This window comes from Pseudoalteromonas amylolytica (genome assembly GCF_001854605.1).
Lineage (GTDB): Bacteria > Pseudomonadota > Gammaproteobacteria > Enterobacterales > Alteromonadaceae > Pseudoalteromonas > Pseudoalteromonas amylolytica.
The window spans coordinates 1-47,955 of record NZ_MKJU01000029.1 but is presented as its reverse complement, the minus strand read 5'-3'; the positions used below and the strand labels follow the sequence as shown (position 1 = coordinate 47,955).

The 47,955-nt window shown below is 43.7% G+C and carries 56 protein-coding genes; 38 read left to right on the top strand and 18 right to left on the bottom strand.

Annotation, left to right across the window (positions count from 1 at the left end; translation table 11 throughout):
* Positions 1-545 precede the first annotated feature (545 nt).
* The 6 genes from BET10_RS15705 to BET10_RS15685 form a co-directional block, all read right to left on the bottom strand.
* Positions 546-1,703, bottom strand: coding sequence for a dipeptidase (locus BET10_RS15705; protein WP_070986545.1), 1,158 nt, complete (start codon positions 1,701-1,703; stop codon positions 546-548).
* 76 nt (positions 1,704-1,779) lie between these two features.
* Positions 1,780-2,028 carry a YheU family protein gene (locus BET10_RS15700; protein WP_070986544.1) on the bottom strand — a complete coding sequence of 83 codons (249 nt, stop codon included), beginning with the start codon at positions 2,026-2,028 and terminating at the stop codon, positions 1,780-1,782.
* The gene (locus tag BET10_RS15695; RefSeq protein WP_070986543.1) at positions 2,025-3,005 is read right to left on the bottom strand and encodes a hydrolase; all 981 of its coding nucleotides are present in this window, start codon (positions 3,003-3,005) and stop codon (positions 2,025-2,027) included. Before BET10_RS15695 ends, BET10_RS15700 begins: the two co-directional genes overlap by 4 nt.
* 220 nt (positions 3,006-3,225) lie before the next feature.
* Positions 3,226-3,366, bottom strand: a complete 141-nt coding sequence (locus BET10_RS21215) for a DUF3149 domain-containing protein (RefSeq protein ID WP_083330578.1) — start codon at positions 3,364-3,366, stop codon at positions 3,226-3,228.
* Between the two features lie 119 nt (positions 3,367-3,485).
* A complete protein-coding gene (locus BET10_RS15690) occupies positions 3,486-3,950 on the bottom strand; it encodes a TIGR02444 family protein (protein ID WP_070986542.1) in 465 nt (154 codons plus the stop codon).
* Entirely contained in the window at positions 3,947-5,866 is a 1,920-nt protein-coding gene (locus BET10_RS15685; RefSeq protein WP_070986541.1) for an ATP-binding cassette domain-containing protein, read from the bottom strand. Before BET10_RS15685 ends, BET10_RS15690 begins: the two co-directional genes overlap by 4 nt.
* Before the next feature lie 175 nt (positions 5,867-6,041).
* Here BET10_RS15685 and BET10_RS15680 point away from each other — a divergent pair, with 175 nt between their 5' ends.
* Complete coding sequence (locus BET10_RS15680) at positions 6,042-6,242, top strand: YheV family putative zinc ribbon protein (RefSeq protein WP_070986540.1); 201 nt, start codon at positions 6,042-6,044, stop codon at positions 6,240-6,242.
* A gap of 13 nt (positions 6,243-6,255) precedes the next feature.
* Here BET10_RS15680 and BET10_RS15675 read toward each other — a convergent pair whose 3' ends face one another.
* Both BET10_RS15675 and BET10_RS15670 read right to left on the bottom strand, forming a co-directional pair.
* A complete protein-coding gene (locus BET10_RS15675) occupies positions 6,256-6,468 on the bottom strand; it encodes a SlyX family protein (RefSeq protein ID WP_070986539.1) in 213 nt (70 codons plus the stop codon).
* The gene (locus BET10_RS15670; protein ID WP_070986538.1) at positions 6,465-7,454 is read right to left on the bottom strand and encodes a WD40 repeat domain-containing protein; all 990 of its coding nucleotides are present in this window, start codon (positions 7,452-7,454) and stop codon (positions 6,465-6,467) included. Before BET10_RS15670 ends, BET10_RS15675 begins: the two co-directional genes overlap by 4 nt.
* A gap of 256 nt (positions 7,455-7,710) precedes the next feature.
* On the opposite strand from BET10_RS15670, the gene fkpA reads away from it, so the two are divergent.
* Positions 7,711-8,463, top strand: coding sequence for an FKBP-type peptidyl-prolyl cis-trans isomerase (fkpA, locus tag BET10_RS15665; protein ID WP_070986537.1), 753 nt, complete (start codon positions 7,711-7,713; stop codon positions 8,461-8,463).
* Positions 8,464-8,542: 79 nt separating this feature from the next.
* Here fkpA and BET10_RS15660 read toward each other — a convergent pair whose 3' ends face one another.
* Positions 8,543-9,013, bottom strand: a complete 471-nt coding sequence (locus BET10_RS15660; protein ID WP_070986536.1) for an Rsd/AlgQ family anti-sigma factor — start codon at positions 9,011-9,013, stop codon at positions 8,543-8,545.
* Between the two features lie 445 nt (positions 9,014-9,458).
* On the opposite strand from BET10_RS15660, the gene hemE reads away from it, so the two are divergent.
* Entirely contained in the window at positions 9,459-10,523 is a 1,065-nt protein-coding gene (hemE, locus tag BET10_RS15655; RefSeq protein WP_070986535.1) for a uroporphyrinogen decarboxylase, read from the top strand.
* Positions 10,524-10,596: 73 nt separating this feature from the next.
* On the opposite strand, the gene speE is transcribed toward hemE, so the two are convergent.
* From speE to BET10_RS15640, 3 genes are all read right to left on the bottom strand, one after another.
* A complete protein-coding gene (speE, locus tag BET10_RS15650) occupies positions 10,597-11,457 on the bottom strand; it encodes a polyamine aminopropyltransferase (RefSeq protein ID WP_070986534.1) in 861 nt (286 codons plus the stop codon).
* A gap of 198 nt (positions 11,458-11,655) precedes the next feature.
* The gene (locus BET10_RS15645) at positions 11,656-12,084 is read right to left on the bottom strand and encodes a hypothetical protein (protein WP_070986533.1); all 429 of its coding nucleotides are present in this window, start codon (positions 12,082-12,084) and stop codon (positions 11,656-11,658) included.
* 151 nt (positions 12,085-12,235) lie between these two features.
* Positions 12,236-12,970: a hypothetical protein gene (locus BET10_RS15640; RefSeq protein WP_070986532.1), complete on the bottom strand. Its 735-nt coding sequence runs from the start codon at positions 12,968-12,970 to the stop codon at positions 12,236-12,238.
* Positions 12,971-13,159: 189 nt separating this feature from the next.
* On the opposite strand from BET10_RS15640, the gene speA reads away from it, so the two are divergent.
* The 4 genes from speA (at position 13,160) to BET10_RS15620 (ending at position 18,182) form a co-directional block, all read left to right on the top strand.
* The gene (speA, locus tag BET10_RS15635) at positions 13,160-15,040 is read left to right on the top strand and encodes a biosynthetic arginine decarboxylase (RefSeq protein WP_070986531.1); all 1,881 of its coding nucleotides are present in this window, start codon (positions 13,160-13,162) and stop codon (positions 15,038-15,040) included.
* 122 nt (positions 15,041-15,162) lie between these two features.
* A complete protein-coding gene (locus BET10_RS15630) occupies positions 15,163-16,032 on the top strand; it encodes an acyltransferase (RefSeq protein WP_070986530.1) in 870 nt (289 codons plus the stop codon).
* A gap of 24 nt (positions 16,033-16,056) precedes the next feature.
* Complete coding sequence (locus BET10_RS15625) at positions 16,057-16,977, top strand: acetyltransferase (protein ID WP_070986529.1); 921 nt, start codon at positions 16,057-16,059, stop codon at positions 16,975-16,977.
* Positions 16,974-18,182 carry a mechanosensitive ion channel family protein gene (locus BET10_RS15620; RefSeq protein ID WP_070986528.1) on the top strand — a complete coding sequence of 403 codons (1,209 nt, stop codon included), beginning with the start codon at positions 16,974-16,976 and terminating at the stop codon, positions 18,180-18,182. Before BET10_RS15625 ends, BET10_RS15620 begins: the two co-directional genes overlap by 4 nt.
* Here BET10_RS15620 and chrA read toward each other — a convergent pair.
* The gene (chrA, locus tag BET10_RS15615; RefSeq protein WP_070986527.1) at positions 18,144-19,271 is read right to left on the bottom strand and encodes a chromate efflux transporter; all 1,128 of its coding nucleotides are present in this window, start codon (positions 19,269-19,271) and stop codon (positions 18,144-18,146) included. The two genes, BET10_RS15620 and chrA, sit on opposite strands and share 39 nt — an antisense overlap.
* 182 nt (positions 19,272-19,453) lie before the next feature.
* Between chrA and BET10_RS15610 the strand changes: the two genes are divergently transcribed.
* On the top strand, positions 19,454-20,194 hold the full coding sequence (locus BET10_RS15610; RefSeq protein ID WP_070986575.1) for a substrate-binding periplasmic protein: 741 nt from the start codon (positions 19,454-19,456) through the stop codon (positions 20,192-20,194).
* Between the two features lie 68 nt (positions 20,195-20,262).
* Positions 20,263-20,895, top strand: coding sequence for a YiaD family glycine zipper/OmpA-like lipoprotein (locus BET10_RS15605; RefSeq protein ID WP_070986526.1), 633 nt, complete (start codon positions 20,263-20,265; stop codon positions 20,893-20,895).
* 74 nt (positions 20,896-20,969) lie between these two features.
* Here the strand turns inward: BET10_RS15605 and BET10_RS15600 are convergent, their stop codons facing one another.
* Complete coding sequence (locus BET10_RS15600) at positions 20,970-21,314, bottom strand: rhodanese-like domain-containing protein (RefSeq protein ID WP_070986525.1); 345 nt, start codon at positions 21,312-21,314, stop codon at positions 20,970-20,972.
* A 3-nt stretch (positions 21,315-21,317) separates the two neighbouring features.
* Entirely contained in the window at positions 21,318-21,506 is a 189-nt protein-coding gene (locus BET10_RS15595; protein WP_070986524.1) for a YgaP family membrane protein, read from the bottom strand.
* Positions 21,507-21,601: 95 nt separating this feature from the next.
* On the opposite strand from BET10_RS15595, the gene BET10_RS15590 reads away from it, so the two are divergent.
* The 3 genes from BET10_RS15590 to BET10_RS15580 are packed head-to-tail and all read left to right on the top strand — an operon-like array spanning position 21,602 to position 26,242.
* Positions 21,602-21,898, top strand: a complete 297-nt coding sequence (locus BET10_RS15590) for an ArsR/SmtB family transcription factor (RefSeq protein ID WP_070986523.1) — start codon at positions 21,602-21,604, stop codon at positions 21,896-21,898.
* Positions 21,899-21,909: 11 nt separating this feature from the next.
* Positions 21,910-25,200, top strand: a complete 3,291-nt coding sequence (locus tag BET10_RS15585) for an efflux RND transporter permease subunit (RefSeq protein ID WP_070986522.1) — start codon at positions 21,910-21,912, stop codon at positions 25,198-25,200.
* Positions 25,184-26,242: an efflux RND transporter periplasmic adaptor subunit gene (locus BET10_RS15580; protein WP_096348959.1), complete on the top strand. Its 1,059-nt coding sequence runs from the start codon at positions 25,184-25,186 to the stop codon at positions 26,240-26,242. Before BET10_RS15585 ends, BET10_RS15580 begins: the two co-directional genes overlap by 17 nt.
* Before the next feature lie 27 nt (positions 26,243-26,269).
* Here BET10_RS15580 and BET10_RS15575 read toward each other — a convergent pair whose 3' ends face one another.
* The gene (locus tag BET10_RS15575; RefSeq protein WP_070986521.1) at positions 26,270-26,947 is read right to left on the bottom strand and encodes a nitroreductase family protein; all 678 of its coding nucleotides are present in this window, start codon (positions 26,945-26,947) and stop codon (positions 26,270-26,272) included.
* 781 nt (positions 26,948-27,728) lie between these two features.
* Here BET10_RS15575 and BET10_RS15570 point away from each other — a divergent pair.
* The 6 genes from BET10_RS15570 (at position 27,729) to BET10_RS15545 (ending at position 32,766) form a co-directional block, all read left to right on the top strand.
* The gene (locus tag BET10_RS15570) at positions 27,729-28,457 is read left to right on the top strand and encodes a hypothetical protein (protein WP_070986520.1); all 729 of its coding nucleotides are present in this window, start codon (positions 27,729-27,731) and stop codon (positions 28,455-28,457) included.
* A gap of 1 nt (position 28,458) precedes the next feature.
* The gene (locus BET10_RS15565; RefSeq protein WP_070986519.1) at positions 28,459-29,157 is read left to right on the top strand and encodes a hypothetical protein; all 699 of its coding nucleotides are present in this window, start codon (positions 28,459-28,461) and stop codon (positions 29,155-29,157) included.
* Positions 29,147-29,848: a hypothetical protein gene (locus BET10_RS15560; RefSeq protein ID WP_070986518.1), complete on the top strand. Its 702-nt coding sequence runs from the start codon at positions 29,147-29,149 to the stop codon at positions 29,846-29,848. Before BET10_RS15565 ends, BET10_RS15560 begins: the two co-directional genes overlap by 11 nt.
* A 135-nt stretch (positions 29,849-29,983) precedes the next feature.
* A complete protein-coding gene (locus BET10_RS15555) occupies positions 29,984-30,646 on the top strand; it encodes a fumarylacetoacetate hydrolase family protein (protein WP_070986517.1) in 663 nt (220 codons plus the stop codon).
* 36 nt (positions 30,647-30,682) lie between these two features.
* Positions 30,683-31,870 (top strand): formate-dependent phosphoribosylglycinamide formyltransferase, encoded by a 1,188-nt coding sequence (purT, locus tag BET10_RS15550; RefSeq protein WP_070986516.1) that lies wholly within the window; start codon positions 30,683-30,685, stop codon positions 31,868-31,870.
* Positions 31,867-32,766: an aldo/keto reductase gene (locus BET10_RS15545; protein ID WP_070986515.1), complete on the top strand. Its 900-nt coding sequence runs from the start codon at positions 31,867-31,869 to the stop codon at positions 32,764-32,766. Before purT ends, BET10_RS15545 begins: the two co-directional genes overlap by 4 nt.
* Before the next feature lie 56 nt (positions 32,767-32,822).
* Here the strand turns inward: BET10_RS15545 and BET10_RS15540 are convergent, their stop codons facing one another.
* Together BET10_RS15540 and BET10_RS15535 are read right to left on the bottom strand one after the other, a co-directional pair.
* Positions 32,823-33,491, bottom strand: coding sequence for a TorF family putative porin (locus BET10_RS15540; protein WP_070986514.1), 669 nt, complete (start codon positions 33,489-33,491; stop codon positions 32,823-32,825).
* 230 nt (positions 33,492-33,721) lie between these two features.
* Positions 33,722-34,888, bottom strand: a complete 1,167-nt coding sequence (locus tag BET10_RS15535; RefSeq protein ID WP_070986513.1) for a hypothetical protein — start codon at positions 34,886-34,888, stop codon at positions 33,722-33,724.
* Between the two features lie 262 nt (positions 34,889-35,150).
* On the opposite strand from BET10_RS15535, the gene BET10_RS15530 reads away from it, so the two are divergent.
* The 20 genes from BET10_RS15530 (at position 35,151) to rplQ (ending at position 46,906) form a co-directional block, all read left to right on the top strand.
* Complete coding sequence (locus tag BET10_RS15530; protein WP_070986512.1) at positions 35,151-37,091, top strand: AsmA family protein; 1,941 nt, start codon at positions 35,151-35,153, stop codon at positions 37,089-37,091.
* 212 nt (positions 37,092-37,303) lie between these two features.
* On the top strand, positions 37,304-37,789 hold the full coding sequence (locus BET10_RS21880) for a polysaccharide deacetylase family protein (RefSeq protein ID WP_240503709.1): 486 nt from the start codon (positions 37,304-37,306) through the stop codon (positions 37,787-37,789).
* Between the two features lie 14 nt (positions 37,790-37,803).
* Positions 37,804-38,139, top strand: a complete 336-nt coding sequence (locus tag BET10_RS21875; protein WP_240503708.1) for a polysaccharide deacetylase family protein — start codon at positions 37,804-37,806, stop codon at positions 38,137-38,139.
* Positions 38,140-38,429: 290 nt separating this feature from the next.
* A complete protein-coding gene (rplN, locus tag BET10_RS15520) occupies positions 38,430-38,798 on the top strand; it encodes a 50S ribosomal protein L14 (protein ID WP_010378257.1) in 369 nt (122 codons plus the stop codon).
* Between the two features lie 10 nt (positions 38,799-38,808).
* Positions 38,809-39,123: a 50S ribosomal protein L24 gene (gene rplX / locus BET10_RS15515; RefSeq protein ID WP_070986511.1), complete on the top strand. Its 315-nt coding sequence runs from the start codon at positions 38,809-38,811 to the stop codon at positions 39,121-39,123.
* A gap of 15 nt (positions 39,124-39,138) precedes the next feature.
* Positions 39,139-39,678 (top strand): 50S ribosomal protein L5, encoded by a 540-nt coding sequence (gene rplE / locus BET10_RS15510; RefSeq protein WP_070986510.1) that lies wholly within the window; start codon positions 39,139-39,141, stop codon positions 39,676-39,678.
* Between the two features lie 10 nt (positions 39,679-39,688).
* Complete coding sequence (rpsN, locus tag BET10_RS15505) at positions 39,689-39,994, top strand: 30S ribosomal protein S14 (RefSeq protein ID WP_058031299.1); 306 nt, start codon at positions 39,689-39,691, stop codon at positions 39,992-39,994.
* Between the two features lie 20 nt (positions 39,995-40,014).
* Positions 40,015-40,407 carry a 30S ribosomal protein S8 gene (rpsH, locus tag BET10_RS15500; RefSeq protein ID WP_070986509.1) on the top strand — a complete coding sequence of 131 codons (393 nt, stop codon included), beginning with the start codon at positions 40,015-40,017 and terminating at the stop codon, positions 40,405-40,407.
* 13 nt (positions 40,408-40,420) lie between these two features.
* On the top strand, positions 40,421-40,951 hold the full coding sequence (rplF, locus tag BET10_RS15495) for a 50S ribosomal protein L6 (protein WP_070986508.1): 531 nt from the start codon (positions 40,421-40,423) through the stop codon (positions 40,949-40,951).
* Positions 40,952-40,960: 9 nt separating this feature from the next.
* Positions 40,961-41,311: a 50S ribosomal protein L18 gene (gene rplR, locus BET10_RS15490; RefSeq protein WP_070986507.1), complete on the top strand. Its 351-nt coding sequence runs from the start codon at positions 40,961-40,963 to the stop codon at positions 41,309-41,311.
* A gap of 9 nt (positions 41,312-41,320) precedes the next feature.
* Entirely contained in the window at positions 41,321-41,827 is a 507-nt protein-coding gene (gene rpsE / locus BET10_RS15485) for a 30S ribosomal protein S5 (RefSeq protein ID WP_070986506.1), read from the top strand.
* A 6-nt stretch (positions 41,828-41,833) separates the two neighbouring features.
* Entirely contained in the window at positions 41,834-42,016 is a 183-nt protein-coding gene (gene rpmD / locus BET10_RS15480) for a 50S ribosomal protein L30 (protein ID WP_016710201.1), read from the top strand.
* A gap of 5 nt (positions 42,017-42,021) precedes the next feature.
* A complete protein-coding gene (gene rplO / locus BET10_RS15475; protein WP_070986505.1) occupies positions 42,022-42,456 on the top strand; it encodes a 50S ribosomal protein L15 in 435 nt (144 codons plus the stop codon).
* Between the two features lie 11 nt (positions 42,457-42,467).
* Positions 42,468-43,796 carry a preprotein translocase subunit SecY gene (gene secY, locus BET10_RS15470; protein WP_070986504.1) on the top strand — a complete coding sequence of 443 codons (1,329 nt, stop codon included), beginning with the start codon at positions 42,468-42,470 and terminating at the stop codon, positions 43,794-43,796.
* 23 nt (positions 43,797-43,819) lie between these two features.
* Positions 43,820-43,933 (top strand): 50S ribosomal protein L36, encoded by a 114-nt coding sequence (gene rpmJ / locus BET10_RS15465; RefSeq protein ID WP_002959476.1) that lies wholly within the window; start codon positions 43,820-43,822, stop codon positions 43,931-43,933.
* Between the two features lie 128 nt (positions 43,934-44,061).
* Positions 44,062-44,418, top strand: a complete 357-nt coding sequence (gene rpsM / locus BET10_RS15460; RefSeq protein ID WP_058031679.1) for a 30S ribosomal protein S13 — start codon at positions 44,062-44,064, stop codon at positions 44,416-44,418.
* Between the two features lie 13 nt (positions 44,419-44,431).
* Positions 44,432-44,818 carry a 30S ribosomal protein S11 gene (rpsK, locus tag BET10_RS15455; protein ID WP_010363724.1) on the top strand — a complete coding sequence of 129 codons (387 nt, stop codon included), beginning with the start codon at positions 44,432-44,434 and terminating at the stop codon, positions 44,816-44,818.
* Between the two features lie 21 nt (positions 44,819-44,839).
* The gene (gene rpsD / locus BET10_RS15450; protein WP_070986503.1) at positions 44,840-45,460 is read left to right on the top strand and encodes a 30S ribosomal protein S4; all 621 of its coding nucleotides are present in this window, start codon (positions 44,840-44,842) and stop codon (positions 45,458-45,460) included.
* A gap of 24 nt (positions 45,461-45,484) precedes the next feature.
* Positions 45,485-46,471 (top strand): DNA-directed RNA polymerase subunit alpha, encoded by a 987-nt coding sequence (locus tag BET10_RS15445; protein WP_070986502.1) that lies wholly within the window; start codon positions 45,485-45,487, stop codon positions 46,469-46,471.
* A 36-nt stretch (positions 46,472-46,507) separates the two neighbouring features.
* The gene (gene rplQ / locus BET10_RS15440; protein ID WP_070986501.1) at positions 46,508-46,906 is read left to right on the top strand and encodes a 50S ribosomal protein L17; all 399 of its coding nucleotides are present in this window, start codon (positions 46,508-46,510) and stop codon (positions 46,904-46,906) included.
* Positions 46,907-47,955: the final 1,049 nt, after the last annotated feature.

Genomic DNA, 47,955 nt, shown 5'->3' with positions numbered 1-47,955 from the left:
AGTCAGTCGTCGGTTCACTCTTCATAAGTTACAGCTCCCACAACCACTTCTTGTGTTTAGTCAGTCGTCGGTTCACTCTTCATAAGTTACAGCTCCCACAACCACTTCTTGTATTTAGTCAGTCGTCGGTTCACTTTTCATAAGTTACAGCTCTCGCAACCACTTCCTGTATTCAGACAGTCGTCGGTTCACTCTTCATAAGTTACAGCTCCCACAACCACTTCCTGTATTCAGACAGTCGTCGGTTCACTCTTCATAAGTTACAGCTCCCACAACCACTTCTTGTATTTAGTCAGTCGTCGGTTCACTCTTCATAAGTTACAGCTCCCGCAACCACTTCTTGTATTTAGTTAGTCGTCGGTTCACTCTTCATAAGTTACAGCTCCCACAACCACTTCTTGTATTTAGTCAGTCGTCGGTTCACTCTTTATCGCTTTGGAAATTGTTTCTTGGTTGAACAGCAAGTTTTGACAGGAGTGGTTTTGTTGTGATGGTGAGGTATAAATGGACAGAAGCAAAGCGCAACAGCGCTTTGCTTGGTAGGACTAGAATTGCGCCGCGTATTCCTCGGCTTGTTTCCAAACTCGCAATGTGTTGCCGGATAAGATCTTCTTAATATCTACTTCACTGTAGCCTCTATCTAGCAAGCCTTGAATTAGATTTGGGTAGCTTGATACGTCTTTTAATCCCACAGGTAGAGAGTCACCTACACCATCATAGTCAGAGCCAATACCTACATGGTCAATGCCAATGAGTTTAACCACGTGATCTATGTGATCTAGGACCTGCTCAAGAGTTGCAAATGGGAATGGATTGTCTTTGATGAAGTCTTCTCGCTGCGCTGCATTGTCACGCTTTTTATACCAGTTTTGGGCGCTGGAGGTGACGAAGCTTGAACCAAAGTTAATCTGAATGACACCGCCGTTCTTTTTCAGCGCTTTGAGCATGTCATCGTCCATATTACGCTCAAAGCCCGGCGTGTACTTTCTCAGTGATGAGTGCGATGCGATGACTGGCACTTTAGACAGCTCCATAACTTGATAAAATGCAGCATCAGAAATATGTGACACATCGACTAACATGCCAATTTTGTTCATTTCTACAACCAGCTCTTTACCAAAAGGGCTTAACCCCTTCCACTTGCGACGAATATCGTATGAAGAATCAGAAATATGATTACTTTGAGAGTGGGCTAAAGTAATGTAACGCACACCTCTATCAAAAAAGTGTTTTAAGTTTTTGAGATCTCCTTCAATGGGAGAGCCATTTTCCATACCCATCGCAATGGACATTTTGCCTTGCTTGAAGTGGGTAAAAATGTCTTTACTGGAGTAAGCGACGGCGAACTTGTCTGGTGCTCTAAATGCAAGGGCTTCCATTCCATCAATAAGCTGGTTAGCCAGTTGGTAGCTTTTACCTTGGCCTTCAAACTCAAGGTGAGCAGGGATGTAAATAGACATAAAAGGTGCGTTCAAGCCACCTTTAACGGCTCTTGGATAATCGAAGTCACCACCTTCGGTAGCCTTACTCACATCATCCCACTTGTCTTCTAGTCGATAAGGTACGTCAATGTGGGTATCAATTAGGATGCTTTTTTGCGCTATCCTATGTGCGCGTTCTGATGCTTGATAATCTTGCGCTTGTGCGGTCAAAGCCGACAAAGCCGACAAAGCAAGAGCGCAAAGAGTAAAACGTAATGTCATGAGCCTGCCTTAAGTTATTCTGGATTTACCTAGACTATAACTGAAATTGCCAGCAGGCTAAACGCTCTGCGACCAGTTACTGATATTCAGAGTAATCTTCGTCTTGCATCGCCTGAAATTGCGCCTTTGAGACAATATTGACAGACTCATGTAACTCCGAATACACGATCAAGGCTTCACCAGATTTCAATTGCGCTTTAACATGTTCTACTTTTGCTTCTGTTGAAAATTCCTGTTCACCATAGTCGGTGCCTTCGCGCAGCACATAGTGCTCAATCAGGTTATTAAGTGTGGTTGTATCAAGTTGTTGATAAGGAATGATCATACATGGCTCTTTGCTGACAATGAATTGAAGTAATGGGGAACGGCTTTTTCCAGCCAAAACTCAGGTTTGAAAGGGTTGTTACCCGAGATAAAACCAACGTGGCCGCCCTTGCGAGACACTGCTAAAGTCACACTATCACTGACTTGCTCGGATTGTGGTACAGTCTGTGATGATAGCATTGGGTCATCTTGTGCGTGGATCAACAGCGTGGGTGTCACGATATGCTTCAGGTAGTTCTGTGCGCTAGCTTGTGTGTAGTAATCTTCCGCGCCGTCAAAACCATGCAGCGGTGCGGTGATTAAATTATCAAATTGCCACAGGTCATTGATAGCGTGCAATTGCTGTTCATTGACGGCGAGTACATCCGCAATGGTATCTAGTTTGCGTGAGAATGAACGTTTCATTCTATCGAGCAGGTATTTTTGATATAGCCCATAGCAACTTTTTCTGATCACCTGACATGAGGAAGATAGATGATGTGGCGCGGAAATTACTGCGGCACCTTGCAAGCCACTATGCTGACGCTGCTCGCCCAAATACTTAGCCAGAACATTTCCACCTAAAGAAAAGCCAACCGCGTATAGCGGTCTGTCAACAAAGCGCTGTTTTAAGGTGTGGATAAGAAATCCAAGATCTGATGTTTCACCACTGTGATAGGCTCTGGGTAATTTATTGGCTGCGCGAGAACAATTGCGAAAGTGCATTAGTACGGCATCAAAGCCACTGCGTGTTAAAGCCTTGAGCATACCTTTGGCGTAAAAGCTGTTAATGTTGCCCTCTAGACCATGTAAAATAATGGCCAGCGGCGCATCTGGACGTTTTTTCTGTGCCCATGCGAGCTCTAAAAAGTCACCATCAGGGGTAGTTAGCTCTTCAAACTGTACCGGTACTTTTTGCAACGGGCGAAAAAAGCGCGGCAGAATTGTTTGCGCGTGTCGATTGCGCATCCACCATGCGCTGTTGAATGAATAGTCCATAAAGCGTCTTACAATCAAAGGGAAGTGAAGTTTAGCAAACCTCTGCTTAGGATAACAGGTACAGGCGATATGGGGCTGCATTGAGCTAAGCCATACAAAATAAAAAGCACCCGACTAACTAGGTTAGTAAGGTGCTTTGTGCGTCGTGCTTAATTTGTTTACTGCTGGGGGAACTTATAGTTCTGCTGTATCTACTCACAGCTTGAGAATGACTTCCCTACTAATGAGGTATTTCAGCCTCTTGTACTTTTTTAACAAAGTAATAAACGTAGAAGACACATAGCCCAATCACTGTGCCTAAGATCCCAAAAGAGAGAAATAGTACTGGGTCACTAAAAAAATCTCTGAAGAATACGTTCATGGCTGCGGCCTCCTAACTTGTCGATGTAGTAATCTTAGCCCTCCTTTAGGACGGCTGATATGATCGAGATCAAGTTTCTAAACGCACGAGTTTTATGGCCAGTAAGACCTTGATCGAGATCATGATTTTTCGTCAGTTAGGCTTTGTAGCAACAAAGTAGCATCGTATTTATTGAGGTACAGTGACAGGTTTTGACTAAGGGTGAGCGGTTGCAATGAAAGTTGCTGAGTGAGCCTAAGCAGCTCTGCTTGTTGCAAGCGCTCAAGCTGTAGCTCGCTTTGTAATAGCTGTTTACGAAGTGTTTGATAGTGAGCGTGTTGTGAGTAGCTTTGTTTAAGGTTTGCTCTTATCGCCCTATGTGGTGCCAACAATAGAGTGTCTAACTGCTGACAAAGCACTGTTAAGTGAGCGATATCAGGCTCACTTATCTGTAACTGTAATTTTTCTAGGTAAAGTAATAGCAGGCACAGATTGATATTTTTCTGGCGCTCATTTTGCAGCATCAGCAAGGTGTTTTGCGCATTCCCTTGCTGATACAGCTGGCATGAAAACTCCCAAAAAGCCTGCTCACTTAACTGCTTCATAACTCAAGGCTTTGCTCAAATGAGGTTTGCTTTTCTTCGAGTTCTTCCAAAGCGAGCAGAAGTGACTCTTCGACGTCGTTGAGTAGTGGCGTAATCTTTGCCTGCTGTGCAAGTAGCTCAGTCAGCTGGGCTTTGTTTTCCTCTTGATATAAGTCGTTGTTTGCCAACTGTTGCTCTATTGTTGATAGTTGATCTGAATATTTATCGAGAGATTTTTCAAGCTTTTCGATTTCTTTTTTCAGTGGCTGCACCGACTTGCGAAATTCTGCTTCAAGGCGTTTTTGCTCTTTGCGGTTGCTACTGGAGTGGGCCTTGGTTTCGGTCTCTGGTTTTTTACTCGCTTCCTTGTTGGCGTTTAATAGCCATTGATAGTAGGCATCAAGGTCATAGCCAAATTGTGTTACCTCACCATTGTCTACCAAATAGTATTCATCGGCGGTATTTTTCAACATATGGCGATCGTGCGATACGGTAACCATGGCCCCTTCAAAACCCTGAAGCGCCATGACTAAAGCATGACGCATTTCTAGATCCAAATGGTTGGTTGGTTCATCAAGTAATAAGAGGTTAGGCTTTTGATACACCAGCATGGCAAGTACAAGCCTGGCTTTCTCGCCACCAGAAAACGGTGCTACAGGTTCAAGCGCTCTGTCGCCGTTAAACGCAAACCCTCCTAAAAAGTCGCGCAGAGATTGCTCACTGGCTTTGGGGTCTAAACGCTGAATATGCGTGACTGCACTGGCACTGAGATCTAAAGACTCCAACTGATGCTGTGCAAAGTAACCAATTCTTAAACCCTGATGAGTAAAGACGTCACCTGCTTGCGGACTAAGCTCTCCGGCAAGCAACTTTATCAAGGTTGATTTACCCGCACCGTTGCGGCCGAGTAAAGCAATACGACTGCCGGGTACTAAATTTAATTTGATTTTGTTGAGCACGGTCACATCGCCGTAGCCTGCCTGAGCACCGTCCAATGTCATCAGCGGATTGGGCAATGCTGTGGGCTCGGCAAACTCAAAGTCAAATGGTGAGTCGGCATGAGCGGGTGCTAGCTTTTCCATACGCTCCAGCGCTTTAACACGGCTTTGCGCCTGTTTAGCCTTACTGGCTTTGGCCTTGAAGCGCGTAATAAACTTTTCTAAGTGAGCAATCTGCTCCTGTTGCTTTTCAAATAGAGCCTGATGCTGCGCCATTCGCTCTGCTTTTTGGCGCTCGAACTGAGAATAATGGCCCTTGTAGACATTAATTTTCTGTTGCTCTATGTGCCAGATTTGATCCACTACCGCATCTAAAAACTCTCTGTCGTGAGAGATCAGCACCAAGGTGCCTGTGTAGGCGCGCAAAAATCGCTCTAGCCAATAAACCGCATCCAAGTCCAAGTGGTTTGTCGGCTCATCGAGTAGCAATAAGTCTGCGTCACGGATAAGTGCCTGCGCTAAGTTTAAGCGCATTCGCCAGCCCCCAGAAAAAGCGCTCACAGGGTGACTTATCTGCTCATTGCTAAAGCCCAAACCATGTAGCAGTTCACCTGCTTTAGCTTCAATGCTGTAGCCTTTCATGAGCTCTAGCTGTTGGTGAACTTGTGCTTGCTTAGCACCATCTTGTGCTTGTTCGGCTTGTTGCAGTGCCACTCTACATTGGTAATATTCAGGGTGGCCTTGTAGTACATAATCCAAAGCACTGATATCTAGCGCGGGCGTTTCCTGTTTTACTGAGGCTATCGACCAGTCTTTTGGGATGAGAAACTCACCCGCATCCAGTGTTAATTCGCCCTTTAATAGTGCAAACAGGGAAGATTTTCCGCAGCCATTGGCTCCCACTAGGCCCACTTTATGCTCAGGAAATAAAGTGGCGCTGGCATTTTTCAATAGGCTTTTGGTGCCACGCAATAATTCAATATCAGACAGCTGGATCATAATGCTTTGTTGTTAAACCCGAATGTAGGTAATCATAACATGAAGGTTGGTATATAAGTCAGCACTGTTGTACTTATTGGGCTGTTCAGTGCTTACAATCGTATCTATAGATGTTGCTTTAGGTTAAAATGAACACAATTCGAGATTGGCTTAATAGTGTAGTAGGGGCAAAGCCGTGAGACAGAAAAAACGTTTTATTGCTGGGGCATCGTGCCCTGAGTGTAAAGAGCTTGATGTGATGATGCTATTTAAAGAGCACGATGTGGAAAAAGTAGAATGTGTTAAGTGTGGCCATGTGATGACTCAACCTAAGGAAGCCGTTCAAGCATCAACTCGCCACTTTGAGCAAGTAATAGGAGTGTTTAAGCCAGAGTAACTCTGGCTTAACGTTAGTAATGCGGCGGGGGAGGCTCTTGGTGCTGAGGCATCAGGCCTTCTTCTTGGCTTTCTTTGATCTTTTCACCTAATAACTCTATTTGCCGTTGCATTCTTGCAAGCCTTTGTTGATGAGTCTTGAGTTCATCATTGAGGGTTTCAATGGTATCGTCTTGAAAGGCCACCTTGGCTTCAAGCTCCATAACGCGATTTTCTAACTCTGTCATCGGGACTCCACTTGATTAAAACGCTCTAATAGCCCGCTTGAACTTTCCGCCATTAGGGCTGTGTCTTGCTCAACAAATGTGACATCGAACACAACTGCTGATTTTGGGCGGCTGCCTTCGCGTGGCTGCACTTTCCATAGGCCAAGCTTTTCACCGTCTGCAACGCGCCATAGAGTAAGCTCTCTATTTGGCGCGCCCGTGGCGAGTAAAGTGCCAGCTTGATTAAAGCGTACTGCGCTAAATATTTTCTGCCGCGCAATATACTGCAATTGTGAAACAAGATCACCCGAAGCCAGTTGCCAAATGCTGGCTTTTTTTAGGCTATCAGCGGTAAAAGCATATTGACCCGTTGCATCAAGCGCGACTTTCGTTACTCGGCTTGGGTGGTTAAAGCGGTGGATCACTTGTCCTGTTCTGGTATCCCAAAAGTATGCGCTGTAGTCATTTGCCCCCGTCAGTGCAAAGTGTCCGTTGGGGGATAAGGCGATAGAGTTAATTTTTTCTTGATGACCGAGGAACTCTATACGTCTTCCGCTTTCTAAGTCCAGATGCACGACCACATTGTCACTGCGTCCATAAAGCACATAGCGGCCCTGATTGCTAATGGCAATGTCTCTGATGGTACCTGTTTGGATTTGGTAATAGCCTAGGTTTTTACCAGTTGTGATGCTCCAAACTGCGAAGGTTTCGTTTTCTGCGGTAACAGCCACGCTGTTGTCATAGGCGATAGCAAGAGAATGAACTAAATTGCCATCGGGCTTGGATTGTTGCCACTGATATTTTAAGCCATGGACTTGATTGTCCCAAAGACTGACACCATGTTCTACGGATGACACTAAACTGTAACGACCATCATGTGAAATGGCGGCAGCAAATGCGCCTCGTGCTGCATGCTCAACGGTCAAATCGGCTTTTTTATCGGCTGGAGTACAGCTGCTTAGCAGTATACAGACAAAAAGCAGCCATAAACGATGGAGTTTGAGCATAAAATGGGCATTTCCCCTTAACGCTGTGAATTTCACTGGGTTAGACTATAAAAATCGACACAGTTTATTGATAGTATCAGTTTGATAGTAGCGTATCGTTGCCGCAAAGTCGCTACAAGTCACAGAAAACATTAAATATCTGCCAAAGTGCTATACAATTTGGCATATTTAGTGATGAATGATAATGTGGCTACACAGCTTTAACCATTAATATAATATTAACAGACGGTCGACAGACCTGTCGGAGAGAGAGAGAATGAAACAGACGATTAAACTGTCTTTGGTGGCAGCATCAGTGTTAGCACTGGCTGCATGTAACCAAAAAGCAGAAGAAAAACCTGCAGAACTAAAACTAGAAACTGAAGCTCAGCAACAAGCCTATGGTATTGGTGCTTCAGTAGGTAATTTCTTACAAAAAGATTTAGAAGATAAAAGCAGCTTTGGTATCGAGCTTGACCAAGCGCTATTAATGCGTGGCTTTGAAGATGCGCTTGCAGGTAAAGCACAGCTTGATGAAGCGAAAATTCGCGAAGTATTAACAGCATTAGACACGTCAGTACGTGAGAAGCAAGCTGAAAAAGTAAAACTAGAAGCTGAGCAAAACAAAGTTGAAGGTGAGAAATACCTTGCTGAAAACGCGAAGAAAGACGGTGTAGTTGTCACTGAATCAGGCCTTCAATACGAAGTACTTACTGAAGGTGAAGGCAAAAAGCCAGTTGACACTGATCACGTTAAAGTACACTACAAAGGCACATTGTTAGATGGCACTGAGTTTGATAGTTCTTATGCACGTAATCAACCAGCAAGCTTTGGCCTGCGTCAAGTTATCAAAGGTTGGACTGAAGGTTTACAGTTAATGCCTGTTGGCTCTAAGTTCAAGTTCACCATTCCACCTGAGCTTGGCTACGGTGAGCGTAACTTAGGCAAGATCCCTGCTAATTCAACATTGATTTTTGAAGTTGAGCTACTTGAGATCCAAGAAGACGAGAAAAAAGCTGAAGCTGAATAATACGCAACAGTTAAAAGTACGAAAAAAGGGCCCAATGGCCCTTTTTTAGTGTCTGAATACGTCCGCAGCGTATCAGTCACTAATCAGTGTGATTTGCGTATAAGTTATCGATTAACTCGTCTTCTAATTCAAAACGTAATTCTAGCACTTCGCCTAAATTCGACAGGTCACGGTCAAAGTCTCTTAATACCTGCTCTTGTGAATTCTCAGCGTATTTATCGTTGAAGTCTAAAGCTACATCAGTAGTATCAGCAATACGTGGGTACAGTGCTTGAGCAAGTTTAGCACTATCAGGGCCTTTCTCTTCGCAAGCCTCTACTAGGTTGTCGTAAATTTCAAAATGACCTGCAGACAAATAATCCATGAGTATCTGACAAAATGACTGGATTTGTAGTTGATCGGGTAGCGCATGATCTTTTTTGTCATAAGGAGAAAAACCCGCAATTTTACAGTATTGCAGTAATAATTCTTGTCGCTCTGCTAACCATGCATCAATAACACTATGGCTGCCTCCCCACTTTTCTTGGGCTTGTTCTAACCTCGAAAGCATAGTGATCTCCTATTGCGGATTGTTTTACTCTATAAAAAGGAAATCTGCTGCAAAGGTCAACCTATTTTTATTTTTATTATTTAAAAACATAGTAACTTGATGATTTTTAATGAGTTCCGTTTTTGGGGTTATAAAAAAGAAAAAACCACCTTGAAGGTGGTTTGAATGCAGTTTAGCTAGTTGATAACTATTATTGTTATTATAAAGGTGTTTTGTTGTTATTTTTGTAACGCGGCATTTTTATAGCAAGTTTTTACCCTCGTTGTAAATACCTTCACACCATGATTTTTGCCTAATTTCAGTACAATTTTTCTAACGTTTTGAGTTATGGGCAGTTTAATCTAGATCATAGTTACACGATTTTGCGCTTTGGTTTAGATAGAGTGAGGGCCAAGATAGTGATACAATCTGCGCAATTTTTAAAGCATTGGAATCGAGATACGCTATGAGCGAATTGAAAAACGATCGTTATTTACGTGCGTTGATGAAACAGTCGGTTGATGTCACGCCAGTTTGGATGATGCGTCAAGCTGGGCGCTACTTACCTGAATATCGTGCAACCCGTGCACAAGCTGGTGACTTTATGAGTTTATGCAAAAATGCTGAGCTTGCTTGCGAGGTTACTTTGCAGCCGTTGCGTCGTTATCCGCTAGATGCGGCAATCTTGTTCAGTGATATTTTGACCATTCCTGATGCGATGGGACTGGGTTTATATTTCGAAACTGGAGAAGGCCCTAAGTTTGAACGGCCAATTAGCTCACTACAAGATGTAAAAAACATCCCAAATATCGACCCTACAGACGAGTTGGGATATGTGATGAATGCGGTAAGTACCATTCGTCGAGAGCTAAAAGGTGAAGTACCACTAATCGGTTTCTCGGGGTCACCTTGGACGCTTGCAACTTACATGGTTGAAGGTGGTAGCAGCAAAACTTTCGGTAAAATTAAGAAAATGGCATTTGCTGAGCCACAAACTCTACACCTGTTGCTAGATAAACTGGCTGATTCAGTGATTGACTATTTAAATGCGCAGGTGAAAGCGGGTGCACAATCACTCATGGTATTTGATTCATGGGGTGGGGTACTTAGCCCACGTGATTACAAAGAGTTCTCTTTACAGTACATGCATAAAATCGTAGACGGACTGATCCGCGATCACGATGGGCGTAAAGTGCCTGTAACGCTATTTACTAAAAATGGCGGTCAGTGGATTGAAGCTATCGCCGCGACCGGGTGTGATGCGATTGGTCTGGATTGGACGATTGATATTGCTGATGCAAAACGTCGTGTTGGAGATAAGGTGGCATTACAGGGCAACATGGATCCCGCGATGTTACATGGTACACCTGAGCGTATTCGTGAAGAAGTGCAATCAATTCTTGCTGGGTTTGGTGAAGGGTCTGGCCACGTATTTAACCTTGGTCATGGTATTACACCTGATGTAGATCCTGAAAATGCAGGTGTGTTTATTAATGCTGTGCACGAATTCAGCGGCAAATACCACAAGTAATTTGGTAAACGAAAAAAGACAAAAAACCCAGACTTAGTCTGGGTTTTTTATTGTCTGCCTAATAGGTAAAGTATTACTTGTTAAACGCGCGCTTCATAAAGTTAGGAGTTGCTAGCGCCCCTTTATGAATGCCGGTGTTGTAATACTCAGTATCAAACTGTGCTTTGTCAGCGTCACTTTCTCTGAAGCCATTGAATGACTCGCCCTTACGTGCCATGGTTGCTGACCATAAGCCGCTTGGGTAGATAGGCTGAGGAAAAGGCAGTGTTTGTAAGTCAACAAAGCCAACTTCAAGCATTGCATCTCGCATTTCTAGAAGTAGTGGCATGTGAGTAAGTGGTGACTCACTTTGTTGTACCATAATTCCGCCAGGGCGCAATGCTTCTAAACAGCTCTTATAAAACGCGTGGTTGAATAAGCCTTCACCAGGCCCTACTGGATCAGTACCATCAACGATAACGACGTCAATTGATTCAGGTGTAGCTTCACGCATGTATTTGATGCCATCGTCAAACATTACAGTGGCACGAGGATCGTTGTTTGACTCACATAGTTCAGGGAAATACTTTAACGACATCTGTGTGACGACTTCGTCGATGTCGATTTGCGTTACGCTCTCAACACCCGGGTGTTTCAATACTTCACGCAGTGTACCGCAGTCACCGCCGCCGATGATCACGACATTTTTTGGTGCAGGGTGAGAAAAAAGTGCCGGATGGCTCATCATCTCATGATAGAAAAAGTTTTCTCTGGTGCTGACCATAGTGCAACCATCGATGATCATGAGGTTACCAAAATTGGTTGTTTCATACATCTCAACATTCTGAAAAGGAGATTGGATCTCATCCAGCTTTTTGTTGATGCGCAATGAAAAAGCGCTGCCATCACGGTCGCTGACCTCTGTAAACCAACGGTTTGCTTCTAAATTCGACATATCTATTTTCACACTTACTATAAATTGTTGGCAATTTTGCCAGTGCTTTGAGTTTTGCTCAATTTATTTTAGCGCATTAAGGGAAATTATGGCGGCATGTTTTGTAGAAAAATTGACTAATATGCTGAAAGCTCGCGATTTAGTCTAGGTACAGTAGCGATGAACGAGGCTCGGAACCATTACCGAGCACTACGGACGTTATTCGGGTTTTTGTGTGTCCATATACAAATCAGCATGGCTTTTTACAAAGGGCATGAGCTCTTCGACACGTAGGCCCAAGTAAGTGGCAAGTTTGGTCTGATTTTCGTTATACTGACTGATCAACTCTGCTTGTAGTTGCGGTGTGAACTCGGCACCACTAGTGAAAGCTCGAATTGCCTCTAGTTGATTGAAAGGCTTAATACCTTTTAGTTCACCATTTGGTTGGTGTGCTGGGTTGTCAACGCTGTTTAGCCAAGCTTCATATTTTTCTATTGCTTGTTGGAATGTGCTTAGATGTATATTTGCTTGTTTGGCCGCCAAAGCAATGCGTTCGCTGCTGTACATAGTGGAGTGTATCGCATCGGCCACCGCGAAATTGCTGTACAGGGCTGAAGCAACAAAAGTGATTAAAACTAATTTTTTCAATTGATAGTTTCCTTCTACAAAGTAGTAATAAAGGCAAAGCGATGGCAATACCCTCATGAAGTTAACGAAAGACTATTGTTAGGTTGATTCACGTAAAACATGCCAAAAGCAAGTGTTTGGCATGTTTTACTAAATTAGCTGAATTTGTGTATTATGGCTCTACATCGCAGGCAATATCGCTATCACAGTTTTCTGCCCTTTCTTTCCATATTGTGCCACCTCTGTTTTTTCTCCAAACTTCAGTGCCAAGGTATTGACCATCTTTGGAGTAGAATTTAACGACAAAATCTCTAATCCAGCCATTAACTTTAATTCTATCGGCTTCTTTAGCTAGTTCAACATAATCTCGAGGCGACAAGCCAAAGCCTGAGCAGACATCTCGGCATGTGAACTCAACGATATATTTTTCCGATACTGCATACGTGTCGGCTACGGGAAGCATTTTTCCGATAGTTTTCCCTGATGCCATTGCGCGAGTGTAAACCTTCACGAAGCTATCTAAATACTTTACTTCAATTTGTAAAAAGTTTGCCAGTTTGGCATCGTTGATATTTTTTTGTCGTACCCAATCTGAGATAAGCTCAGGCGTAGTTTCTTCGCCTTGTAACATTCTGAGATAAGCTGGCAATTCATTCATGGGTAAAATGCCTTCAACCCCTTCTATATCACCATAATGCTCTGGAGAAAAAGAAAGCATAAATTGCGTGTATCGTTGCACTGCATTGATATAAGTATACTCGTCAAGGCCTACTCTCTGAGCATCACTTTCGTATTGATTTACAAGTTCTATTGATGAAATTTTATGACCACTATTGTATGTTTGCGCAAAAACGTTGCTGTAAAACATAGTCGCAAAAATGCACGTGGCAATAGTCAAGTTTCTCACTGCTTTTCCTCAAAGTTGAGTTAATTTTATAAGCTGCGTTGTTCTTATTTTGGGTATGTTAATTTTTTTTTGCGTTTGGGTCAAAAGGTTTTTTTTGTGTTTTTATTGTTAATGTTGGTGGGGTGTTATCGCCATCTGGGTCAGTGCGTATTAAACTACACGTTTTAACCATGAATAAACGAGAAAGCCATGACTTGGGGTTTAGACACAGCACGTGCTTTATACAATGTCGCGCATTGGAGCGAAGGATATTTTGATATTAATAATAACGGTGAGCTAGTCGCTTACCCAGACGGCGACCACAACAAAACCCCAATTTCACTCAACCAGTTGACCGAAGATTTCAAAGCACAAGGCTTAACTTTACCCGTGTTGGTGCGTTTTACCGATATCTTAAAGCATCGTGTCGATACGATGACCGATGCATTTGCACAGGCTTGTCAGCAGCGAGACTACCAAGGTCAATATAATTGTGTTTACCCAATAAAGGTGAATCAACAGCGTTCTGTGGTGACAAAATTATTGGCACATCCAAGCGGTCAAGTAGGCTTAGAGGCGGGCTCTAAACCAGAATTAATGGCGATTCTTGGTGTTGCTACTAAGCCTATCACTATTGTGTGTAATGGCTATAAAGACAGTGAGTTTTTAAGGCTTGCCTGTATTGGTCAAGCCATGGGCCACAAAGTGAATATCGTGGTTGAAAAGCTATCAGAGCTGACCACGCTTATCAAAGAAATTGATGATTTAAAGATTGAACCTGCGATAGGTATCCGCATTCGTTTAAATTCTGTGGGCAAGGGAAAGTGGCAAAACACAGGTGGAGAAAAAGGTAAGTTTGGTTTAACCGCTGGGCAAGTGCTTGAAGCGGTTGAGATGCTCAAACAAGCCGACAAACTACATTTGATGAATTTGGTTCATTTTCACATAGGCTCTCAAATTGCCAATATTCGTGATATTCACCGAGCATTGAAAGAATGTGCACGTCATTTTGCTGAGCTGTCGCAGTTGGGTGTACCGCTTAAAACTGTAGATGTGGGTGGTGGCTTAGGCGTTGACTATGAGGGTTCAGGTTCACGTAGTGCATGTTCTATGAATTACACAGTCGCTGAGTATGCGCGTAATGTGGTCAGTGCCTTTGCTGAGGTGTGTGAGCAGCATGACTTAGTGCATCCAGCCATTATTACTGAGTCTGGTCGTGCGTTGACGGCACATCACGCGGTGTTAATTACCGATGTGATTGACGTTGAGAAAGCGCCTAATCAACATACTCCAGTTGTACCGGCCCCTGATGCGCATGTGATCATACAAGAGTTATGGCAGGCTTATAGCCGGATTACTGCGCGCTTGGCGTTGGAGACATACCACGATGCTATGCATTTGTTCAGTGAAGCCCATGCGCAGTATGTCCATGGCATGGTAAGCATGACCCAGTGGGCACAAATTGAGCAGTTATATTTTACCATCCTGCATCGAGTGAGAGAGTTACTAAATGAAAATGCGCGTGCTCACCGTGAGGTTTTGGATGACTTAAATGAAAAATTGGCAGATAAATTGTTTGTTAACTTTTCACTGTTTCAATCATTACCAGATGTATGGGGCATTCAGCAGTTATTCCCAGTTATGCCAATAGAATCCCTAGATAAACCATTGACCCAAAGGGCGATTTTACAGGATATTACCTGTGACTCGGATGGCCAGATCCGTGACTATGTTGAGGGATCGGGTATTGAGTCAAGCTTACCTATTCCGCCGTATGTCCCCGGTGAGCAATATCATATTGCGATGTTCATGGTCGGTGCCTACCAAGAGATTTTAGGTGATTTACATAACCTGTTTGGGGATACGGATTCAGTGCACGTTGAACTGTGTGGTGAGGGCTATAGCTTGACTAATGCTATCAAAGGAGACAGTGTTCAGGACGTATTAAAATTTGTTCATTACGATCACACTCAGCTTGCAAATAACTTTGTGGCTCGAGTCAGTGAAACGGTTCAGGATGAAGCGCTACGCGCACAATATTTGCAAGAACTCAATGCTGGACTGGCAGGGTATACCTACTTTGAAGATTAGATAAAATGTAGTGTGCAAGGTTTTTTGCTGGTTAAAAACAAGGTATCATCATCGGCCATATTAAAGGCTGAGTCGTTTGCTTATGACTCAGCTACTTGGCTAGGTTGTAAAGGAAGCATTGCATGTCGTTGTTACGCTGTATTCTGAGTTTGATACTGTATACACTGAACACACTAGTATGGTTTGTCCCAATATTCATATTTGGCTTGATTAAACTTTTGCCTATCACGCCATTGCAAAAGGCGTGTAGTTGGCTGGCAAAGGAATGTGCAAGCTTTTGGGTCGCTGGCAACAACTTAACCCAAAACATGTTATCGCCATTCAAGCTGAATGTTGAAGGTTTGACAGACCTGAAACGACAAGACTGGTATTTAGTGATTGCTAATCATCAAAGCTGGGTAGATATTTTGGTGATGCAACGTGTGCTGCATCGGCAAATTCCTTTTTTAAATTTCTTCTTAAAAAAGGAATTGTTGTACGTTCCTTTTCTAGGACTCGCTTGGTGGGCGTTGGACTTTCCATTTATGACTCGCACCAGTAAAAGTCAGCTAAAGAAAAATCCAAAGCTCAAAGGCAAAGATGTTGAAACTACTAGAAAAGCGTGCGAAAAATTTAAAGCTATGCCGGTGAGCATCGTAAACTTTGTCGAAGGCACCCGTTACACGCCGCAAAAACACCAACGTCAAAACAGCCCTTTTAAACATTTACTCAAACCTAAAGCCGGTGGTATTGCATTTGTTATGCAGGCAATGGGTGAGCAGTTAAGTAAAGTGGTCAATGTGACGATTCATTATCCAGATGGGATTCCTACGTTTGTTGATTTCGTCAGTGGCCGAGTGAAACAAATAGATGTGCATGTGGACGTGTTGCCCGTGAGTGAGAACCTGATCGGTGACTATAGTAATGACAATGATTTTAGAGTACGTTTTCAAGCGGAATTGAATCAGTTGTGGAACCAAAAGGACGAGCAGTTACAGCGGTTACGCAGCTAAAATTAAACAAAGCGAGGTTGCTCCATGCTAAGAAATGTTTTACCAAATTGGTTTTTCGGCGTATCTGCGACTTTGATACTGTTGTTGAACACGTTAGTGTGCGGCGTCGTGGTTTTTTTATTGGGTCTGGTCAAACTAATCCTGCCAATTCGGTTTGTCTCTGAATTACTTCATTTTGCTTATGGGGTTTGGTGCCAAGGGAATAAACTGGCTTTGGACGTTGGCTGTGAACAAATCAATATGCATATACCGCAACAAGTAAAGCCACAAGGTTGGTATTTGTTGGTGGCAAATCATATTAGTTGGTTGGATATTGTGGTCCTTAGCGCGAATCGTGCTTTACCTGCCCCCAAATTCTTTCTAAAAGATGAGCTTAAATATGTGCCTTTTATTGGCACTGGTGCATGGGCGATGGGGATGCCGTTTATGAAACGAGCAAGCAAAGCTCAGGTGGCAAAAAATCCAAAGCTCAAGGGGCTCGATGTTGCGCGTACTAAACACAGTTGCCGTAATTTCCGCCAGCATCCAACAACGGTGATTAACTTTGCAGAGGGAACGAGGTTTACTAAGGCCAAACAGCACAAACAACAAAGTGGCTTTAAGCATTTACTAAAACCCAAGGCCGGTGGCACGGCGTTTGCGCTTGAGGTTTTGGGAGAGCAATTGGATGGGCTACTGAATACCACCATAATGTACCAATCTAAGGATGAGCATATATGCCGCAGTTTTATGCTAGGGCAGCTGCATGGTGTCCATGTTGATATTTCATTGATAGACATCGCTTGTGTGCCACAAGGGTGTTATCAGCAAGACAAACAATACCGTGTTCAGTTTCAGAATTATTTAAATGCACTTTGGCAAAATAAAGATACGCAGCTCAGTCACCTCTATTTACACTATGGAAAAAAGGGTGCTGTGATTAACGAGGAAGCGGCCCCATTATGACATTAGTTCATATTACCGACATATTAGACACTTGGTTTGAAAGCCTGCCGCAGGGCAGCTTGCTTAGTGCTGTAACTGCGAATTGTGTAGGGGTTGTCGCGTTATTGCTGCTTTATCTGTTCACGCGCAGATTGGTGTTTCCCAGTATTCAAAAAGGACTCACTAAAGTTTCTCCTACTCGTATTGGCTACTTATCTTCAGAGCTAAATAAAGTCACAGGCAGAATGGCGGCGATGCTGTGCTGCGTTGTTTTTATTGCTTTTTATGAAAAGGTGTTTGTGGCACCTGAGTGGTTAATGAGCGTTTTATTGGCTGTTGGGCAAATCGTATTAATCATTGTCACAGGCTTTTTATTTAGCGGCTTTGTGAATCTCGCTCATGCTATTTATAACCAACTAAGGTTCGCCAAAGACGTACCAATACAGGGGATTGTGCAGGTTACCAAGCTGATGACCTTTATGGTTTGTAGCATTCTCATCATTAGTTTAATTCTAGATAAGTCACCCACCTATATCTTGTCTGGTTTTGGTGCCATTGCTGCGGTTACTTTACTGGTGTTTAAAGACACTATACTGGGACTGGTGGCCAGCATTCAAATAGCAGCCAACCGTTTAGTCAAAACGGGTGATTGGATCCAAGTGGATGCATTCGGCGCGGATGGTGAGGTGATTGATCTTGGTTTGAATACGGTGCGGGTTAGGAACTGGGACAATACGGTGACGACTATCCCAACGTATATGTTGATCTCAGACTCGTTTAAGAACTGGCGTGCGATGCAGGAGTCTGCGGGACGTCGTATAAAGCGTGCAGTATTAATTGATATGCACAGTATCAAAGTGCTCGAGCCACAGGAAATAGACGCATTAAAGCATGAGTTTAGCCAACTAATCGACATCGAGGATTGGCCGGATAAGACCACAAACTTGGGACTGTTCCGTCGATATGCCGAGCTGTATTTAGGGCAACACCCAGGTATTAATAAAGAGTGTGTCATGATGGTGCGGGAACTGGCTCCCGCAAATTATGGTTTGCCCATCGAATTTTACTGTTTCAGCAGCAATAAAAAGTGGGTGGCCTATGAGCATTTACAAGCAGATATTCTCGATCACATGTTGGCGATTATGGGCACATTCCAGTTGCGCCCATACCAAAGTATTTCGGGGCAGTTAGTACAACAACACGCCAACGGTACTGAACAGCAGTAACATCATCCAAATCGGTGGCTTAAAAAGCTTAAATAGTGCGAAGCCACCTATAACTATTATCATGTGTGTAAGTGTGTATACAGCAGATTGCCAGATGGGGTTATAAAGTGCCGCTGCGAGCAAACCAACCACCGCTGCATTTAATGCGCACGTCACGCTGGCAAATCTGGGTAGGCTACTCAATGACTGCCAGTTGTTGTGGAACGCCCACATCAATAGTAAACCTGGTAAAAATATCGCAACGGTTGCTATCACCGCAAAGAGCCATATATGTTCGCTGGCAAGGGTTGCGCCTAGATAGGTGGCGATGCTGAACATAGGTCCAGGTACTGCTTGTGCTGCGGCATAGGCAGTTAGAAAGCTATTTTGATCCAATTCTGATACGGTGTTTTGTAACAGAGGTAATACGACGTGACCGCCGCCAAAGACCAACGCACCTGCTTGATAAAATTGTGCAAATAGCTCATTAGGCAGACCAAAGAAAGTAATGATAAAAAGTAGACTAAATGCCGCGAGTACTGGGAAGTTGATGCCACCATTTATCGTGCTTGTATTATGTGTCGGTATGGGGGAGAAGCGGTATACACAGGCGACTAATGCTGCCAACGCTAATACCAGTAGTTGAGTGTGCAAACTGGGCAAAATTAATAACACCAAAGTGCTGATGAAAGCCACGAGTTTAAGGGGGCCAGTCTTACAAAAGCTTTTTGCCATAGACAAAACGGCATCAGCGACTATCACCACAGCAAAGAGCTTGAGACCATTCATCACACCTAAAAGTGAGTTATCTAGTTGCGAAGCGGTCATCGCCAGCAGCAGCATGATTAAAAAAGACGGCAAGGTAAAGCCCAAAAATGCAGCTACGCCGCCTAATATTCCAGCTCGTTCAAGGCCAATGGCAAAGCCAACCTGACTTGACCCTGGGCCCGGTAATATTTGCGATAAACTGATCATCGCCGCATAGCGCTCATTAGAAATCCAGCCTAAATTATCAACAAAGTGTTTTTTAAAAAAGCCTAAATGAGCCGCTGGACCGCCGAAGCTGGTACAGCCGAGTAGAAAAAATTGGTAAAAAATACTCAGTGCCATAGTTTTCCTTGTGATACAGTTAACATTACATGATGACATAATATTGTGACATTTTTATTGCGATTGGTCTGTGGCTTGGTTCTACCAAGGTTTAGATGCCATGTCTGTTATGCACAAGTTTAGGTCGAAGTTAGAGGTGTGAGAATTTGCGACACTTGATATTGGCTTTTTATTTTCTGAGTATGTGCGTGCTGAACAATGCGAGCGCGGAGCACCAGACTATTCATGTTGCAGTTGATCATGCACCCCCCTACAGCAAAGTAGGCAGTGATGGTGACTCCTCAGGTCTGATTTTAGACATTACCCGCGCCGCTGTTGCCGACAAATACCATATCCGCCCTGTTCCTTGTCCATTATCTAGGTGTTTGCGTATGCTAGAGCAGGGAGATGTTGACATCATGGGAGGTCTTCTTAAAACACCTCAGCGTGAAGCCAACATGGTTTTTATTGAGCCTCCCTACATGGCTTTATCATCTTCATTTGTTTTCTATACCAAAAAAGGTAGCAACATTACCGTTAATCAGTTTGAAGACTTGTACAATAAGCGTATTGCCGTGATGAGAGGCGCTGCATTTTTTGAGCGCTTTGATAAAGATTCAAAACTATCAAAAATCGAGGTGACATCAGAACAAGTTGCGTTTGACTTGGTACTCAAAGAGCGGGTGGATCTTGCCATTGCTGTTGAGGATACCGCTGAAGTCGCCATGAAAGTGCTCAAACAGCCTATTTCCCAGCTTGAAAAAATGAATTACCGTTATACTAATGTGATTTATGGATATATGGTGACAAGTAAAGAGTTTGCTCAAACTAACGCTGCACAGTATTTGCGCCGTGCGGTTATGGATATGGCAAAAAGCAAACAGTTAGACAAAATCATTGCCCCTTATGCACTACCTCCAATACCAGAAAGCCTATTACAATAATCTGCTAGAGTTAATCTTACATTCACTAAGCAATCGCTAGCCTAGGCGAAAAATCATTGGAGAAGATCATGACTTTAAGTAAACAGGGGCTCATTGCAGCAACCTTAAGTTTGGCGCTACTATCGGGTTGTGAGATGACAAACACAGGAAAAGGGGCTGCCATTGGTGCCGCTACGGGCGCTGTGTTAGGTAAAGCGACTGGTAACCACAAAGATAAACGTATTTTTATCGGCGCTGCCATTGGTGCGATTGCAGGAGCCGCGATCGGTGATTATATGGATAAGCAAGAAGCTGCGTTTCGTAAGGAACTCGCAGGTTCTGGTGTAGAAGTAATCCGAGAGGGTGACAATATGAGGCTAGTGATGCCAAGTAATATTACCTTTGCATCGAACCAAGCAACTATTTCACCCAGTTTTTACAACACGCTAGACGCTATCACTAAGGTGATGAACAAATACGAAAAAACTTTCCTGAACATTGTTGGCCACACAGATAGCACAGGAACAAGTGAACTGAATCAGCGCTTGAGTGAACAGCGAGCGAACAGTGTGAAAAATTATTTATTAGGTCAGCAGGTACTTGCTGCAAGGCTTCACACCCAAGGCATGGGGGAGTCACAACCTATCGCGAGTAACGACACAGAACAAGGGCGTGCACAAAATCGCCGCGTAGAAATTCAAATTATTCCAAACAAAGCTTAAATCGTAATGCGGTGATAATATCACCGCATTGCTTCGCTTCGGATTGACAACTGAAATTGTGGCGATACACGCAGTTAAAAGGTGTTACAGATCTCCTCCGCCTTACAAGATATAACGCTGACATTTTGATAGCCCAAACGGGTAAGTTGCTCTGCTGCTAAGACTGCTCGACTTCCTGCTGCACAATGCACATAGATAGGTCGCTCGGCATTTTTTTCTATCTCAGGAAGTTTAAACTCAAGTAGCCCTCTTGGGATATTAACGGCTCCTGTTGCCGATTTTTGGCTGTATTCTTGTGGCTCTCTCACATCGATCAAAAGTCCACTATTGTGAGCTATTTCCGCTTTCGCTTGCTGTGCATCAATACAGCGTTGGGTAGGTTTTACAATCTTTAGTAGGTCTTGTACTGGAGTCAACATAGCTTATTCCTTTACACCGAGCTTTTTAAGTAGGGTGATCATGGGGCATGAATTTGTAAATGCCGATTGAATTAAATTAGCAGCGATAAACACACTAAACCATAGCCAATTTTGGTTCACATAGTGTGTTAGTGCCAATGATATTAAAAACATCATACCAGCGATTAACCGCAGCATTGGATTTAGTTTCATAACAGATCTCCAAATATATTAGTAATCACTAATATTAGACATTGCTAATGTATTTGTCTATACTTTGCCCACTCATAGTGAAGAACGGGGTAAATATGGACTTTGCAACGATGGCAGATAACGCTCAAAAGGCGGAAGCGTTGTTAAAAATGATGGCGAATAAAAACCGCCTAATGATTTTGTGTAGCTTAATGGAAGAAGAGCTCAGCGTCAGTGAACTCAATGAGACTGTGCCTCTTACGCAATCTGCTTTATCTCAGCACTTGGCAAGTCTACGTAAAGCTAATGTGGTGGCGACGCGTCGAGAAGGCCAGACTATCTACTACAAAGTGGTAGATGACAAAGTAAAAGCCATACTTCTTAAACTTTATCAATTATTTTGCGCTCCTTAGGAAAAAGTCACATGACACTTTTTGATAGAGTAATGACTACGAGTCTAGCGGGAAGGCTTCCAGTGTTTATTCTTTTCATGGCTTTAGTTATGGGTCTGTTGGCTATGCAATTTACAGCCAGAGAAGAAGAGCCGCAGATAGTTGTGCCAATGCTGGATATTAGAGTCAATACACCCAATTTAAGTGGGCCTGAAGTCGCACGCTTGGTGACTGAACCGCTTGAAAAGTTGCTATTACAAATTCCAGGAGTGGAACATGTATATTCCACGACGGATACCGGTGGCACGGTTGCAACATTGCGCTTTCATGTAGGACAAAGTCGAGAGCAAGCCATTCTAAATACCTATACCAAGTTGTATGCCAACCAACATAATATGGCTCAAGTGGTGAAAGATTGGCAAATTCAACCCATTGAAGTGGATGATGTGCCGATCATGATGTTGGGTTTGTATAGTCAATCGACCGAGCGCTATAGTGACTTCGAATTAACTCGCTTTGCTCAAGAGCTTTCAACTCAGTTACAAACACTACCCAACACAAGTGAAGTGAAAGTGATTACTGGGCGAAAGCGACAAGTGCAAGTACAACTGGATGCGACAGCACTTGCGGCCCACCAGACTACACCTTTAGACGTATTAATGGCGCTGCAAGTCAGTAACCAGTTACAGCAAATAGGTTCATTGGTAAATGGTCAGCAACTGATCGCCTTACAGTCAGGGGATGTATTGCGCAGTGCGGAGCAGGTATCACAACTGACGGTCAACGTACTTAATGGCCAACAAGTATTACTAAAAGATGTGGCGAAGGTAATGGATGGGCCCAGTGAACCTCATGCTTATCAATGGTTAGCAATTGATGAGAAGAATCAAAACTTGCCTTTAGTAACGCTCAGTATTGCTAAGCAACGAGGTAGTAATGCCGTTGTGGTCGCCGAACAGAGTTTGGCACTGATAGAGACCTTAAAAGCACAGTTGTTACCCTCAGATATAGATGTAAAAGTATTGAGAAATTATGGAGATACGGCAAATGGAAAGGTAAATGATCTGATCGCCAGCCTGAGCTTTGCAGTGTTAACAGTGGTTATTTTTGTTGGTGTATTTTTAGGGTGGCGGCCTGCGATTGTGGTTGGCCTTGCGGTGCCCATTTGCTACGGGATCACACTGGCACTGGATTTCTCCTTTGGTTATACCATCAACAGAGTGACTTTGTTTGCTTTGATTCTATCGCTGGGCTTGCTGGTGGATGACCCTATTACTGGGGTCGAAAATATTAGTCGCTTCTTGTCGGTACGAAAAAACTCATCACAGGCGCACACAGATGGACAAGTGACCGCTGCCATGTCGGAGGTAAAGGGGGCATTGCTTATGTCGACTCTGACTATCAGCGTAGCATTTTTACCACTTGCTTATATCACGGGCATGATGGGGCCTTACATGGCCCCAATGGCATTCAATGTACCTGTTAGTGTGATAGCGTCCACAGTGGTTGCATTCCTAGTAACTCCTTGGCTAGCAAAGAAGTTATTACATGGTCACCCGCTCAAAGAGTCGCAAGTCTCACAAAAAGCTTCTGGATACAGTCGAATATTAATGCCGATGTTCGTCAAGCCTTGGCGTGCAAAAGTGGTGTTATGGATCACGCTAGGGCTATTTGTGGTTAGTGTCAGTCTGCCTGTGTTCCGTGCAGTTCCCTTAAAGCTATTGCCCTTCGATAATAAAAATGAAATTCAGGTGTTAATTGAGTTGCCAGAGGGCAGCACTTTGGAGCAAACCGCAAAATTGACGCGTCAGGTGCAGCAAGCGGTTTGGCAGCAGCAGGAAGTAACAGCTATAGCCGCCTATGTTGGTAAACCATCGAGTATGGACTTTAATGGAATGGTACGAGGCTACTATCGTCGCCAAGCACCTCATTTAGCGGATTTAAGACTACTGTTGCTGGATAAAGCGCAGCGTGCCCATCAGTCTCATGCTGTGGTGCTGCGTCTGCGCGAAGCGCTAAAAGGATTTAATCACAATGGTGTAAAAGTGAAAGTTGTTGAAGTACCTCCTGGTCCGCCCGTGCTAAGCACGCTGGTCGCTCAGGTTTATGCAGAGCCATTCGTATCAGCACATACCCATCAGCGAGCGGCTCAAGCGCTTATGACAAGGTTATCGCGCGAAGCACATGTTGTTGAAGTGGATAGTTCGATGGCCGATCCCACAAAACTTTCGAGGTTTATTGTCGATAAAGGCAAAGCGGCCTTATCTGGTGTTAGTACAGAAGATATAAATCAATCATTGCGTATTGCCAGTGAAGGTTTAAATGTTGGTTTATTGTACCTACCTCATGAGTCCGAACCCGTAGCCATTAATTTACGCTTACCCTATGAAGTAAGAAATCAGCAGTCTAATTTGGATGCGTTACAAGTTAGAGGGCAGAGGGCATTGAGTAAAGTTGGTGGTGAGTATGGCCTTGAAAGTGCGACTCGGCCTATGGTTGCTCTATCAGAGCTGGGACACTGGCAAACCTTTTCTGCACCACAGCCCATCATTCGTAAAGATCTACAAAATGTGATTTATGTTACCGCTGAGCTCAATGGTCGTACGCCAGCTGAAGTTATCGCTGATGTGGTCGCAGATGAAAATGGTGATGAGCGTGAGCAAACGCATTGGTCACAGCGCAGTTATCTGACCAGTGGCGCAGGCCTTGTGTGGCAGCTGCCCGAAGGTACATCGTATAGCTTTAGTGGCGAGGGAGAGTGGCGTATCACCGTTGATGTATTTCGCGATATGGGGATAGCATTCATGTTTGCCCTCGTCGCAATATTTGTCATTTTACGCTGGCAAACTTCATCCAACGCACTGGCTTTGATCATTATGTCTGCTATTCCGTTGACCATGATAGGCATCATGCCTGGGTTTTGGTTGCTGAATCAATTTGGTGAGCGAGAGATAGCAGGCGCGCCTGAACCCGTTTTATTTACTGCCACAGCGATGATTGGCATGATCGCACTGGCGGGCATAGTCGTTCGTAACTCACTAATTTTAGTCGAATTTATTAACCAAGCCCGCGCACAAGGAATGGCGCTAAAACAAGCACTGATTCAAGCCGGTGAAGTACGGATGCGACCTGTGTTATTAACTGCAGGCACCACCTTACTGGGGAATCTGGTTATTATTCTTGATCCTGTTTTCAGTGGATTAGCGTTGGCAATTATTTTTGGCATTATCGCATCAACCATTTTTTCTATGCTGGTCGTGCCGCTAGTTTATTTCTTGGTCTTTAAAAATACAGAAGGCGATAGTTATGTCATGGATAAGTAATAATGTTCACAAAGCGATACTGCCAATATCAGCGCTTATTGGACTGTTGGTTATTGTGGCATATATGGCGGGTATATTCGACAAAGTGGTTATGCCAGGCACCAAGCCTATGTCTCAAGCCTATCAGGGTGCTGAGTATGTAGTGGGTGAGCGTGCGATTATCCACAATGAAATGGTAAATGCGAACATAACAGCAAAGGTAAATACGCTTGTAGCCAGTCGGTTGTTAGCGCAGCTGAAGAGCTTATATGTGCGAGCCGGGCAGAATGTCAATGCTGGAGAGTTATTAGCCACAATTGATGATGCGGATTTGAAAGCAAACGTATCGCGGGTCAGAGCACAACAAGACGCTGTTGGCGTTCAGTTGAAGCAAGCCAATAAGCAGTTAATGCGTAGTGAAACGCTTCAAAACCAAGGTTTAGTTGCTGAGAATGTGGTGGATGAGTGGCGTACAAAGGTCGATGAACTTAAAGCTCAGGAACTTGCGTTGGCACAGCAGTTAGAAGGCGCACGAGTGGCCTTGAGCGATACCCAAATTTTGGCACCAATTGATGGCATCGTGGTGGAACGATTGCAAGAACCTGGTGCCATGTTGACACCAGGAACACCGATAGTTGCACTTTATAATCCTGCACAACTCCAAGTGACAGCTGCGGTACGTGAACAGCTGGCCAGTCATTTGCAGTTGGGTGATAAATTGAAAATACACATACCGGCTAATGGCATGACGCAGTATGTTAGCGTCAGTGAAATTGTCCCGGTAGCCGATAGTAACGCTAGACGTTTTATGGTGAAGCTGGATATTGAGTTAGCAAAAAATGTGAAGCCAGGTATGTATGCGCAGCTTTTTATACCCACAAAACCACAGATGCATATTCTTATTCCTCGCGAGTTAGTAAAGCGATATGGGCAGCTCACTATGGTTGAGGTGGTAGAACAGGGGCAGTTGCATCGACGTTTCGTACGCTTGGGGCAAGAGGTGGGTAATCAAGTTGAGGTGTTAACGGGATTAGCAGTGGGTGAGATACTGGCAGTACGCTAACCACCAGTATCATTAGAGCGAAAGCCTTTACAGAAGGGTGGCAATTTCCTCGAATGGCTTTTTCACCAGTGCGTGTTCCGGGACAGTAGCATCTTCACTGGGGTAGCCCGCGATAAGCAGCATATAGGGACGCTCGTTATCTTTATCACGACCGCAAATATCTGTTAAAAAGCTCATAGGTTTTGGCGTGTGGGTTAACGTTGCTAGCCCAGCATGGTGTAACGCTTGGATCAGGAAACCGGTCGCGATCCCGACGGATTCATGCACATAGTAGTTGGTATTCTTATCTTCGCTATGGATCCCGCCTTTCTTTTGACTAAATATCGCAATTAACCAAGGCGCGTGCTCTAGGTATGGCTTTTCAGCATCCGTGCCAAGTGGCTTCAGCGCATCAAGCCATTCATCACCTGCACGTCCTTGGTAAAAGGAGCGCTCTAAATCTTCCGCTGCGTCTCTAATTTTCTTTTTAACATCGGCACTGTGAATTGCTACAAAATGCCAAGGTTGATGGTTTGCACCACTAGGTGCACTGGCTGCCGCTTTTATACATGCAGCGATAACTTCTTCAGGAACTGGGCGATCGCTAAAGCTTCGAATGGTATGGCGTCGTTGGTACTCACTCAAATTTTCTTCTGCCCGTTTCAGCATATCTTGTTGAGAGTATTCAATAAAATCATTGAGAGGGACGCTTTTGTGATTCTGCATAGTGTTAGTCCATTGTTGTGTTCGATTGTTAGAGTTTGACTTGTTTATGTCAGCGCTGATCTCCATTACTTTCGATACTCTAGGCGGGCTGTCAGCACTTAAAATGGTATATACCGCTAAGCAGAGTATGACTGACATCTAAAGGCGTCAATACGAGAATTGTTATAACTAAGAACTCACTGATGATGTATGAGTTTTCTTCATGTTTACCACAGTCAAAAGTATTAATGTTTACATTTTTAGTTGCTCATTATTGTGAAATTCACCATGTTGTGGAAGCTGCAAGAGGGGGGTCGTGCCAGTACATTAATGAAGTGTTTTATTAAACTTAATTTAACAAAGTGACATCCCGAGATATTTTATTTTGTGCCCACAATTGAATGCGCATTGTTCTCAAGCTTTGCAATTCAAAAAATTGAAATAACTCGACAATCTTGGGTACATGAAAAATTGTACTTTGGATTGATATTTCACTTTTGCTCGCCTAGCTTTTCAGTGTCGGAAAAATTGTACCGACCAAATCTGTAAGTGAGGAGGAAACTCACTCACATCAATATGTTACATACTAAAAAGGAAGATAGTCATGGAAATCATTACAGAAGTAGTCAATACATTAGGTAACTTTGATGTACAACTTTTTGATCCTCAAGCATTAGACCCCGTGTTTGTGATCCCGATCATTATTATCGTTTCAAACTAATTAACAACAGGATTGCCCCAGCGCCAGTTGGGGCATACGAGCAATACGGTTAAGGATAACTAAATAGATAAGGACATCATCATGAACAATGAGAATACATTTGAAAATTTGAATTCAATTCAAGCGGTACTAGATATGCTTGCGCTGCAATCAGAGCATACGTTTACAACAGATAAGAGCCGCTTGGTACTCAAAGACAGCCCATCGCATAGATTGGTGTTATATAAGGGTCCTAGCTGTTTTGGCGCTACGTTGTGTAATTCGGCCCCTCACTCGTTGTGTGTATTGCAAGGCGCATTGCGGATAAAGCAAGTCACGCTAGAAGAAAAGTTGATAAACAATGGTACGGCCAGCATATTTAGAGCCTGTGGCAGTGCAACGGTGAGTGATTTAAATCCCGGTGATTCGATACAGGTCGATTATTTACAAGCATTTGACTATCAAGCATCAAAAGATGCTTACTGGCTGGCTTTGTACGATAAAGACGTAATACACACGAAAAGTGTGAAGCTTTGTGCCGTAACCCTTGAGCCGATAATAACGTCTTTGCTTTACCAAAACCACGCACGTTTGTTCAACTTTATTGAAGTGCTGGCCCGCTCAACCTGTGAAAAGAGTTTTCAAGCGTTATTGATGCTTTCAGCCAGTCATATTGATGAGCTAGCTTGGCGGGCGATTGAAGGCATTTACCTAAGAGATAGATATAAGGCTTCTCAACTGGTTCGTGAATATCAAATATCCCATTGTTCTGAAGTTGTGCGTAATCGTGCAAGTGCGATGCTACCGTCATTAGAGTTGATGGAGGCATAACATGACATATTCGTTCAAATTCACCACAACTCACTCTATTTCTTTACAAGAGTTCATCGAAAATGTGGCGGCAAGTTATGATGGGCCTGAAAGCTTAACAGAGCATAACTTACACTACCTAGCAATGCAGTTACAGTTACTAGCCAATAATAAGTACTTTTTGAGTCGGATCATTAGTGAGCATGTTTTACAAAATGCCCTAAGTGTTGAAACTGGCAACGTGTATGGCAATGATTCCTTTGTGCTATATGTAAATCGTTCGCCATTTTTTCAAGTGAGGGTGTGCTTTTGGCATCCCGACGGAGAGCAAAAGCGACAGAATGACAAGATGAATGTCTACCAGTGCCTACATGACCATAACTTTGGCTTTCTTACTACGAATTACTACGGACCAGGCTATATTTCGCGCTTTTATCAGTATCAGTATCGTGATGAACTAGATGTAGACTGTGCTAGCACCTTAAAGTTTTGCGGTATGCATCAGTTAAGTAAGCACGAAGTTATCTTTTACGAGCCCTCCAAAGATGCTCATCTACAGGTTGCGCCCAGTGCATTCAGTATTTCACTCAATTTAATGTTTGAAACTAACACTAATAAGCAGTTTATTTTTGACCCAAGTACTGGGCGTATCATTGATAAGGTTATCAGTAGTAGTGACAAAGCCCAGCAGTTTATCAAGGAGCTGAGTAATGCGACTTAAGCGTATATTGGTATTGATAGGATTGTTGTCTGTTGGCACTGGATGTAGTGTGGTAGGTAAAATAAGCGAGGCTACGTTGGAGGCGGGTACTATCGGTTGGCAGTTACAACCAGTGTCTGTCAGAACAAGTTATCCCGAGTTTATCCAAAAAGTCTATTTTACAGCTGAGCTGTTTACCTCTGAGACCACTGATTGGGAGATTTACCTAGTGACTAAAGAGCCACTTCCCGACCAACCTGACAATGCCTACATTGAGCTGTCTTACCAAAAAGGAGACGAAATGGTGGCGGGACAGTTTCCACTCACCTTAGTCTCTCAGCATTTAGAAGACTCAACAACGGCCTATCGATATAAATATAAGCTGGACAAGCAAGCTCAGGCTTTCTTTAGTGAAGGTATGCAACAGCGCCTTTCACGCAGGGCAAAGACCATGCGCTTTAACTACCTTCAACCATTGTTTTATTCACAGGCGACACAGCAACAAATAACACAAATGGATGCCTATGTAGAATATGCTCTATTGCCTGACTATGGCCCTTTGAACTTAGGGGAGTTCATGAGAAAGCTGAGCTTTCTTGGTGATGATGACTGGGTAAATTTTTGTCTAGACTCTCATTATATCTACGATAAAACATCAGCTTGCGGAGAAGTGTCTATCAATGAACAAATGGGTTTATCTAACTCCTTATAAAATAGCATGTTATATAAATTACCGTGATAGTCTCTATTACAGCTTTGTTGGCTTGTTTGGATTTAATTCACTTTGAATTGGCTTATTATATAGCCGTGAAGTTTAATGACGTTGTATAAGCTAGACGGAGAATGTATGTATAAGCATCAATGGGTCAATGGCACTGAAGCCAATTTACCTGCTGGAAAAGTGGTGTGTGTGGGTCGCAATTATGTAGCGCATGCAAAAGAGCTCAACAACCCAGTCCCAAGTGTTCCATTGCTCTTTATTAAACCTACGACTACTTATCAGCCTTTTACAGGTGATATTGTTCTAGATGCTGCTTTGGGAGCACACCATTATGAAGCAGAAATCGCTTTGTTGATTGGTAAGCAGCTGGATAAGCATAGTACATCGGTGCTCGACGCTGTTGTAGGGGTGGGGTTGGCACTGGATGTAACGCTGCGCGATGAACAAGATAAGTTGAAAAAGCTTGGCCAACCTTGGGAGCGAGCCAAGGCATACGATGGTAGTTGCCCTATCACTGCATTTTCTCCCATCACATCTATCGAACAGCTAAAAAATAATGAAGTGCGATTTTGGCTCAATAATGAACTAAAACAGGTTGGCCATTCACAGCACATGATTTTTTCGTACGAAAAGCTGTTGTCGGATATTTGTCAATTTTGCACACTGTTGCCTGGAGATGTTATTTTAACGGGTACCCCAGAGGGGGTAGGCAAGCTTACAAATAATGCAGAAGTGCGTTTGCAGCTGAATGAAGAAAAGCCTTTTACAGCGCTTGTAAGGATTCAGTAATCGCTGTTTCAGTGACGAGTTACCATAGGAAAATAAATGAAAATTAAACCACTGGGCACGCCGTTTTCAGCAACCGCGTGTAAAGTTTTGTTGTGCGGAGGCGGAGAGCTTGGCAAAGAAGTTGTTATTGAGTTCAAGCGTTTAGGTTGTGAGGTTGTGGTGTTAGATCGATATCAACATGCGCCCGCTATGCAGGTTGCAGATAGAAGTTATGTGCTGTCAATGCTCGATGGAGAACGCCTCGAAGCGATTATCAAACAGGAGCAACCAGACTATATCGTGCCTGAAATTGAAGCAATTGCTACAGATAAGTTAGTGACGCTAGAAGCAGAGGGCTTTACCGTCATCCCAAGTGCTAAAGCGGCACAATTGACGATGAACCGTGAGGGGATCAGGCGCTTAGCTGCCGAAGGGTTGAACCTTGCTACCTCAAAATATCGCTTTGTTGACACGTTAGAAGACTTTAAACATGCTATCGAGAAAATCGGTATGCCCTGCGTGGTAAAGCCGATAATGAGCTCATCTGGTAAAGGGCAAAGTGTGGTGAAGTCTTCCCAAGATATCGAGTCTGCTTGGTTGTATGCACAAGAAGGCGGACGCGCCGGTCAAGGTAGGGTGATAGTAGAGGGCTTTGTCGATTTTGATTATGAGATTACTTTGTTGACCATACGACACATCAATGGCACAAGCTTTTGTGAACCGATAGGCCACAGGCAGGAAAACGGTGATTATCAACAAAGCTGGCAACCTCAACAGATGAGTGAGTTGGCATTAGCTCGCAGCCAAGAAATCGCTCATAAAGTGACAGAAGCACTCGGTGGCCGTGGTTTATTTGGTGTGGAACTTTTTGTGAAAGGTGATGACGTCTATTTTAGTGAGGTTTCGCCAAGGCCGCACGATACCGGTATGGTGACCTTGATATCTCAAGATCTTAGTGAGTTTGCGTTACACGTGAGGGCCATTCTTGGACTGCCTATTCCAAATATCCACTTTCATGGCCCATCGGCATCAAGTGTGGTGTTAGTCACAGGTGAATCGAAGCAAGTTCAATATAGCAATTTGGTTGAGGCTTTGAGCCAGCCCAACACAGATGTACGTCTATTTGGCAAACCCGAGGTAGTGGGGACGCGCCGAATGGGGGTGGCATTAGCACGTGCTGATTCCGTAGAGATGGCTGTTAACAAGGCAATACAGGCCTCAGATGCAGTGGGTATCACACTATGACTAAAAACGCACAGCAACGGGTCATAGCGCCATTAGTACAGGGGTTTTGGCGATTACTGGATTGGCAGTGGAGCGATCAACAGTGCTTAGGTTTTTTACAGCGTTGTATTGAGCTGGGAATTCGTGACACAGATCACGCAGATATCTATGGTCAATATGAGTGCGAAGCGGCTTTTGGCCAAGCACTGAAGTTGGCACCTCATGTTCGTGAAGATATTAATATTATCACTAAGTGCGGCATTCGCCCGGCCCTAGCTAAGAAAGGGCTGGCGGGTAAGGCAAATCACTACGATTCGAGCAAAGCACATATTATTGCCTCAGCACAACAAAGCTTAAAAAACTTTAATACCGATAGGTTAGATGTGTTGCTTATCCATCGTCCAGATTATTTGATGTCGGCTGATGAGGTGGCGGAAGCGTTTATTACACTCAAACAGCAAGGGGATGTGCTGCATTTCGGGGTATCAAACTTCACGCCTTCGCAATTTGAGTTGCTACAATCTCGTTTGGACTTTCCTTTGATCACCAATCAAATTGAATGTTCGGTGTATGAAATGAAAGCTCTGGATGATGGCACGTTAGATCAATGCCAACAACACTGTATACATCCAATGATTTGGTCGCCGTTGGCTGGTGGTAAGTTATTTGATGAAACAGACATTAAGGCCAAGCGTTTACGTACCGTGTTGGAAGATATTGCTCGCGAAGTGTCTGCCAGCTCAATCGATCAAGTTGCCTATGCATGGTTAAATTGCTTACCTAGTCAACCGTCTGTGGTATTAGGCACTGGTAATATAGAGCGTGTTAAAACGTCGGTTGAGTCGCAAAGTATTCACTTGTCTCGTGAACAATGGTATCGAATTTGGCAGGGCTCTACCGGGCACAGTGTGCCATAAAGCGTGCGAGAAAAGGGCCTTTCGGCCCTTGGTTTGCAGCAAGTATATAAAAGCGGTTACAAATCGAAGTCAACACTGTATTGGACAAATGCTTTGACGCCGTCTTGTGAATCTAAATCAGTTTTTACTAAGCCTAGCGTGAATCCGGCTTTGCTTAGGCTTACTCCGTAATCCATGTAGCTGTCATCTTCACCCGTCCACTCCATAACAGTGTCGCCACTAGAGCGTGCAATATGTAATGCCAGTTCACTGTCGTTAAACACATTAAAGCTGGCGTTGAGTTCTAGGTATAGCATATCTTCTTCGGCGCTCGCATCGTTTTGCGCATGCGTCATGTAGCTTGCTTTTACACTGAGCCATTGCCAGCTCAATGAACCATAGATTTCACCAAAGTCACTGTCGCCTTCGGCATCAGGATACGCGTAATATATATAACCAACATCATAGCCTAGGCCTTGGGTCTCGCCACTAAAGCCTCCATAAATGTCTAACTCGTAACTGGTTTGATCGCCAAAATCTACGTTTGACATCCAAGTACCAGCATAGAAGCCACTTTCGTTACTGTAGTCTAACCCTCCTGAAACGGCTGCTCCGTCGTCAGTTTGGGTTACGCCACGCCAGTAATAATTGGAGCTGGCTGCGACGTTGGCGGTGACTGCAGCCTGTGAATTAAAAGAACTAATAGATAGAAGAGCTAAGACTAATAAAGGAGCTGTTTTATTCATTATGATGTTTCCTAAAAGCGCTGTGAGATATTATTAATATTAGCAACGCTTACGCCATTTTTTTGAAAAAATGCATATTTACACTATTCGTTTGATTTACCTGGTATTTTTTATTCTTTTGAAGGCTGTGAGGAAAAGTTTTTGTTTGAATTATGCACTGCTTTGGTGCGCTCAAAATGAAATTTGCACATGTACCTAGCAAAGACATGTGCAAGATTAAGGGCAAAGCGTTAACCGAAAATGGTGCGCATTAATGAAATAGTTTCATCTACACTGCGGCCTTTTTCTACCTCTGCTACGATAGAGTCACGTTTGGCACGAATATGCTCTGGAATTGATTCATCGCTAAGCGCTCTATCAACCAATACTTCTGCTGATTCCTTACCTCGGCGTGTGGCTTTTTTTCCTGAGGTACTTGAGGCGCGTACGGGTTTATTGAGTAATTTAAGGTAATTCGAATTTTCTGCTGTCTCTTTATCGGTATAATAAAACCAGCAAGGCAGTAATGCTTTGATTGCCGCTAGCTCATGCTCAAACTCATTTGCTGCACTTGGCATGGTAAACCAAGGCATGGCATGTATCGATAGTACGATATCTTGCCAATATCGTTCAAAATCACGGTTGCTCAGTTTGGTGATGCCTAACGCTGAGCATAAAGGATCTAACTTTGAGCTGGTGACTGGCGTGAATACATCAGGTCGGCGCATAGCGAGTAAGCGTGTTGCGGGCGCGAGCGTTGGCTTTTCGTCGCTGTCGTTAAATGCCATAAAATAGGCCACTACAAAACGCTGATAATCTTGTTCACTAACTTCACCTTCATGAGGTATATGTGCAAGTGCCTCATCGAATGCACCTGGTAAGTCAGCAAGTAGTTGATGAAAACCCTTCGCTGTTTTTGTTGAACTAAACCATTCCACATCAAAATTATAAACACTGGTATCCAGCGAAGTTGTATGTTTACCGCTAAAGGCTAGTCTGTCCTCAACAATCATTTCCTTCAATGGTGTTGAGCGTTTATCTGCCAAATAACGGATGAGTTTCATTTGTTCGTCAAGCGCCAGTAGTGCTTTGTGTTGTTCAATAAACGAAACGAGTACTGGCCAAGGGGTAATACGTAACGTTTTAAGTTGCAAAAAGCTAATCGCGTTGCTCAGTAAGTCTTGCAGCTTTTTAACAATGGGAAGTTGATGGTCATCCAGCAAATCGAAGTTTATGCGGTTTTTCGCTATATCTAACAATTCATAGCACCATAGCAAAAAGTCTTCTGGATGGTTGTCTACTTTCACCGCCATCAGGTTTAGACTGATCTCCGTCGCTTGCTTTAAAATATTTTGGTAAATCTGGCTTTCTTGTTCACCTAGAGCCATCTTTGACGGGGAAATGAGCAACTTCTTCATGCTAGTTTGGTTCTCCACACATTAGCTTAAAAATTCATCATAAAAGTTTAGCCGTTGCCAGCTAAAATTGACAAGGGCGGGCGATCATACCTAAGAATCTTGAAGTTACAATCACAGTGATGGTATTTACTAGTTTTATGATGGGGTGCCTAGCAAGATCAAGGGGAGTTTTCTTGGAATTATCATAAATATGCATGAATTTAATGTTTGGCGGCGCTACTATAGTAGTACTAGCTTGAACTATGTTTAATTAAGGAATGTTATGAAAACCGCGTTGAAGATATTGGTTGGGGCTATTGTGCTCTTAATGGTGGTGGCAGTGGCCGCACCTTTTTTTGTCCCCACAGAACGGATCATAAGTGAGTTATCTGAGCAAGTAGAGTTAAACACTGGGCGTCAACTGCAAATTAAGGGGCAAAGTGAGCTCTCAGTCATACCCAGCCTGAAAATTGAATTAAATGATGTTCACTTTGCAAATGCGACAACGGGTTCAAGGCCTGACATGATCAGTATGCAGTCGTTAGAGGTCTATATTCCTTGGTTGTCAATTTTTACCGGCGAAGCAAAATTGGAAAAGTTTGTAATTCGTAAGCCGGATATTTTACTAGAAACAGACAAAAATGGTATCGCAAACTGGCAGATCCTACCTGAGCAGCCTACGCCAACTCGCACAGAGACTGAGCAACAATCAAGCAAACCTACATCGCTACCAGAAGGTTTTGATATTAAACTCGGTGAAGTTGCGATTTACGGTGGGAAGTTTACGTTTAAAGACGGTCAGACTGGCGCGCAGCACCAGTTAAGTGATATCGACGTGAGTGTGCAATTACCTTCATTATACGAGACATTAGCGGTTGCGGGCGCGATGACCTATCAGCAGCAAGCATTTGAGCTAAATGCAACTTTGGCAACACCTGTAAAGTTGTTAAAAGGCGAAGCCTTTACTGTGACACAAACAATCAACTCGGCCCTTGTCGATATGAATTTCAAGGGTGAAGTCGCGCAAATGGGCAAAGATATACAGGGAGATCTGAGCTTAAAAGGGGACTCTGTAAAAGCCATTGCACAGTGGCAAGGTGTTGACCTCAACGCTAAAGAAGATGCGTTCAACGCCTTTGAAGTAACAGGAAGTATGCGAATGCAAAAGCAGACGTTTACGCTTGAGCAGCTCAGCGCAAAATTAGATGCATTGTCCATATCCGGCAAAAGTACAGTTGGGTTGGGTGGGCGCTTGAATGTAAAGGCTAATGTAGATCTGGGAATGCTTGACCTTAATCCTTATTTGCCAGAACCAGTCGCACAACCAGAGGAACCTAGCGAGCCAGAGGGGGCTGCACCAATTGTGTGGGATGATACGAAACTGAATTTATCGGCATTAAACGCGCTGGATGCGAATGTTGTGGTGCGTTCGACAGGCCTTAAAGCGCGAGAAATTAAGTTGGGTAAAAACCAGCTATCATTGACGCTCAAAAATGGCGCAGCCAATTTGAGTCTAGATGAGTTTAACGCCTATGAGGGGGTTGGTCAGGGGACTGTTAAGGTCGATGCCAGCCGCGTACCGTACAAGGTTAATGCTCAATTTAAGCTCGATAATATTAATGCAGAGCCACTGCTCACTGACGCAGTCGGCTTTGATAAAGTATTGGGTAAAGGCGGTATGCAGTGGCAGTTAGCGACGCAAGGGCAAAGCCAAAAAGACTTTGTTTCGGCGCTTGCAGGAAAGTTTAACTTTGATTTGAAAGATGGTGGCGTAAAGGGCGCAAATATTGCTGAGATGACACGCCAAGCTAAGGAAATGCTCAAAGGCGACTTTTCATCTTTAAAAGAAGGTCTCAACGCTGATTTTAACCCTGATCAAAAGACGGACTTCTCGTCCTTAACTGGCAGTTTGATATTCACCAATGGGGTGGGGCGTAATACCGATTTGTATCTTGCCAGCCCATTGATACGCATAACGGGTGAAGGCGAAGTGGACTTACCACAAACCAATGTAAATTATCGCCTAGTTACTGGCATTGTAGATACCATTGAAGGCCAAGCTAGTAGCGATGACAGTACAGGTTTTAAAATTCCGTTGCGTATAAAGGGTCCATTCCATAAAGTTGATGTAAACCTTGATGTAAGCAGCACAGCCAAAGATAAACTAAAAGACAAAGCGAAAGACAAGCTAAAAGATAAACTGAAGGGGTTATTTGGCGGCTAATAATTGAAACATTTATTTGATACTAAAAAAGGGGCTATGTAGCCCCTTTTAAGTTGCTGACCTTAGCGCAACATTAAGGCAGTGAAGTTTGAACCGAGAGAGGCCATGTTAATCTCATTCACGAGTAACCCAAATTCAATATTATTCATTTGATGGCCGCTAGAACGTATGTTCTAGTGATATATTAGTTACGTCATAACAAGGAGCGATGAATGAGGGCTGCCACACAGGGGGTCAGGCTTACAGTATACCTGCTGGCAAGTGCATCCTTCGTAAGTATTGCTGATGAAGACCATAGTGAACAGCCTTTTTACCCCAACGGTGCAAGTAATGCGGTGAGTATCACTTTTGATGATGGTAGGCATAGCCAGTTGGACATTGGTGTCCCTATACTCAACAAGCACGGTATACAAGCAACCTTCTATGTTAGTCGGGATAATGTTGTCGCGCGTTTACCGGATTGGCAAAAAGTGGTAGCAAACGGTCACGAAATCGGCAATCACACCACGTCACACGTATGCACAGGCAATTTTCAGTGGTTGCGAAAGCAAAATAAAGGGTTGGAGCAAACCAGTTTAGATTGGCTTCGCAAAGATATAGAACAAACAAACATATACATTGAAAAACATCTGAAAGTAAAACCTCGGTCGTTTGCCTACCCCTGTGGGAACACGTTTGTAGGTCGCGGACAAATGTAAAAAGCTACGTGCCGATGGTCGCTACACTGTTTGAGTCTGGCCGCACCTGGTTAGATGAAACCGCTAATGACCCGACTTATACAGACTTTGCCCAATTAACGGGTATCCGCATTGATGGTATGAGCTTTGATGAAATCAAACAATTGTTGGATTTATTACGCTTTCGTAATAGTTGGGTCATACTTGCTGGGCATGATGTAGGTAAGAAGGGGCCTTATACGGTAGATAGTGTGGCATTGGCGCAGCTAATCATTTACCTAAAACAGCCGAAAAATGGTTATTGGCTAGATACCGTGGATAATATAACCAAGCGCATAAAGAAAAATCGTGCACCTACGTGCACCTATTAAGTAGATACAGACTAAGCTAAAAAGTTAGGTTGTTTTTTAACCTAATGAAGTGTAAAGGGAGTTTGCTGTTGAAATCGCTAACTTATGCCCCCACCTAGTAAAACTGTACCTACTACAATGACCGTGTTTGCTAAATTAATTAAAAATTGAACTATCAATACGCATACTTTGCTGGTACAATTGCCCGCCCTTGAAAGACAAATAACTCGTTTTTTGAGCGGAAAATAATCTAAATGCTTTGATTTTAAACAAAATTAAAGCGAGTTGTAACTACACCGGAGCTCATTAATATGATCCAAATGCAAACTCAGCTGGACGTTGCTGATAACAGCGGCGCTCGCAAAGTGCAGTGTATTAAAGTCCTTGGTGGTTCGCACCGTCGCTACGCGGCTGTTGGTGACATCATTAAAGTTTCTGTTAAAGAAGCTATTCCTCGCGGTAAAGTGAAGAAAGGTGATGTTAAAAACGCGGTAGTTGTGCGTACTAAAAAAGGCGTTCGTCGTCCGGACGGTTCATTGATCCGTTTCGATAGCAATGCGGCTGTTATCTTAAATGATAACTTACAGCCTATTGGTACTCGTATCTTCGGCCCTGTGACTCGTGAACTACGTACTGAAAAGTTCATGAAAATCGTTTCACTAGCCCCAGAAGTACTATAAGGAGTCTATCATGGCAGCAAAAATCCGTCGTGATGACGAAGTAATCGTACTAGCCGGTAAAGACAAAGGTAAGCGCGGTAAAGTGCTTTCAGTTGTAACTGAAACTGGTCGAGTATTTGTCGAAGGCATTAACTTAATCAAGAAGCACCAGAAGCCTGTTCCACAATTGCAGCAAGCTGGCGGTATTGTTGAGAAAGAAGCGTCAATCGACGTATCAAACGTTGCGATCTTCAACCAGGAAACTGGTAAAGCAGATCGTGTAGGTTTCAAGATTGAAGACGGTAAGAAATTACGTATCTTCAAATCTACTGGTAAAACTATCTAATAGTTGGAGTAGACGATGGCGAAACTGCATGAAGTATATAAAGACAAAGTAGTCGCTGAACTTCAAGAGAAGTTTGGTTTCAGCTCTGTCATGCAAGTCCCTCAGATCGAAAAGATCACATTAAACATGGGTGTGGGCGAAGCCCTAGCTGACAAGAAAATTCTAGAAAACGCTGTTGCGGATCTAGAAGCCATCTCTGGTCAGAAAGCTCTTATCACGAAAGCACGTAAATCAGTTGCTGGTTTTAAAATTCGTGAAGGCTACCCAATTGGCTGTAAAGTAACCCTACGCGGCGAGCGTATGTGGGATTTCCTTGAGCGTTTAGTCTCAATTGCGATGCCACGTATTCGTGACTTCCGCGGTGTTAGCGCTAAGTCTTTCGACGGTCGCGGTAACTACTCTATGGGCGTACGTGAGCAAATCATCTTCCCAGAAATCGATTATGATAAAGTAGACCGCGTTCGCGGTATGGATATCACAATCACTACTTCTGCGAAAACTGATGAGGAAGGCCGTGCGTTGTTAGAAGCATTTAACTTCCCATTCAAGAAATAAGGGTAGGGTTATGGCAAAGAATTCTATGAAAGCGCGCGAAGCAAAGCGCACTAAATTAGTTGCTCAGTATGCTGAAAAGCGTGCGGCACTAAAAGCTATCATCAGCGATGTTAACGCATCTGAAGATGATCGTTGGGATGCGGTATTAAAGCTTCAAAGCTTACCGCGTGATTCAAGCCCTGCACGTCAACGTAACCGTTGTAACATCACGGGCCGCCCACATGGTTTCCTTCGCAAATTCGGCATGAGCCGTATTAAAGTTCGCGAAGCAGCTATGCGCGGTGAAATTCCTGGCCTTAAAAAGGCTTCTTGGTAATAGAGTCACGGGAGTAAGACATGAGCTTGCAAGATCCTATTGCGGATTTGTTCACACGTATCCGTAACGGTCAGACTGCGAAGAAGGTATCAGTTTCTATGCCAACTTCAAAGCTGAAAGTAGCAGTTGCTAAAGTACTAAAAGAAGAAGGTTACATCACTGACTTCGCAGTAGCTGGCGACGCAAAACCAGAATTGACTATCGAATTAAAGTACTTCGAAGGCAAAGCTGTAATCGAAAACATCCAGCGTGTTAGCCGCCCTGGTCTACGTATCTATAAGAAACGTGACGCATTACCTAAGGTAATGGGTGGTCTAGGTATCGCTATCGTATCAACTTCTCAAGGCTTGATGACAGACCGCGCAGCACGTAGTGCAGGCGTTGGTGGTGAAATCATTGGCTTTGTAGCTTAATCGGAGGGGAACAATGTCTCGTATAGCGAAGGCTCCAATTACAGTTCCTGCCGGTGTAGAAGTTACAATTAAAGGCCAGGACATCACAGTTAAAGGCAAAAATGGTGAGTTGTCTCGTACTATCAACGACGCAGTTGAAGTAACTCTAGCTGACAACGTGATCACAACGACTCCTCGTGACGTTGCGAACGCGTGGGCACAAGCAGGTACTGCTCGTGCACTTATCAACAACATGATTGTTGGTACTAACGAAGGTTATGAGAAAAAACTTCAACTAGTTGGTGTTGGTTACCGTGCGGCTGTTAAGGGTAAAGTTGTAGACTTAACTCTTGGCTTCTCTCACCCAGTGAACTTTGATATCCCTGAGGGCATCACTATCGAAGCTCCAAGCCAAACTGAACTTGTAGTTAAAGGCGCTGACAAACAACTAGTTGGTCAAACTGCTGCTAACATCCGTTCATACCGTGAACCAGAGCCTTATAAAGGTAAAGGTGTACGTTATGCTGATGAGCACGTGCGTCGTAAAGAAGCTAAGAAGAAGTAAGGTAAGACGATGGATAAGAAAACAGCTCGTCTACGTCGTGCTAAACGCACCCGTAGAAATTTTATTGAACAAGGCACAACGCGTCTTGTTATCCACCGCACGCCACGTCACATTTACGCTCAGCTAGTAAACGCTGAAGGTAAAGTACTGGCTGCTGCTTCTACAGTTGAAAAAGCAATTGCTGAATCAGTATCAGGCACAAGCAACATCGCTGCAGCGCAAGCTGTAGGTAAAGCGATCGCAGAACGTGCAGCTGACAAAGGTGTTGAAAAACTAGCCTTTGATCGCAGTGGCTTTAAATATCACGGCCGTGTGAAGGCGCTTGCTGATGCAGCGCGTGAAGCCGGTCTGCAATTCTAGGAGTAGACAATGGCTAACGTAGAAGCAAAAGCACAACAGCCTGAATTGGCTGAAAAGCTAATCGCGGTAAACCGTGTGTCTAAAGTGGTTAAAGGTGGTCGTATCTTTAGCTTCACTGCACTAACTGTAGTTGGTGACGGCGCAGGTAAAGTAGGTTTTGGTTATGGTAAAGCACGTGAAGTTCCAGCTGCTATTCAAAAAGCAATGGAAAAAGCACGTCGCAACATGATCAACGTTGAACTAAACGGTAACACGTTACAGCACCCAATCAAGGGTCGCCACGCGGGTTCTAAAGTATACATGCAGCCTGCATCTGAAGGTACTGGTATCATCGCCGGTGGTGCGATGCGTGCGGTACTAGAAGTAACAGGCGTACAAAACGTACTATCTAAAGCATACGGTTCAACAAACCCAATCAACATCGTTCGTGCAACAATTTCAGCGCTAGAGAACATGAATTCTCCAGAGCGTATTGCTGCAAAACGTGGTTTAACTGTTGAACAGATTCAGGGGTAATTAACCATGGCTAATAAAACTGTAAAAGTTACTCAAGTAAAGAGCTCTATCGGTCGTTTACCGAAGCATAAAGCAACTTTACGTGGCCTTGGTTTACGTCGTATCAACCACACTGTTGAGTTAGAAGACACAGCATGTGTACGTGGTATGATCAACCAAGTTTCTTACATGGTTAAGGTTGAGGGGTAATTCGAATGCATTTGAATACACTTTCACCTGCTGCTGGTGCAAAAACTGAAAAGAAACGTCTAGGTCGTGGTATTGGTTCTGGTCTTGGTAAGACTGGTGGCCGTGGTCATAAAGGCCAAAAATCACGTTCTGGCGGTAAAGTACGCGTTGGTTTCGAAGGCGGTCAAATGCCTATGCAACGTCGTCTACCTAAGTTTGGTTTCACTTCACGTAAATCTTTAGTATCTACAGAAGTTAACCTATACGAAATCGCTAAAGTTGAAGGCGATGTGGTAGACCTAAACGCGTTACAAGCAGCTGGTCTAGTTAAAAAGAACGTTCTGTTCGTTAAAGTTGTTAAATCTGGCGAAGTTTCACGCGCAGTAACTGTTAAAGGCATTAAAGTGTCTAAAGGTGCTCGCGAAGCTATCGAAGCTGCCGGAGGCAAGGTAGAAGAATAAGGAAGTACACTATGGCTAAACCAGGTCAAGATATGCAAAGTGCACAAAGTGGGCTTGCGGAACTGAAGCGCCGATTACTATTTGTATTGGGTGCTATCATTATTTACCGTCTAGGTTCATTCGTGCCGATCCCTGGGATTGATGCCGCTGTACTTGCCGATTTCTTCGAGCAACAAAAGGGCACCATTGTTGAAATGTTCAACATGTTCAGCGGTGGTGCGCTTGAGCGTGCTTCGGTACTGGCACTAGGTATTATGCCGTATATTTCGGCTTCAATCATAATGCAGCTATTAACGCATATACATCCTGCGATGATAGAGCTTAAGAAAGAAGGCGAACAAGGGCGTAAGAAAATTAGTCAGTACACGCGTTATGGTACGCTTGTGCTTGCTACATTCCAGTCAATTGGTATAGCTACTGGCTTACCAAGCATGATGGACGGGTTAGTTGTTAACCCAGGTTTCGGTTTCTACTTCACCGCAGTGGTGAGTTTAGTTACTGGTACTATGTTCTTGATGTGGCTGGGCGAACAAATCACAGAACGAGGTATTGGTAACGGTATCTCAGTACTGATTTTTGTTGGTATTGTAGCTAACCTGCCGTCTGCAATTGGTTCGACAGCTGAAATGGCGCGCCAAGGTGATCTGAATGCTCTTGTACTGCTATTGATTGCGGTAATCGTATTCGCAGTTACTTATCTTGTGGTGTTCTTTGAACGTGGTCAACGTCGTATCGTCGTTAACTACGCTAAACGCCAGCAAGGTCGTCAAGTATTTGCTGCTCAAAGCACGCATTTACCACTAAAAGTAAACATGGCGGGTGTTATTCCACCAATCTTTGCTAGCAGTATAATTTTGTTCCCTGGTACAATTGCAAGCTGGTTCGGCCAAGGTGAAGGTCCGGTCGCTGATGTGCTACAGGCTATCTCTGCGGTATTGACTCCTGGTCAACCTCTGTATGCGATGGTTTTAGCTGCGGCTATTATCTTCTTCTGCTTCTTCTACACTGCGTTGGTATTTAACCCGCGTGAGACAGCAGACAACCTGAAAAAATCTGGCGCTTTTATTCCAGGCATTCGTCCAGGTGAGCAGACATCTAAATACATTGATAAAGTGATGACACGCCTGACATTGGCAGGTGCTTTGTATATAACCTTTATCTGTCTGGTGCCCGAGTTTATGACCATGGCATGGCAAACGCCATTCTACTTCGGCGGTACATCAATTTTGATTATCGTGGTTGTGATCATGGACTTTATGGCACAAGTACAGACTCATATGATGTCACATCAGTATGATTCTGTGCTGAAAAAAGCAAACCTTAAAGGCTATGGCCGATAAGGTTATTTTCACGGAGTTGAGCAATGAAAGTACGTGCTTCCGTTAAGAAAATTTGCCGTAACTGTAAAGTTATCAAGCGTGCTGGTGTAGTACGTGTGATCTGCAGTGAGCCTAAGCACAAGCAAAGGCAAGGCTAATAAAAGTCATGCAGGCTAAGTAAATACTACTTAGCCTGTGTTTTTGAATATGATCTGATCTTCGTTTGAGTATCCTTGCGGGCTTTTCAAACAGATGGGTATCGGATCTAAATATAGGAGATGTGTTAGTGGCCCGTATCGCTGGCATTAACGTCCCTGATCATAAGCATGCAGTTATTGGTTTAACTAGCATCTATGGTGTAGGTAAAACTCGCGCTAAGGCGATCTTAGCAGCGACTGGTATCGCCGAAACTACAAAAATCGGTGATCTTTCTGACGAAACACTTGACGTACTTCGTGAAGAAGTTGGCAAGTACACAGTCGAAGGTGATCTTCGTCGTGAAGTGACTTTAAACATCAAGCGTCTTATGGACCTTGGTTGTTTCCGTGGCTTACGTCATCGTCGTTCGTTACCACTACGTGGTCAACGTACTAAGACTAACGCGCGTACTCGTAAGGGTCCTCGCAAGCCTATCAAGAAATAAGGTGGGGTAAGTTATGGCTAAAGCACCAATTCGTCGTAAAAAGGTCAAAAAGCAAGTTGTTGATGGTATGGCGCATGTTCATGCATCATTCAACAACACAATCGTAACCATTACTGACCGTCAAGGTAATGCTCTTTCTTGGGCGACTGCAGGTGGTTCTGGTTTCCGTGGTTCACGTAAGTCTACTCCGTTCGCTGCACAGGTTGCCGCTGAGCGCGCAGGTACTGCTGCACAAGAGTACGGTCTTAAGAACCTAGAAGTATTCATTAAAGGTCCAGGTCCAGGCCGTGAGTCTGCTGTACGTGCATTGAATGCTGCGGGTTACCGTATCACAAACATCACTGACGTGACGCCAATCCCTCATAATGGTTGTCGTCCACCGAAGAAACGTCGCGTTTAACAATAGGTTAGGAGAAAGAACATGGCAAGATATTTGGGCCCTAAGCTCAAGCTGAGTCGTCGTGAAGGTACTGACCTGTTCCTTAAGAGCGGCGTGAGAGCTATCGACTCAAAGTGTAAGCTTGAGACAGCACCTGGTCAGCACGGCGCTCGTAAAGGTCGTCTATCTGATTACGGTTTACAATTACGTGAAAAGCAAAAAGTACGTCGTATCTACGGCATTCTTGAGAAGCAATTCCGTAACTATTATAAAGAAGCTGCTCGCCTTAAGGGTAATACAGGTGAAAACCTACTACAGCTTCTAGAGCAACGTTTAGACAATGTTGTATATCGCATGGGTTTTGCAAGCACACGTGCTGAAGCACGTCAGCTAGTTAGCCACAAAGCGGTTATGGTTAATGGTCGTGTTGTTAATATCCCTTCTTTCGTAGTTACTCCTGAAGATGTAGTAGTAATTCGCGAGAAGTCTAAAAAGCAAGCGCGTATCATCGCTGCTCTAGAGTTGGCTGAGCAACGTGAAAAGCCAACTTGGATTGAAGTTGACGGTAAGAAAATGGAAGGTAGCTTCAAGCGCCTACCAGAGCGTTCTGATCTGTCTGCGGACATTAACGAACAACTAATCGTCGAACTTTACTCGAAGTAAAGTTAAGAGTTAAGAGAGGATAAAATGCAGGGTTCTGTAACCGAATTCCTAAAGCCAAGGTTAGTCGATATCGACGCTATCAACCCAACGCGTTCTAAAGTAGTTTTAGAACCACTAGAGCGTGGTTTTGGCCACACTTTGGGTAACGCTTTACGCCGTATACTGTTGTCATCTATGCCAGGATGTGCAGTAACTGAAGTTGAAATCGACGGTGTATTGCACGAGTACAGCGCGAAAGAAGGCGTTCAAGAAGACATCATTGAAATTTTGTTGAACCTTAAAGGTTTAGCGGTATCTCTAGAAGGTAAAGATGAAGTTTTTCTGACCCTGACTAAGTCTGGTGTAGGCCCTGTGACTGCGGCAGATATTCAGCACGATGGAGATGTAACAATCGCCAACCCAGATCACGTCATTTGTCACTTAACTGCTGACTATAGTGAAATTAGCATGAGAATTCGTGTTGAGCGTGGTCGTGGTTATGTGCCTGCGTCTAGCCGTTTATCCTCTGATGACGATGAGCGTCCAATTGGTCGTTTGCTGCTTGATGCATCATTCAGTCCAGTTGAGCGTATTGCGTACTCGGTTGAGTCAGCCCGTGTTGAACAACGTACAGACTTAGACAAGTTAATCATTGATATGGAAACAAACGGCACTTTAGATCCTGAAGAAGCGATCCGCCGTGCGTCTACTATCTTAGCTGAGCAATTAGAAGCATTCGTAGATTTACGTGATGTTTCTGAGCCAGAAGAGAAAGAAGAGAAGCCAGAATTCGATCCTATTCTGCTTCGTCCAGTTGATGATCTTGAGCTAACAGTACGTTCAGCAAACTGTCTGAAAGCCGAGCAAATTCAATATATCGGTGACTTAGTACAGCGTACTGAAGTTGAGCTTCTGAAAACACCAAACCTTGGTAAGAAGTCTCTAACTGAAATCAAAGATGTACTGGCTTCACGTGGTCTATCACTAGGTATGCGCCTAGAGAATTGGCCGCCGGCAAGCTTAGCTGAATAAGCTAAGTTACTATATTTTAGTTAGAAGGATAGGGTCATGCGCCATCGTAAGAGTGGTCGTCAATTAAACCGTAACAGCAGCCATCGCAAAGCGATGTTCAGCAACATGGCTGGTTCTTTGGTGAAGCACGAAATCATCAAAACAACTTTGCCTAAAGCGAAAGAGTTGCGCCGTGTAATTGAACCTTTAATCACACTGGCTAAGACTGACAGTGTAGCAAACCGTCGTTTAGCGTTTGCTCGCACGCGTGATAAAGAAGTAGTTGGTAAATTATTCAGCGAAATCGGTCCTCGTTTTGAGGGTCGTCCAGGTGGTTACACTCGTATTCTTAAGTGTGGCTTCCGTGCTGGTGATAATGCACCAATGGCTTACGTTGAACTTCTAGACCGCCCAGTTGCGGAAGAAGCTCAAGAAGACGCACAGTCTGCAGAGTAAGTCTTTATAAGACATTAAAAAAGCCGAGCGATAGCTCGGCTTTTTTCGTTTTGGAGTTCTTTCTGTAAATTAAAAGTCCCTATGAAGGCGTAATCTAGGTGATTGTCGTGACTCCCGTGTTTAGCAATGTTGCTTGGAATACCAATCACACCTATTTTTTGCAATGAAAGTACTCTCAGGGCTATATCTCGGCTCAAGTCCAGTAGCTGATATCTCCATACCAAAAGTAATGAATAGTGCACGTTGCCTCGCTCAGCATCGCCCGAAAGTTCAATAGAGGCACCTTGAACGTAGCCAATGCTAAATTTTCTGTGGCCGTTGATCTGTCAGAAGAAATGGATTGCTTATGATAAGTCCCTCCCTTACATGAAAACTTGTCCAGTTTTCATACTTTCTGAGTGCCTAAGGTATCTCTCCAACGATATCGTTTAGCGCTACTAATCTAAGTAATGGGGCTGACTTCACCTGCAGTACTGGCGGCCATGATAATTTTTTACGTTTGCTAATACGCTAGCTCAAAACGGGTTAAGATTTAGAAGAAAAGACAAATCAGCGTAATTTATGTATGTTTTTTGTCCAAAACGCCGCTGCAAAAGTTGTAAAAATGAACACTTGGTGTGATTTTTACTCGAACAATCTATTTTCATCACTTTTCTTCAAAAAAAGCTTGATCAAAAAAAGGATCGCCCTATAATGCGACCCCACTGACACGGAGCGCTACGCTGAATAAGCAAAGCAACAACGGGTCAGCGTCGAGTAAAACTTAACTTTGCTTTTTCTTACCAAGAAAAACTTGAAATTAAGTGTTGACAAAAAATAGGGAATGCTTAGAATGCACACCCCTAGCGAGATGAAGCCAAGCGCTGAATCATCGCAACGTTCTTTAAAAATATGAAGCAATCATCTGTGTGGGCACTCGTACAGATTGAGTTCTAACAAAATATTTAGAGTCTCAATTGAACTGAGTGACCAACGGCAATAAATTTAATTTGTTGCAGCACAGTCAATTCGTTCTTGGTAACAAGAACAAAATCAGAATTCAATGAGCG

What these genes read in the sequence shown, in the direction of transcription:
- BET10_RS15690 (WP_070986542.1), bottom strand. Translation starts at nt 3,950, where the DNA reads ATGAAGCAGTTAAGTGAGCAGGCTTTTTGGGAGTTTTCATGCCAGCTG.
- BET10_RS21875 (WP_240503708.1), top strand. Translation starts at nt 37,804, where the DNA reads ATGGTCGCTACACTGTTTGAGTCTGGCCGCACCTGGTTAGATGAAACC.
- BET10_RS15660 (WP_070986536.1), bottom strand. Translation starts at nt 9,013, where the DNA reads ATGCTTTCGAGGTTAGAACAAGCCCAAGAAAAGTGGGGAGGCAGCCAT.
- BET10_RS15685 (WP_070986541.1), bottom strand. Translation starts at nt 5,866, where the DNA reads ATGATCCAGCTGTCTGATATTGAATTATTGCGTGGCACCAAAAGCCTA.
- BET10_RS15565 (WP_070986519.1), top strand. Translation starts at nt 28,459, where the DNA reads ATGACATATTCGTTCAAATTCACCACAACTCACTCTATTTCTTTACAA.
- BET10_RS15585 (WP_070986522.1), top strand. Translation starts at nt 21,910, where the DNA reads ATGACACTTTTTGATAGAGTAATGACTACGAGTCTAGCGGGAAGGCTT.
- rpmJ (WP_002959476.1), top strand. Translation starts at nt 43,820, where the DNA reads ATGAAAGTACGTGCTTCCGTTAAGAAAATTTGCCGTAACTGTAAAGTT.
- BET10_RS15595 (WP_070986524.1), bottom strand. Translation starts at nt 21,506, where the DNA reads ATGAAACTAAATCCAATGCTGCGGTTAATCGCTGGTATGATGTTTTTA.
- rplQ (WP_070986501.1), top strand. Translation starts at nt 46,508, where the DNA reads ATGCGCCATCGTAAGAGTGGTCGTCAATTAAACCGTAACAGCAGCCAT.
- rpsH (WP_070986509.1), top strand. Translation starts at nt 40,015, where the DNA reads ATGAGCTTGCAAGATCCTATTGCGGATTTGTTCACACGTATCCGTAAC.
- BET10_RS21880 (WP_240503709.1), top strand. Translation starts at nt 37,304, where the DNA reads ATGAGGGCTGCCACACAGGGGGTCAGGCTTACAGTATACCTGCTGGCA.
- rplR (WP_070986507.1), top strand. Translation starts at nt 40,961, where the DNA reads ATGGATAAGAAAACAGCTCGTCTACGTCGTGCTAAACGCACCCGTAGA.
- BET10_RS15590 (WP_070986523.1), top strand. Translation starts at nt 21,602, where the DNA reads ATGGACTTTGCAACGATGGCAGATAACGCTCAAAAGGCGGAAGCGTTG.
- BET10_RS15445 (WP_070986502.1), top strand. Translation starts at nt 45,485, where the DNA reads ATGCAGGGTTCTGTAACCGAATTCCTAAAGCCAAGGTTAGTCGATATC.
- rplO (WP_070986505.1), top strand. Translation starts at nt 42,022, where the DNA reads ATGCATTTGAATACACTTTCACCTGCTGCTGGTGCAAAAACTGAAAAG.
- BET10_RS15700 (WP_070986544.1), bottom strand. Translation starts at nt 2,028, where the DNA reads ATGATCATTCCTTATCAACAACTTGATACAACCACACTTAATAACCTG.
- BET10_RS15620 (WP_070986528.1), top strand. Translation starts at nt 16,974, where the DNA reads ATGACATTAGTTCATATTACCGACATATTAGACACTTGGTTTGAAAGC.
- BET10_RS15560 (WP_070986518.1), top strand. Translation starts at nt 29,147, where the DNA reads ATGCGACTTAAGCGTATATTGGTATTGATAGGATTGTTGTCTGTTGGC.
- BET10_RS15570 (WP_070986520.1), top strand. Translation starts at nt 27,729, where the DNA reads ATGAACAATGAGAATACATTTGAAAATTTGAATTCAATTCAAGCGGTA.
- BET10_RS15545 (WP_070986515.1), top strand. Translation starts at nt 31,867, where the DNA reads ATGACTAAAAACGCACAGCAACGGGTCATAGCGCCATTAGTACAGGGG.
- BET10_RS15605 (WP_070986526.1), top strand. Translation starts at nt 20,263, where the DNA reads ATGACTTTAAGTAAACAGGGGCTCATTGCAGCAACCTTAAGTTTGGCG.
- BET10_RS15600 (WP_070986525.1), bottom strand. Translation starts at nt 21,314, where the DNA reads ATGTTGACTCCAGTACAAGACCTACTAAAGATTGTAAAACCTACCCAA.
- BET10_RS15540 (WP_070986514.1), bottom strand. Translation starts at nt 33,491, where the DNA reads ATGAATAAAACAGCTCCTTTATTAGTCTTAGCTCTTCTATCTATTAGT.
- BET10_RS15675 (WP_070986539.1), bottom strand. Translation starts at nt 6,468, where the DNA reads ATGACAGAGTTAGAAAATCGCGTTATGGAGCTTGAAGCCAAGGTGGCC.
- BET10_RS15530 (WP_070986512.1), top strand. Translation starts at nt 35,151, where the DNA reads ATGAAAACCGCGTTGAAGATATTGGTTGGGGCTATTGTGCTCTTAATG.
- rpmD (WP_016710201.1), top strand. Translation starts at nt 41,834, where the DNA reads ATGGCTAATAAAACTGTAAAAGTTACTCAAGTAAAGAGCTCTATCGGT.
- rplF (WP_070986508.1), top strand. Translation starts at nt 40,421, where the DNA reads ATGTCTCGTATAGCGAAGGCTCCAATTACAGTTCCTGCCGGTGTAGAA.
- BET10_RS15670 (WP_070986538.1), bottom strand. Translation starts at nt 7,454, where the DNA reads ATGCTCAAACTCCATCGTTTATGGCTGCTTTTTGTCTGTATACTGCTA.
- chrA (WP_070986527.1), bottom strand. Translation starts at nt 19,271, where the DNA reads ATGGCACTGAGTATTTTTTACCAATTTTTTCTACTCGGCTGTACCAGC.
- speE (WP_070986534.1), bottom strand. Translation starts at nt 11,457, where the DNA reads ATGTCGAATTTAGAAGCAAACCGTTGGTTTACAGAGGTCAGCGACCGT.
- rpsK (WP_010363724.1), top strand. Translation starts at nt 44,432, where the DNA reads ATGGCTAAAGCACCAATTCGTCGTAAAAAGGTCAAAAAGCAAGTTGTT.
- rplE (WP_070986510.1), top strand. Translation starts at nt 39,139, where the DNA reads ATGGCGAAACTGCATGAAGTATATAAAGACAAAGTAGTCGCTGAACTT.
- BET10_RS15575 (WP_070986521.1), bottom strand. Translation starts at nt 26,947, where the DNA reads ATGCAGAATCACAAAAGCGTCCCTCTCAATGATTTTATTGAATACTCT.
- BET10_RS15555 (WP_070986517.1), top strand. Translation starts at nt 29,984, where the DNA reads ATGTATAAGCATCAATGGGTCAATGGCACTGAAGCCAATTTACCTGCT.
- BET10_RS15580 (WP_096348959.1), top strand. Translation starts at nt 25,184, where the DNA reads ATGTCATGGATAAGTAATAATGTTCACAAAGCGATACTGCCAATATCA.
- rplX (WP_070986511.1), top strand. Translation starts at nt 38,809, where the DNA reads ATGGCAGCAAAAATCCGTCGTGATGACGAAGTAATCGTACTAGCCGGT.
- BET10_RS21215 (WP_083330578.1), bottom strand. Translation starts at nt 3,366, where the DNA reads ATGAACGTATTCTTCAGAGATTTTTTTAGTGACCCAGTACTATTTCTC.
- BET10_RS15695 (WP_070986543.1), bottom strand. Translation starts at nt 3,005, where the DNA reads ATGGACTATTCATTCAACAGCGCATGGTGGATGCGCAATCGACACGCG.
- BET10_RS15630 (WP_070986530.1), top strand. Translation starts at nt 15,163, where the DNA reads ATGTCGTTGTTACGCTGTATTCTGAGTTTGATACTGTATACACTGAAC.
- fkpA (WP_070986537.1), top strand. Translation starts at nt 7,711, where the DNA reads ATGAAACAGACGATTAAACTGTCTTTGGTGGCAGCATCAGTGTTAGCA.
- rplN (WP_010378257.1), top strand. Translation starts at nt 38,430, where the DNA reads ATGATCCAAATGCAAACTCAGCTGGACGTTGCTGATAACAGCGGCGCT.
- hemE (WP_070986535.1), top strand. Translation starts at nt 9,459, where the DNA reads ATGAGCGAATTGAAAAACGATCGTTATTTACGTGCGTTGATGAAACAG.
- BET10_RS15535 (WP_070986513.1), bottom strand. Translation starts at nt 34,888, where the DNA reads ATGAAGAAGTTGCTCATTTCCCCGTCAAAGATGGCTCTAGGTGAACAA.
- BET10_RS15625 (WP_070986529.1), top strand. Translation starts at nt 16,057, where the DNA reads ATGCTAAGAAATGTTTTACCAAATTGGTTTTTCGGCGTATCTGCGACT.
- speA (WP_070986531.1), top strand. Translation starts at nt 13,160, where the DNA reads ATGACTTGGGGTTTAGACACAGCACGTGCTTTATACAATGTCGCGCAT.
- purT (WP_070986516.1), top strand. Translation starts at nt 30,683, where the DNA reads ATGAAAATTAAACCACTGGGCACGCCGTTTTCAGCAACCGCGTGTAAA.
- rpsE (WP_070986506.1), top strand. Translation starts at nt 41,321, where the DNA reads ATGGCTAACGTAGAAGCAAAAGCACAACAGCCTGAATTGGCTGAAAAG.
- BET10_RS15705 (WP_070986545.1), bottom strand. Translation starts at nt 1,703, where the DNA reads ATGACATTACGTTTTACTCTTTGCGCTCTTGCTTTGTCGGCTTTGTCG.
- secY (WP_070986504.1), top strand. Translation starts at nt 42,468, where the DNA reads ATGGCTAAACCAGGTCAAGATATGCAAAGTGCACAAAGTGGGCTTGCG.
- rpsN (WP_058031299.1), top strand. Translation starts at nt 39,689, where the DNA reads ATGGCAAAGAATTCTATGAAAGCGCGCGAAGCAAAGCGCACTAAATTA.
- BET10_RS15610 (WP_070986575.1), top strand. Translation starts at nt 19,454, where the DNA reads ATGTGCGTGCTGAACAATGCGAGCGCGGAGCACCAGACTATTCATGTT.
- rpsD (WP_070986503.1), top strand. Translation starts at nt 44,840, where the DNA reads ATGGCAAGATATTTGGGCCCTAAGCTCAAGCTGAGTCGTCGTGAAGGT.